56 protein-coding genes (1 of these 56 only partly in view) are annotated in these 55,974 nt (G+C 64.8%); 45 read left to right on the plus strand and 11 right to left on the minus strand.

Features of this window, described 5'->3' with window-relative positions; translation table 11 throughout:
* Positions 1-1,077 (plus strand): 2-oxo acid dehydrogenase subunit E2 (locus tag PCLY_RS05985; RefSeq protein ID WP_231740115.1); only part of this gene is annotated, 1,077 nt, incomplete at its 5' end.
* Positions 1,078-1,211: 134 nt separating this feature from the next.
* Here the strand turns inward: PCLY_RS05985 and PCLY_RS05990 are convergent.
* Entirely contained in the window at positions 1,212-1,718 is a 507-nt protein-coding gene (locus PCLY_RS05990) for a hypothetical protein (protein WP_061238374.1), read from the minus strand.
* Between the two features lie 166 nt (positions 1,719-1,884).
* Here PCLY_RS05990 and PCLY_RS05995 point away from each other — a divergent pair, with 166 nt between their 5' ends.
* The 4 genes from PCLY_RS05995 (at position 1,885) to PCLY_RS06010 (ending at position 6,848) form a co-directional block, all read left to right on the plus strand.
* Positions 1,885-4,605 (plus strand): putative bifunctional diguanylate cyclase/phosphodiesterase, encoded by a 2,721-nt coding sequence (locus tag PCLY_RS05995; protein WP_061238375.1) that lies wholly within the window; start codon positions 1,885-1,887, stop codon positions 4,603-4,605.
* A gap of 51 nt (positions 4,606-4,656) precedes the next feature.
* The gene (gene msrA / locus PCLY_RS06000; RefSeq protein ID WP_061238376.1) at positions 4,657-5,310 is read left to right on the plus strand and encodes a peptide-methionine (S)-S-oxide reductase MsrA; all 654 of its coding nucleotides are present in this window, start codon (positions 4,657-4,659) and stop codon (positions 5,308-5,310) included.
* 16 nt (positions 5,311-5,326) lie between these two features.
* Positions 5,327-5,524 carry a putative motility protein gene (locus PCLY_RS06005; protein ID WP_061238377.1) on the plus strand — a complete coding sequence of 66 codons (198 nt, stop codon included), beginning with the start codon at positions 5,327-5,329 and terminating at the stop codon, positions 5,522-5,524.
* A 70-nt stretch (positions 5,525-5,594) separates the two neighbouring features.
* Positions 5,595-6,848, plus strand: a complete 1,254-nt coding sequence (locus PCLY_RS06010) for an HD-GYP domain-containing protein (RefSeq protein ID WP_061238378.1) — start codon at positions 5,595-5,597, stop codon at positions 6,846-6,848.
* 15 nt (positions 6,849-6,863) lie between these two features.
* Here the strand turns inward: PCLY_RS06010 and PCLY_RS06015 are convergent, their stop codons facing one another.
* A complete protein-coding gene (locus PCLY_RS06015) occupies positions 6,864-7,712 on the minus strand; it encodes a 23S rRNA (adenine(2030)-N(6))-methyltransferase RlmJ (protein ID WP_061238379.1) in 849 nt (282 codons plus the stop codon).
* A 131-nt stretch (positions 7,713-7,843) separates the two neighbouring features.
* Positions 7,844-8,737, minus strand: a complete 894-nt coding sequence (locus tag PCLY_RS06020; protein ID WP_331711357.1) for a LysR substrate-binding domain-containing protein — start codon at positions 8,735-8,737, stop codon at positions 7,844-7,846.
* An 87-nt stretch (positions 8,738-8,824) separates the two neighbouring features.
* Here PCLY_RS06020 and PCLY_RS06025 point away from each other — a divergent pair, with 87 nt between their 5' ends.
* The 12 genes from PCLY_RS06025 to PCLY_RS06080 all read left to right on the plus strand — a co-directional run bounded on the left by PCLY_RS06025 (position 8,825) and on the right by PCLY_RS06080 (position 26,159).
* Positions 8,825-9,991: a YbfB/YjiJ family MFS transporter gene (locus tag PCLY_RS06025; protein ID WP_061238381.1), complete on the plus strand. Its 1,167-nt coding sequence runs from the start codon at positions 8,825-8,827 to the stop codon at positions 9,989-9,991.
* Between the two features lie 14 nt (positions 9,992-10,005).
* Positions 10,006-11,052, plus strand: a complete 1,047-nt coding sequence (locus PCLY_RS06030) for an NAD(P)H-dependent flavin oxidoreductase (RefSeq protein WP_061238382.1) — start codon at positions 10,006-10,008, stop codon at positions 11,050-11,052.
* Between the two features lie 134 nt (positions 11,053-11,186).
* Entirely contained in the window at positions 11,187-12,992 is a 1,806-nt protein-coding gene (locus tag PCLY_RS06035) for an acyl-CoA dehydrogenase (protein WP_061238383.1), read from the plus strand.
* Positions 12,993-13,152: 160 nt separating this feature from the next.
* Positions 13,153-14,898 (plus strand): potassium/proton antiporter, encoded by a 1,746-nt coding sequence (locus PCLY_RS06040; RefSeq protein WP_061238384.1) that lies wholly within the window; start codon positions 13,153-13,155, stop codon positions 14,896-14,898.
* A 124-nt stretch (positions 14,899-15,022) separates the two neighbouring features.
* A complete protein-coding gene (mscK, locus tag PCLY_RS06045; RefSeq protein WP_061238385.1) occupies positions 15,023-18,373 on the plus strand; it encodes a mechanosensitive channel MscK in 3,351 nt (1,116 codons plus the stop codon).
* 16 nt (positions 18,374-18,389) lie between these two features.
* Positions 18,390-19,853, plus strand: coding sequence for a protein adenylyltransferase SelO (selO, locus tag PCLY_RS06050; protein ID WP_061238386.1), 1,464 nt, complete (start codon positions 18,390-18,392; stop codon positions 19,851-19,853).
* A 204-nt stretch (positions 19,854-20,057) separates the two neighbouring features.
* Positions 20,058-21,848, plus strand: coding sequence for an SLC13 family permease (locus tag PCLY_RS06055; RefSeq protein WP_061238387.1), 1,791 nt, complete (start codon positions 20,058-20,060; stop codon positions 21,846-21,848).
* Positions 21,849-21,970: 122 nt separating this feature from the next.
* Positions 21,971-23,248: a bifunctional O-acetylhomoserine aminocarboxypropyltransferase/cysteine synthase gene (locus tag PCLY_RS06060; protein WP_061238388.1), complete on the plus strand. Its 1,278-nt coding sequence runs from the start codon at positions 21,971-21,973 to the stop codon at positions 23,246-23,248.
* A gap of 59 nt (positions 23,249-23,307) precedes the next feature.
* Complete coding sequence (trxC, locus tag PCLY_RS06065) at positions 23,308-23,742, plus strand: thioredoxin TrxC (RefSeq protein ID WP_061238389.1); 435 nt, start codon at positions 23,308-23,310, stop codon at positions 23,740-23,742.
* A 171-nt stretch (positions 23,743-23,913) separates the two neighbouring features.
* Positions 23,914-24,399, plus strand: a complete 486-nt coding sequence (locus PCLY_RS06070) for a PaaI family thioesterase (protein ID WP_061238390.1) — start codon at positions 23,914-23,916, stop codon at positions 24,397-24,399.
* Positions 24,400-24,479: 80 nt separating this feature from the next.
* Positions 24,480-25,277 carry a universal stress protein gene (locus PCLY_RS06075; RefSeq protein ID WP_061238391.1) on the plus strand — a complete coding sequence of 266 codons (798 nt, stop codon included), beginning with the start codon at positions 24,480-24,482 and terminating at the stop codon, positions 25,275-25,277.
* A gap of 240 nt (positions 25,278-25,517) precedes the next feature.
* Positions 25,518-26,159, plus strand: coding sequence for a hypothetical protein (locus PCLY_RS06080; RefSeq protein WP_061238392.1), 642 nt, complete (start codon positions 25,518-25,520; stop codon positions 26,157-26,159).
* A gap of 92 nt (positions 26,160-26,251) precedes the next feature.
* Here the strand turns inward: PCLY_RS06080 and PCLY_RS06085 are convergent, their stop codons facing one another.
* Positions 26,252-27,025: a ParA family protein gene (locus PCLY_RS06085; RefSeq protein WP_061238393.1), complete on the minus strand. Its 774-nt coding sequence runs from the start codon at positions 27,023-27,025 to the stop codon at positions 26,252-26,254.
* Positions 27,026-27,274: 249 nt separating this feature from the next.
* Here PCLY_RS06085 and PCLY_RS06090 point away from each other — a divergent pair, with 249 nt between their 5' ends.
* The 21 genes from PCLY_RS06090 to PCLY_RS06190 all read left to right on the plus strand — a co-directional run bounded on the left by PCLY_RS06090 (position 27,275) and on the right by PCLY_RS06190 (position 45,378).
* Positions 27,275-27,991, plus strand: a complete 717-nt coding sequence (locus PCLY_RS06090) for a beta-ketoacyl synthase chain length factor (RefSeq protein ID WP_061238394.1) — start codon at positions 27,275-27,277, stop codon at positions 27,989-27,991.
* Positions 27,964-28,773: a lysophospholipid acyltransferase family protein gene (locus PCLY_RS06095; RefSeq protein ID WP_197432150.1), complete on the plus strand. Its 810-nt coding sequence runs from the start codon at positions 27,964-27,966 to the stop codon at positions 28,771-28,773. Before PCLY_RS06090 ends, PCLY_RS06095 begins: the two co-directional genes overlap by 28 nt.
* Positions 28,754-29,014, plus strand: coding sequence for a phosphopantetheine-binding protein (locus PCLY_RS06100; protein WP_017678587.1), 261 nt, complete (start codon positions 28,754-28,756; stop codon positions 29,012-29,014). The genes PCLY_RS06095 and PCLY_RS06100 overlap by 20 nt, the downstream gene beginning before the upstream one ends.
* 12 nt (positions 29,015-29,026) lie before the next feature.
* Positions 29,027-29,293: an acyl carrier protein gene (locus tag PCLY_RS06105; protein ID WP_061238395.1), complete on the plus strand. Its 267-nt coding sequence runs from the start codon at positions 29,027-29,029 to the stop codon at positions 29,291-29,293.
* A 4-nt stretch (positions 29,294-29,297) separates the two neighbouring features.
* On the plus strand, positions 29,298-29,843 hold the full coding sequence (locus PCLY_RS06110; protein ID WP_061238396.1) for a COG4648 family protein: 546 nt from the start codon (positions 29,298-29,300) through the stop codon (positions 29,841-29,843).
* Positions 29,840-31,540, plus strand: coding sequence for an acyl-CoA synthetase family protein (locus PCLY_RS06115; protein WP_061238397.1), 1,701 nt, complete (start codon positions 29,840-29,842; stop codon positions 31,538-31,540). The genes PCLY_RS06110 and PCLY_RS06115 overlap by 4 nt, the downstream gene beginning before the upstream one ends.
* Positions 31,533-32,279 carry a glycosyltransferase family 2 protein gene (locus tag PCLY_RS06120; RefSeq protein ID WP_061238398.1) on the plus strand — a complete coding sequence of 249 codons (747 nt, stop codon included), beginning with the start codon at positions 31,533-31,535 and terminating at the stop codon, positions 32,277-32,279. The genes PCLY_RS06115 and PCLY_RS06120 overlap by 8 nt, the downstream gene beginning before the upstream one ends.
* The gene (locus PCLY_RS06125) at positions 32,276-33,223 is read left to right on the plus strand and encodes an LpxL/LpxP family acyltransferase (protein ID WP_061238399.1); all 948 of its coding nucleotides are present in this window, start codon (positions 32,276-32,278) and stop codon (positions 33,221-33,223) included. Before PCLY_RS06120 ends, PCLY_RS06125 begins: the two co-directional genes overlap by 4 nt.
* On the plus strand, positions 33,204-34,745 hold the full coding sequence (locus PCLY_RS06130) for an HAL/PAL/TAL family ammonia-lyase (RefSeq protein ID WP_061238400.1): 1,542 nt from the start codon (positions 33,204-33,206) through the stop codon (positions 34,743-34,745). Before PCLY_RS06125 ends, PCLY_RS06130 begins: the two co-directional genes overlap by 20 nt.
* Positions 34,738-35,163, plus strand: a complete 426-nt coding sequence (locus PCLY_RS06135; RefSeq protein ID WP_061238401.1) for an acyl-CoA thioesterase — start codon at positions 34,738-34,740, stop codon at positions 35,161-35,163. Before PCLY_RS06130 ends, PCLY_RS06135 begins: the two co-directional genes overlap by 8 nt.
* 77 nt (positions 35,164-35,240) lie before the next feature.
* Entirely contained in the window at positions 35,241-35,834 is a 594-nt protein-coding gene (locus PCLY_RS06140) for an outer membrane lipoprotein carrier protein LolA (RefSeq protein ID WP_061238402.1), read from the plus strand.
* Positions 35,818-38,145: an MMPL family transporter gene (locus PCLY_RS06145; RefSeq protein ID WP_061238403.1), complete on the plus strand. Its 2,328-nt coding sequence runs from the start codon at positions 35,818-35,820 to the stop codon at positions 38,143-38,145. The genes PCLY_RS06140 and PCLY_RS06145 overlap by 17 nt, the downstream gene beginning before the upstream one ends.
* A gap of 83 nt (positions 38,146-38,228) precedes the next feature.
* A complete protein-coding gene (locus tag PCLY_RS06150; protein WP_061238404.1) occupies positions 38,229-39,476 on the plus strand; it encodes an NAD(P)/FAD-dependent oxidoreductase in 1,248 nt (415 codons plus the stop codon).
* A gap of 156 nt (positions 39,477-39,632) precedes the next feature.
* Positions 39,633-40,352: a class I SAM-dependent methyltransferase gene (locus PCLY_RS06155; RefSeq protein ID WP_061238405.1), complete on the plus strand. Its 720-nt coding sequence runs from the start codon at positions 39,633-39,635 to the stop codon at positions 40,350-40,352.
* On the plus strand, positions 40,352-40,846 hold the full coding sequence (locus PCLY_RS06160) for a hypothetical protein (RefSeq protein ID WP_061238406.1): 495 nt from the start codon (positions 40,352-40,354) through the stop codon (positions 40,844-40,846). The genes PCLY_RS06155 and PCLY_RS06160 overlap by 1 nt, the downstream gene beginning before the upstream one ends.
* Positions 40,846-42,048 carry a beta-ketoacyl-[acyl-carrier-protein] synthase family protein gene (locus PCLY_RS06165; RefSeq protein ID WP_061238407.1) on the plus strand — a complete coding sequence of 401 codons (1,203 nt, stop codon included), beginning with the start codon at positions 40,846-40,848 and terminating at the stop codon, positions 42,046-42,048. The genes PCLY_RS06160 and PCLY_RS06165 overlap by 1 nt, the downstream gene beginning before the upstream one ends.
* On the plus strand, positions 42,045-42,500 hold the full coding sequence (locus tag PCLY_RS06170; RefSeq protein WP_061238408.1) for a hotdog family protein: 456 nt from the start codon (positions 42,045-42,047) through the stop codon (positions 42,498-42,500). The genes PCLY_RS06165 and PCLY_RS06170 overlap by 4 nt, the downstream gene beginning before the upstream one ends.
* Entirely contained in the window at positions 42,493-43,236 is a 744-nt protein-coding gene (fabG, locus tag PCLY_RS06175) for a 3-oxoacyl-ACP reductase FabG (protein ID WP_061238409.1), read from the plus strand. Before PCLY_RS06170 ends, fabG begins: the two co-directional genes overlap by 8 nt.
* Positions 43,236-44,462, plus strand: coding sequence for a beta-ketoacyl-ACP synthase (locus tag PCLY_RS06180; protein WP_061238410.1), 1,227 nt, complete (start codon positions 43,236-43,238; stop codon positions 44,460-44,462). Before fabG ends, PCLY_RS06180 begins: the two co-directional genes overlap by 1 nt.
* A 23-nt stretch (positions 44,463-44,485) precedes the next feature.
* Positions 44,486-44,905: a hypothetical protein gene (locus PCLY_RS06185; RefSeq protein WP_061238411.1), complete on the plus strand. Its 420-nt coding sequence runs from the start codon at positions 44,486-44,488 to the stop codon at positions 44,903-44,905.
* A gap of 26 nt (positions 44,906-44,931) precedes the next feature.
* Entirely contained in the window at positions 44,932-45,378 is a 447-nt protein-coding gene (locus tag PCLY_RS06190; RefSeq protein ID WP_061238412.1) for a hypothetical protein, read from the plus strand.
* Positions 45,379-45,428: 50 nt separating this feature from the next.
* On the opposite strand, the gene PCLY_RS06195 is transcribed toward PCLY_RS06190, so the two are convergent.
* Positions 45,429-45,977 carry a methyltransferase family protein gene (locus PCLY_RS06195; protein ID WP_231740117.1) on the minus strand — a complete coding sequence of 183 codons (549 nt, stop codon included), beginning with the start codon at positions 45,975-45,977 and terminating at the stop codon, positions 45,429-45,431.
* Between the two features lie 70 nt (positions 45,978-46,047).
* Here PCLY_RS06195 and PCLY_RS06200 point away from each other — a divergent pair, with 70 nt between their 5' ends.
* The 6 genes from PCLY_RS06200 to PCLY_RS06225 are packed head-to-tail and all read left to right on the plus strand — an operon-like array spanning position 46,048 to position 50,418.
* Entirely contained in the window at positions 46,048-46,452 is a 405-nt protein-coding gene (locus tag PCLY_RS06200) for a hypothetical protein (protein WP_061238414.1), read from the plus strand.
* On the plus strand, positions 46,445-47,329 hold the full coding sequence (locus PCLY_RS06205; RefSeq protein ID WP_061238415.1) for an ABC transporter ATP-binding protein: 885 nt from the start codon (positions 46,445-46,447) through the stop codon (positions 47,327-47,329). The genes PCLY_RS06200 and PCLY_RS06205 overlap by 8 nt, the downstream gene beginning before the upstream one ends.
* Positions 47,330-47,334: 5 nt before the next feature.
* On the plus strand, positions 47,335-48,516 hold the full coding sequence (locus PCLY_RS06210; RefSeq protein WP_231740120.1) for an ABC transporter permease: 1,182 nt from the start codon (positions 47,335-47,337) through the stop codon (positions 48,514-48,516).
* On the plus strand, positions 48,498-48,764 hold the full coding sequence (locus PCLY_RS06215; RefSeq protein WP_061238417.1) for an acyl carrier protein: 267 nt from the start codon (positions 48,498-48,500) through the stop codon (positions 48,762-48,764). Before PCLY_RS06210 ends, PCLY_RS06215 begins: the two co-directional genes overlap by 19 nt.
* Entirely contained in the window at positions 48,761-49,870 is a 1,110-nt protein-coding gene (locus tag PCLY_RS06220; protein ID WP_061238418.1) for a beta-ketoacyl synthase N-terminal-like domain-containing protein, read from the plus strand. Before PCLY_RS06215 ends, PCLY_RS06220 begins: the two co-directional genes overlap by 4 nt.
* Positions 49,867-50,418, plus strand: a complete 552-nt coding sequence (locus PCLY_RS06225; protein ID WP_061238419.1) for a hypothetical protein — start codon at positions 49,867-49,869, stop codon at positions 50,416-50,418. The genes PCLY_RS06220 and PCLY_RS06225 overlap by 4 nt, the downstream gene beginning before the upstream one ends.
* A gap of 174 nt (positions 50,419-50,592) precedes the next feature.
* On the opposite strand, the gene darH is transcribed toward PCLY_RS06225, so the two are convergent.
* The 4 genes from darH to PCLY_RS06245 are packed head-to-tail and all read right to left on the minus strand — an operon-like array spanning position 50,593 to position 54,032.
* Positions 50,593-51,594 carry a BtrH-related acyltransferase DarH gene (gene darH / locus PCLY_RS06230; protein WP_061238420.1) on the minus strand — a complete coding sequence of 334 codons (1,002 nt, stop codon included), beginning with the start codon at positions 51,592-51,594 and terminating at the stop codon, positions 50,593-50,595.
* Positions 51,591-51,998: a DarG family dialkylresorcinol biosynthesis protein gene (locus PCLY_RS06235; protein ID WP_061238421.1), complete on the minus strand. Its 408-nt coding sequence runs from the start codon at positions 51,996-51,998 to the stop codon at positions 51,591-51,593. The genes darH and PCLY_RS06235 overlap by 4 nt, the downstream gene beginning before the upstream one ends.
* Positions 51,988-53,145, minus strand: coding sequence for a beta-ketoacyl-ACP synthase III (locus PCLY_RS06240; RefSeq protein ID WP_061238422.1), 1,158 nt, complete (start codon positions 53,143-53,145; stop codon positions 51,988-51,990). The genes PCLY_RS06235 and PCLY_RS06240 overlap by 11 nt, the downstream gene beginning before the upstream one ends.
* Positions 53,146-53,165: 20 nt before the next feature.
* The gene (locus tag PCLY_RS06245; protein WP_231740118.1) at positions 53,166-54,032 is read right to left on the minus strand and encodes a dialkylrecorsinol condensing enzyme; all 867 of its coding nucleotides are present in this window, start codon (positions 54,030-54,032) and stop codon (positions 53,166-53,168) included.
* A gap of 134 nt (positions 54,033-54,166) precedes the next feature.
* On the opposite strand from PCLY_RS06245, the gene PCLY_RS06250 reads away from it, so the two are divergent.
* A complete protein-coding gene (locus tag PCLY_RS06250; protein ID WP_061238424.1) occupies positions 54,167-54,598 on the plus strand; it encodes a DUF2141 domain-containing protein in 432 nt (143 codons plus the stop codon).
* A gap of 36 nt (positions 54,599-54,634) precedes the next feature.
* On the opposite strand, the gene hemE is transcribed toward PCLY_RS06250, so the two are convergent.
* Positions 54,635-55,702: a uroporphyrinogen decarboxylase gene (hemE, locus tag PCLY_RS06255; RefSeq protein WP_061238425.1), complete on the minus strand. Its 1,068-nt coding sequence runs from the start codon at positions 55,700-55,702 to the stop codon at positions 54,635-54,637.
* 119 nt (positions 55,703-55,821) lie between these two features.
* A protein-coding gene (locus PCLY_RS06260; protein WP_061238426.1) for an FAD-dependent oxidoreductase crosses the window boundary here: on the minus strand, positions 55,822-55,974 show its end. The gene runs 1,266 nt beyond the window's last position; only the last 153 of its 1,419 coding nucleotides appear in the window; its start codon lies beyond the right edge, outside the window; the stop codon is at positions 55,822-55,824.

Raw genomic sequence — 55,974 nt, forward strand, 5'->3', positions numbered from 1 at the left:
GGCGCAGCCCCGGCCGCTGCGCCGGCGCAAGCCAGCCAGCAAGTGCATCGCGTGCCGGAAGGTGCGGCACCGGAAGTGGCCGCCGAAGTGCGCGCCATCGCCTCGCTGTCGGCTGCCGCCGCCGAAGTCGCCAACGCACCCAAGCGTGATGGCGCCAAGGTGCATGCCGGCCCGGCCGTGCGTCAGCTGGCTCGCGATTTCGGCGTGGAACTGGCGGACATCGCCGGCACCGGTCCGAAAGGTCGCATCCTCAAGGAAGACGTGCAGGTTCACGTCAAGGCGATGATGCAGAAGGCCAAGGCCGCACCGCAGGCGACTGCCGCAGCCGCCACCGGCGGTGCCGGCATCCCGCCGATCCCGACCGTGGACTTCAGCAAGTTCGGTGAAATCGAAGAAGTGGCGATGACCCGCCTGATGCAGGTCGGCGCTGCCAACCTGCACCGCAGCTGGCTCAACGTGCCGCACGTAACCCAGTTCGACTCGGCCGACATCACCGACCTGGAAGCCTTCCGCGTCGCGCAGAAGGCCGTGGCCGAGAAAGCCGGCGTCAAGCTGACCGTGCTGCCGCTGCTGCTCAAGGCCTGCGCCCACCTGCTCAAGGAGCTGCCGGACTTCAACAGTTCGCTGGCGCCGAGCGGCAAGGCGATCATCCGCAAGAAGTACGTGCACATCGGCTTCGCCGTCGATACGCCGGACGGCCTGCTGGTGCCGGTGATCAAGAACGTCGATCAGAAGAGCCTGCTGCAGCTTGCGGCTGAGGCCGCTGCCCTGGCGGAAAAAGCGCGCTCCAAGAAGCTCTCGGCTGACGACATGCAGGGTGCCTGCTTCACCATCTCCAGCCTCGGTCACATTGGCGGCACCGGCTTCACGCCGATCGTCAACGCGCCGGAAGTGGCGATCCTCGGTGTCAGCAAGGCCACCATTCAGCCGGTCTGGGATGGCAAGGCCTTCCAGCCCAAGCTGATGCTGCCGCTGTCGCTGTCCTACGACCACCGCGTGATCAACGGCGCTGCCGCCGCTCGCTTCACTCAGCGTCTGTCGCAGCTGCTGGCCGATATCCGCACCATCCTGCTGTAAATCGTTTCGAGCACGCCACGCTCGCATCCTCAACCCCGTCTGCTTAGGCGGGGTTTTTTTTGCCTGTTTCTTGCCAGTCGAAACGCGGACGACCGCAGCGGCGCGGAGAATGGCCGCTGGCTAGGTGCTCCACTTCAGCCCTTCTGCACGTTGCGAATCAGAAAGCTCAGCGCCTTGGCCAGCTCACCGGCGCCCTGATGATCACGCAGGATGCTCAGCAGCGGGCTGCCGTCGGCCGGGTTGAACAGCACGCAACGGATACCGCCGGTCGGACATTCGTAGCGGATGAACGGATCGATACCGAATACCGCGACCCGCTGATTACGTACCGCAATGGCTGTACCTTGCGCGCCCCTGGTCTCCTCGCGCAGGACGAGCTCGCCCGCACCACCGACACTGAAGTGGTACAGCAGGTCCTGCCGCTGCGCCTGGCCTACCTGGTAGCCGGCGCGCAGGGCGTAGGTTTCCAGCAATGCGTTGCTGTGCGCGAGCAACGCCTGACGCTCGTTGTCGGTCAGATAAAGGCGCTTTAGTCCATCCAGATACGCTGCCTGTTCGGCGCCCTGCAACGCGGCCTTGTCGTCGGCACTGGCCAACGCGGGTAATGCCGCGCACAGTGCGCCGCCCAACAGCATGGCCATCAGTTTTCTTGTCAGTCTCGCTTGCATGATGCACCCTTGCCGAACGCTATAGTGAAGTAGGCCTGAGCCCTAGCCTCCGTCCAAGCCGATGCGCCATCTGGCTGCAGCGGCCCTGTACCGAGAACGGATGCCTCGCCTGGTCAGCATACTGGAAGCCCAACGCCCAATGAAAAGCCATCCCGATGCCGGCACCCGCTCGGCAGCCGAGGTTGTGACGCAGTTGCCAGTGCCTTCGCGGCTCGGCATGTTGCGTTTCGAGCGCTTGAACGAACCAAGCTGGGCCCTGCTTTTTCTCGATCCTGCCTGCGAGCGCAAGCTCGGCATCAGCGCCGCGGACCTGTGCGCATTGGTGGACGCGCCTTACGCCAGCCTGATGGAGCCCGAAGTACGCTATCGCCTGCACGATGCCATCCAGCAACAGCTGCTACAGGGGCCGCACTACCTGGTGCGTTACACCCTGCATACGCCTCAGGGCCCGCTGAATCTGCTCGAGCTCGGCGAGCCGTTCAAACAGCGCAACCGGCAATTGCTGCGTGGCTATCTGCTGATCACCGACGAAAGCCTCGATGGCTACGCCCCGGATGAGCGAGAGCTGCAGACACAGAACCAGAACCTGCGCAGCTCGCTGCAGCACTATCAGCGCACTCAGGACGACCACCTGAAGCACCTGGCGCGCTCGCATACCCAGCAGCAACTGATCATGCGCCTGGCGCGCCAGCGTTATGTCTCCAGCGATCCGCGCCAGGAGGCTGCCGAACTCATCACCCAGGCCGCCTGCGAGGTCTATGGCATCGCTCGTGCCGGGATCTGGAGCCTGCGCAGCAACACCCTCGAGTCCGTGGCGCTGTACCGTCGCGACCTGGGCCGGCACGAACAGCAGGCCCCGACCGACGCCAGGAGTTTTCCGCACTACCTGCAGGCCCTGCAAAGCGACCGCGCGATCGACGCCCACGACGCCCAGCACGACCGGCGCACTCGCGAGCTGGCTCCCGGTTATCTGACGCCGCAGGGAATCACCTCGACGCTGGATGCCAGCATCCGCATCGAAGGCGAAGTGGTCGGCGTGCTCTGCCTCGAACACATCGGCCCCAAGCGCTTCTGGCAGGCCGACGAGATCGCGTTCGCCGGCGAACTGGCCGACCAGTTCGCCCAGGTGCTGATCAACCAGGAGAAGCGCACTGCCACTCACGCCCTGTACCTGTTCCAGCGCGCTGTCGAGCAGAGCGCCAGTGCCTTCCTGCTGGTCGACCGCGACGGCAGGGTGGAGTACGTCAACCCCAGCTTCACCGCCATCACCCTGTACAGCAGCGACGAGGTCTGCGGCCATCGCCTGTCCGAACTGCCTGCGCTGGACAATCTCAGTGACCTGCTCTTCGATACCGACTCAAGCCTGGCCGAGCACAGCAGCTGGCAGGGCGAGTTTCGCAGTCGGCGCAAGAATCAGGAGCCCTACTGGGGCCACCTGTCGATCTCCAAGGTATACGGCGACGACGGCGAGCTGACTCACTACATCGGCATCTACGAAGACATCACCGAGGCCAAGCTGGCGCAGCAACGCATCGAACGCCTGGCCTACACCGACAACCTGACCAACCTGGGCAATCGCCCGTCGTTCATCCGCAGCCTCGAAGAGCGCTTCGCCCGCAATGTGCAGGCGCTAGGCTTGCTGCTGGTGGACATCGACAACTTCAAGCGGATCAACGACAGCCTCGGCCACCAGACCGGCGACAAGCTGCTCTCGGCACTGGCAAGGCGCCTGCGCAACAGTCTGGGCGCCAAGGGCACCCTGGCACGCTTCGCCAGCAACGAATTCGCCATCCTGCTCGACGGCTGCGATCAGGACAGCGGCCTGCACGTCGCCCACCAGGTGCTGCAGACGCTGGACAAGCCGCTGTTCGTCGACAACCAGCTGATCAGCATCACCGGCTCGGTGGGCCTGGCCATCGCCCCGGAGCACGGTGACGACCCACAAACCCTGATGAAGCACGCCGGTCTCGCCCTGCACAAGGCCAAGGCCAACGGCAAGCATCAGGTGCAACTGTTCACCGAAGCCCTCAACGCCGAGGCCAACTACAAGCTGTTCGTCGAGAACAACCTGCGCCGCGCCCTGACCCAGAACGAGCTGGAAGTCTTCTACCAACCCAAGCTGTGTCTCAAGAGCGGGCAACTGCTGGGCATGGAAGCGCTGCTGCGCTGGCAGCATCCGGAAAAAGGCATGATCAGCCCGGACCAGTTCATCGGCGTTGCCGAGGAAACCGGCCTGATCATCCCCATCGGCAAATGGGTGGTGCGTCAGGCCTGCCGCATGAGCAAGCAGATCGCCGCCATCGGCCTGGGCAATCTGCAGGTGGCGATCAACCTGTCGCCCAAGCAGTTCTCCGACCCGGACCTGGTCGGCTCGATTGCCGCCATCCTGCATGAGGAACAGCTCGACCCCAGGCTGCTGGAGCTGGAACTGACCGAAAGCCTGCTGCTAGAGGCCACCGACGACACCCGCCACCAACTCGGTCGCCTGAAAAGCCTGGGCCTGACCCTGGCCATGGACGATTTCGGCACGGGCTATTCGTCGCTCAGCTACCTGAAGAAATTCCCCATCGACGTGATCAAGATCGATCGCAGCTTCATCAAGGACATCCCCGACAACCAGGACGACATGGAGATCACCTCTGCCGTGATCGCCATGGCCCACAATCTCAAGCTCAAGGTCGTAGCCGAAGGTATCGAGACCGGCGCTCAGCTCGGTTTCCTGCGCCGCCAGCTATGCGACGTCGGCCAGGGTTACCTGTTCGACAGACCGATTCCCGGTCGCGAGCTGATCGACAGTCTGCGCCGTTACCCCTGCCGCCCGCACACCGAGAGCAGTCGCCAGACCGACCAACGGACGTAATACGCCACACTGCGCGTAGTCCACCAGTTAGCCATTTTCGAGGAGACCGCCATGGTTCTGCGTTCCCAGATTCTCGTCAACAAGGATGCCCTGCCGACGGCCGAACAGGCACTGCCGGGCCGCGCCGAGCCGCTGCCGGTGACCGACACTCACTACATCAACGGCAACCCGATCAAACCGCCCTTCCCCGCTGGCCTGCAGCAGGCGGTGTTCGGCCTGGGCTGCTTCTGGGGCGCAGAGCGCCGCTTCTGGCAGCAACCCGGCGTGTTCAGCACCGCGGTCGGCTATGCCGGCGGCCTCACGCCCAACCCCACCTACGAGGAAGTCTGCTCCGGCCTGACCGGGCACAGCGAAGTGGTGCTGGTGGTGTTCGACCCGCAGCAGACCAGCTTCGAAGCACTGCTCAAGGTGTTCTGGGAAGTGCACAACCCGACCCAGGGCATGCGCCAGGGCAATGACAAGGGCACCCAGTACCGTTCGGCGATCTACTGCCAGGACGAAGCGCAGCTGAGCGCTGCCCTGGCCAGTCAGGCGCGCTTTCAGTCCGAGCTGGACAAAGCGGGAATCGGCAGCATCACCACCGAAATCGCCGAGGCGCCGACCTTCTACTACGCCGAGACCTACCATCAGCAGTACCTGGCGAAGAACCCCAACGGCTATTGCGGTCTGGGCGGAACAGGCGTATGTCTACCCCCTGAATCTTGAGCACGGGTGAAGGGTCGTGGAGCTGAGCAGCATTTCCAGTCAGGTGTCGAGCCAGGCATCTGCGCAGATCTCTGCGCAGATGTCGCTCCTGCTGCTGCGCAAGACGCTGGAGCTGCAAGCTGCCAACATCACCGGCCTGGTGCAGTCGGCCGCACCGGCCAGTGCGCCCAGCAATCCCCCCAATCTGGGCAACAGCATCGACGTGATGGCCTGAACAACTGATGCCTTTAAGCCATCAGGCGGACTAAACTGCAGGCCAATCGCCAGCCATCGACGAGTCCGGCATGCCCGCCCCTCTCCCCACCATCGTCCCTGATCAGCTTTGCGTCGGTCTCTACGTTCACCTTGATCTGAGCTGGTGGGAGCACGACTTCGCCTTCAGCAACTTCAAGATCAAGGATCAAGCACAGATTCGCGCCCTGCGCGCCCTCAACCTGAAACAGCTGCGCTACGACCCGGCGCGCAGTGACAGCACGCCCCTGCCTCTGGTCGACACGGCCACCGCGCCTGCGGTCGAAGAAGCGCCGCTCGATCCGGAAACCCAGGCTCGCCAGGAACGTGCGCAGAAACTGCGCCATCTGCGCAGCCGCCTGGCCGAGGTCGATCGCCGTTTCATCGAGGCCAGTCAGCGCATCAAGGCGCTCAACCAGACCCTGCGCAGCCGCCCGGAAGATGCCATGCGCCAGGCCGGCGCCATCGTCGGCGAGATGGTCGAGACGTTGCTGGGCGCCCCCGGCGTGGTGCTGCATGGCATCACCGGCAAGGCCGCCGAGGACAGCTACTTCCATGCGCTCAACGTCACCGTGTTGTCCCTGCTGCTCGGTCGCCAGCTCGGCCTCGACAGCGAGGCTTGCCACAGCCTCGGCCTCGGTGCCCTGCTGCACGACATTGGCAAACTGGAAGTGCCGAGCAAGGTGCTGCTCAAACCCGAACCGCTGACCCGCCCGGAGCAACAGCTGCTGCAGATGCACACCGACTTCGGCCTGCGCATGGGCCATAAGCTGATGCTCGACGACGAGGTGCTGCGCATCATTCACGAGCATCATGAACATTGTGACGGCAGCGGCTATCCCCGTGGACTGCGCGAAGCCGGCATCGCCCGCCTCAGCCGCCTGGTGGCCATCACCAACCACTTCGACGGCCTGTGCAACCCGCTCGATCCGCGCCAGGCCCTGAGCGCGCACGAGGCCCTGGCGTTGATGTTCAAGCAGCAGAGTGAGCGCTTCGACGAAGTGGCATTGAAAGCCTTCATCCGCGTCATGGGCATCTACCCGCCGGGCAGCCTGGTGCAGCTGGAGGATGAGCGCTATGCGCTGGTACTGGGGATCAATCCAACCCAGGCGCTGAAACCGACGCTGATTCTCTACGACGCCGACGTTCCCAAGCAGGAGGCACTGATCGTCGACCTCACGCAGGAGCCGAAACTGGCCATCGACCGCAGCCTGCGCCCCTCGCAGCTACCGCTGGAGGTGCTGGAATACCTCAGCCCGCGGCGCAACCTGAGCTACCACATCGAGCCCAGCGACAAACGCGGCTGAACCCAGGTCGGCGGCTCAGCCAGCCGGCTTTTCCTCGATCAGCCAGTCCAGACGCCAATCGCCCTGACTCTGACCGAGCGCATTGGCCAGCCAGGGCAGCAACTGCTTGAGTTCATCCTCCAGGCCCCACGGCGGATTGCTGATCACCAGGCCCGAACCGCTCAGCCGCGTGGCATCGTCCGGCGCATGCACGTAGAGCTCGGCGCGCAGCAGCTTGGGCGCAGCGCTCTTGCTCAGGTCACGATAGAAACGCGCCAACTGGCGCTCGTCCTTGATCGGGTACCAGATCGCCACGATGGCCTGACGCATGCGCCCATGGGCCTCGTTCAGTGCTTCGACGCAGCGCTGCAGCTCGTCGGCCTGCTCGAACGGCGGGTCGATCAACAGCAGCACGCGCTTCTCGCGAGTCGGCATCAGCGCTCGCGGCACGTGCCAGCCCTCGCCTAGGTGCACGGCCACACGGCGGTCGCCGCGCATGTTGTCCTTGAGCAGACGGCCATCTTCGGGGTGTTTCTCGTTGAGCTGCAGACGATCCTGCTCGCGGCTGAGCAGGCGCGCCAGCTCGGGCGAGCCCGGGTAATAGCGCAGCTCGCCATCCGGGTTCATCGCCCGCACCACTTCCAGGTAGGCCTCCACGGCGTCCGGCAGTTGCGTGGCCTGCCACAGGCGCGCGATGCCTTCCAGGTACTCACCGGTGCGGCTGGCCGCATCGCCGTGCAGATCGTACAGGCCGATGCCCGCGTGGCTGTCGAGGTAGGCGAAAGGCGCCTCCTTGCGTGACAGCAGGGCGAGCAGGCGGGTCAGCACCAGGTGCTTGAGTACGTCGGCGTGGTTACCGGCGTGGAAGGCGTGGCGGTAGTTCATGGGGGTCTCCGAAGCGGTCGCCAAGTTTACCAGACCGTCGAAAAACTACCTCGGCTTTGGCTTCCTGCGTCGCTCTACCTCCTGCATCCATGCAGTCGTGGTTGCCATCGCCTACGTTCTTCAACGGTGTGTTACCCGTTGAGCGGGCTTTGCGCGCGTATCAGCTCCAGCAACAAGGCCAGTGATGGATGCTCACCGGCGTCGCGACGACGCACCAGCAAGGTGGTGGTCGCGCCGAGCTCAGGGGCGATGGGCTGATACTGCACCAGGTGCAAGCGCGGGTGGCTTTCGAGCAGGCTGAGTGGCAACAGGCCTATGCCCATGCCGGCAGCGATACCGGCGAAGATCGCGTCGATGGAGCCGTAGCTCTGCCGCGCCGCCACCTGCAAACCACGACTGACCGCCCAGCGCTCGAGACGCTCACGGTAGTGACAGCCTTCGGGGAATCCCAGCAGCGTCTGCGCTCGCCCCTCCAGCCCCGCAGCATCCTGAGCAGGCGGCAGCACCAGCATCAGCTCCTCCTGCCAGAGCGGCGTGCATTCGAGCTGCGCATGCTCGAACGGCCCACCGACCAGGCCTGCGTCCAGCTCACCGGCCAGCACACCCTCAATCAAGCGCCGGCTCGGTCCGGTGCTCAATTGCAGGTTGACCCGCGGTGCCCGCTGATGAAATGCCGCGAGCAGCTCCGGCAGACGCACTGCCGCCGTGGTTTCCATCGCGCCCAGACGCAGATCGCCGCTCCAGATGTCTTCCTGCACGCTGCGCCAGGCCGTCCGACACAGCTGCTCCAGGTGTTCGGCATGAGGTAACAGGCGCTCCCCCGCCGGCGTCAGCCGCAAGCGCTGCCCCTGGCGCATGAACAACCGTGCATCCAGCTGCTGCTCCAGTTGGCGCAGCCGCGCCGAGACGTTCGACGGCACGCAACTCAAGTACAAGCCTGCGGCGCTCAATGAGCCTTCCCGTGCGATCGCCAGAAAGTAGCGAAGCAGCTGTGGATTCAGTCGTTGCCAGGCGCCCATAAACATCACCAAAAGTGAAAACCATCAGCACTATTTTTCACTAACACTCAATTCGCGACAACGACTAAGGTGCGCAGCACGACCGGAGGCCCGATGTTCAAACTCGACCGCGACAGCTTCAAGGCCATCCTCGCCGCAGCCCTTGCGCTGGTGGCGGTGCATGCCCTGGGACGTTTTGCCTACACCCCGCTGTTGCCGCTGCTGCTCGACGATGGCCTGTTCAATCTGGCACAAGGTGCCCAGCTGGCCACCTGGAACTACCTGGGCTACCTGCTCGGCGCCTTGCTCGCGCTGCCCATGGCCAACCCGCGTGGACTGCGCCTGGGCCTGCCGGCAGCACTGTTGATCAACGCTGGCCTGACCCTGGCTCAGGTCTTCACTCGCGACATCGATATGCTCGCCTTCCTGCGTCTGAGCAACGGCATCAGCAACGGCGTGGTCTTCGTGCTTGCTCCGGCGCTGGTGCTGGAATGGCTGGCTGTGCGTCAGGCCACGGCACTGAGTGGCCTGGTCTACCTGGGCCTGGGCGGCGGTATGCTGCTGTGTGGAGTGCTGGTGGTGCTCAGCCCCTGGCAGGGGCCGATGCGCTGGCTTCCGATGGCCTTGTTCGCCCTGCCGCTGGCACTGCTCAGCGCGATAATGCTGCGAGGCTTGGCGCTGCAACTACCTGCCATGACTCAGGCCAGCACGCACGGGCGGCTGATCGACCGCAGCAGCCTGCCATTACTACTGGCGTATCTGGGCGCCGGCCTGGGCTATATCCTGCCGCTGACCTTCCTGCCCGCGCTGGCCCGCGAACAGCTGCCGCCAGATCACCCCCTGCTGATCGGGAGCTGGTGGTGGACCGCACTGGCCTGCCTGATCTCCGCCACCCTGTGGAATCACGTCGGTGGCTGGCTCGGCGACCGCCGTGCCCTGCAAACCAACTACCTGCTGCAACTGCTGGGAACCGCCCTGCCAGTACTGCTGCCCGGACCAATCGGGGTGTTGGGCTGCGCCGTACTGGTCGGCGGCACCTTCATGGGCACCGTCCTGCTCACGCAGCGACTCGCCCGCGCACTCAAGCCGAGCCAGGGGCCGCGTCTGGCAGCACTATTGATCAGCCTCTACGGCAGCAGTCAGCTGGTCGGCCCCTGGTTCGTGGAACACTGGACTGCCGCCGGTTACAGCCTGACCAGCAGCTTTTCGATCGGCGCGCTGGCACTGCTATGGTCGTTGTTCTGGACCTGGCGCACGCCTGCCGCCCCCACCGCCCACTGAAAGGGACACATCCCATGCTCGTGAATGATCTGCTCGGCAGCGAACTGCCCCTGATCCAGGCGCCGATGGCCGGCTCGCAGGACCACCGCCTGGCTGCCGCCGTGAGCCGGGCCGGTGGCCTCGGCTCGATTGCCTGCGCCATGCTTACCCCTGCCGCGCTGCGCCAGGAGCTGGAGGCCATGCGCGGTTTGACCGAGCGGCCGTTCAACCTCAACTTCTTCAGCCACGTGCCTGTACTGCCGGACATGACGCGTGATGCCGGCTGGCGCGAAGCGCTTGCCCCCTACTACGACGAACTGGGCGTGGATCCGGCCAGCATCGCCAGCGGCCCAGGGCGCCTGCCGTTCAACGACGAGGCTGCCGCACTGGTGGAGGAATTCCGTCCGGCCGTGGTCAGCTTCCACTTCGGCCTGCCGGAAGAAGCCCTGTTGCAGCGGGTGCGAAACAGCGGCGCGGCGATTCTCTCGAGTGCCACCACCCTCGACGAAGCCCTGTGGCTGCAGGAGCGCGGCGTCGATGCGGTAATCGCTCAGGGACTGGAAGCGGGCGGCCATCGCGGGCACTTTCTCGACCTCGATCTGAGTCGTCAGCTCGGCACCTTGGCGTTGCTGCCGCAACTGGCGGATGCGCTGGCGGTGCCGGTCATCGCTGCCGGCGGCATCAACGACGCCCGGGGTGTGGCCGCGGCCATGGCCCTCGGCGCGGCCGGCGTGCAGGTCGGCAGCGCCTACCTGCTGTGCCCGGAAGCCACCACCAGCGTCCTGCACCGCGCCGCCCTGCAAAGCCCAGCGGCACGCCATACCGCGCTGACCAACCTGTTCAGCGGGCGCCCGGCTCGCGGCATCGTCAACCGCCTGATGCGCGAGCTGGGGCCGCTCAGCGAGCGAGCACCCGCATTCCCACTGGCGACGGCAGCCATTGCCCCCTTGCGCGCGGCTGCCGAAGCGCAGGGCAGCGGGGACTTTTCGCCGCTGTGGGCCGGGCAGAACATCGCGAGCTGCCGAGCAATGCCGGCCGCCGAGCTGACCCGTGAGCTGGCGCGGGGTTTCGTTCGAGGTTGAGGTTCGCGGCTGAAACCGCTCCTACGGTGCTGGAATTGGCTGGGTGATGTGGCGCTTTATCACCATGACTGATGATGCTGGGCAGCCGGGCTACCCGCTGCCTAGACTCGACTGATCATCTGGAGGCCCGTTCCATGTCCGAGACCCTGCTCAGCTCCCGCAACCTGGCGTTCGAACTCTATGAAGTGCTCGACGCCGAAGCCCTGACCCAGCGTCCGCGCTTTGCCGATCACAACCGCGAGACCTTCGACGCGGCGATCGACACCGCACGCGGCATTGCCGAGGAGCTGTTCGCCCCGCACAACCGCAAGAACGACGAGCACGAGCCGCAGTACGTCGACGGCGGCGCGGTGCTGATCCCGGAAGTCGAGCCGGCGCTGCGCGCCTTCCATGAGGCCGGCTTTCTCAATGCCACCCGCGACTTCGAACACGGCGGCATGCAACTGCCCAACCTGCTGTCGCAGGCCTGCTTCGCCCACTTCCAGTCGGCCAACATCGCCACCAGTTCCTACTCGATGCTGACCATGGGCGTAGCCAACCTGATCGAAGCCTTCGGCAGCCAGGAGCAGAAGGCCCGCTACCTGCAGCCAATCATCGACGGCCGCTTCTTCGGCACCATGGCGCTGACCGAACCGCACGCTGGCTCCTCGCTGTCGGACATTCGCACCAAGGCCGAGCCGCACGCCGACGGCAGCTACCGGATCAAGGGCAACAAGATCTTCATCTCCGGTGGCGACCAGCCGATCTCCGAGAACATCGTGCACATGGTGCTGGCCAAGCTGCCGGATGCACCGCCCGGGGTGAAGGGCATCAGCCTGTTTCTGGTGCCCAAGTTTCACGTCAACGACGATGGCAGCCTGGGCGAGCGCAACGACGTGACCCTGGCCGGGCTGTTCCACAAGATGGGCTGGCGCGGCACCACCTCCACCGCGCTGAACTTCGGCGACAACGGCGAATGCGTCGGCTATCTGGTGGGCAAACCGCACGCCGGCCTGTCGTACATGTTCCAGATGATGAACGAGGCGCGTATCGGCGTCGGCATGGGCGCGATCATGCTCGGCTACGCCGGCTATCTGTATTCGCTGGACTACGCCCGTAACCGCCCGCAAGGCCGCCAGCCGGACGGCAAGGACCCGAGCAGCCCGCAGATTTCCATCGTCGAACATGCCGATGTGCGGCGCATGCTGCTGACGCAGAAAGCCTACGTCGAAGGCGCCTTCGACCTGGGCCTGTACGCCGCGCGACTGTTCGACGACACCCACACCCTGGAAACCGCCGAAGAGCGCACCCGCGCCCTGGAACTGCTCGACCTGCTCACCCCCATCGTCAAGTCCTGGCCGTCGGAGTTCTGCCTCAAGGCCAACGAGCTGGCGATCCAGATCCTCGGCGGCCACGGCTACACCCGCGAATACCCGGTGGAGCAGTACTACCGCGACAACCGCCTCAATCCGATCCACGAGGGTACCCATGGCATCCAGTCGCTCGACCTGCTCGGCCGCAAGGTTTCGCAGAACGGCGGCGCCGCGCTCAAGCAGTTGCTCAAGCTGATCAACGACTGCTGCCTGCGCGCCAGCGCGTATGAGTCGCTCACGGCCCTGCGCCAGCCGCTGGAGCAACTGCTGGCGCGCCTGCAGGCGGTGACCCTGGCCCTGCTCGGCGACCTGATGAGCGGCAAGGTCAATCAGGGCCTGGCCAACTCGGCGCTGTACCTGAAGGTATTCGGCCATACGGTGATTGGCTGGCGCTGGCTGGAGCAGGCGCTTCGCGCCGAGCAGGGCCTGGCGCTGGTGGACAATGCCGAGGAACAGGCGTTCTATCGCGGCAAGCTGCAAGCCGCGCGCTACTTCCTGACCTGGGAAGTGCCCAGCTGCCACCACGACCTGGCCATTCTCGAAGCCCGCGACGACACCTGCCTGGGCATGCAGGACGCCTGGTTCTGAAACCGGGCCGAACGCCTCGGGCGACCGAGCACGGGCGCTCCGGGGCAATCTAGAAAAATGTAATAACCTTTTTGACAGCGGTACGAAGGCTACGGTTAGAATCCCTGGCACGCGCCATGCATAACGGCGCACCCGATGACCTAGCCAGGAGTACGCGCCGTTGGATGCCAGCGCCATCAACAATCTGTTCTTGATCGGCGCATTGCTGGTAGCGGCCAGTATTCTGGTCAGCGCATTCGGCACCCGTTTCGGCATCCCGATTCTGGTGATCTTCCTCGGCGTCGGCATGCTGGCCGGCACCGACGGTCCCGGCGGCATCGTCTTCAACAACTATCCCCTGGCCTACCTGGTCGGCAACCTGGCGTTGGCGGTCATCCTCCTCGATGGCGGCATGCGTACGCGGGTCTCCAGCTTCCGCGTGGCCTTGTGGCCGTCGTTATCGCTCGCCACCGTGGGCGTCGTGGTCACTGCCGGCCTGACGGGCCTGGCCGCTACCTGGCTATTCAACCTGACCCTGCTGGAAGGCTTGCTGATCGGCGCCATCGTCGGTTCCACCGATGCCGCGGCGGTGTTCTCTCTGCTGGGCGGGCGCGGCCTCAACGAACGGGTCAGCTCGACGCTGGAAATCGAGTCCGGTAGTAACGACCCGATGGCCGTGTTCCTCACCGTGACCCTGATCGCCATGCTCGCCAGCGGCCAGACCGGCTTCAGCTGGGACCTGCCGATTCAACTGGTGCAGCAGTTCGGCCTGGGTGCGCTGCTGGGGCTGGGCGGCGGCTGGCTGCTGCTCAACCTGGTCAACCGCATGGAACTGGCCGCCGGTCTCTACCCGCTGCTGGTCGTCAGTGGCGGCCTGATCATCTTCGCCATCACCACTGCGGTAGGGGGCAGCGGCATCCTCGCCATCTACCTGTGCGGTCTGTTGCTCGGCAACCGGCCGATTCGCTCGCGCCACGGCATTCTGCATATGCTCGATGGTCTGACCTGGCTGGCTCAGATCGGCATGTTCCTGGTTCTCGGCCTCCTGATTACCCCGCACGAGCTGCTGCCCATCGCTCTGCCGGCGCTGGCCCTGGCACTGTGGATGATTCTGTTCGCGCGGCCGCTGTCGATCTTCCTTGGCCTGCTGCCATTTCGCGCCTTCCACGACCGCGAACGGATCTTCATCGCCTGGGTCGGCCTGCGCGGCGCGGTGCCGATCATCCTCGCCGTGTTCCCGCTGATGGCCGGCCTGCCCAACGCGCAGCTGTTCTTCAACGTGGCGTTCTTCATCGTGATCGTTTCCCTGCTGCTGCAGGGCACCAGCCTGCCACTGGCCGCCAAGCTGATGCGGGTGACGGTTCCGCCAGAGCCTTTGCCCGTTTCACGCGCAGGCCTGGAAGTGCATCCGACCAGCCAGTGGGAGCTGTTCGTCTACCGCCTGGGGGCGGAAAAATGGTGCATCGGCGCGGCCCTGCGTGAGTTGAACATGCCTGAGGGCACCCGTATCGCCGCGCTGTTTCGCGGTCGCGAACTGCTTCACCCATCCGGCAGTACGCGTCTGGAAGCCGGCGATCTGCTGTGCGTGATCGGTCACGAGCACGACCTGCCAGCACTCGGCAAGCTGTTCAGCCAGGCACCCAAGCGAGGTCAGGATCTGCGTTTCTTCGGTGATTTCGTGCTGGAAGGTGATGCCGAACTGAACGCGGTTGCCGCACTCTATGGCCTCAAGACCGAGGACGTTGAAGGCAATCAGCCGCTGGGGCGCTTCATCGCTCATCTGATCGGCGGCGAACCGGTGGTCGGCGACCAGGTGGAATGGCAGGGTCTGACCTGGACCGTAGCCGCCATGGAAGGGAACAAGATACGCAAGGTCGGCGTCAGATTTCCCGAAGGCACACGCCCGGGGCCCGGGCTGCACTTCTAGCCTGCGGGTGGAAACTCCCCGCTAGGACTCTGCTAGCATCAGCACCAAGCGCGGGCCTCCAGGCCCGCGTCTTCGTTGTGCCACGTGCCACTCAATCGCCATCGCTCACTCAGTAGATCCGATCATGTCCCTGTCGCGCTTCCCTCTAGCTGCCATCCTGCTTGCCCTGTGCCTCGGCATCGCGCCGGCATTCGCCGATGAGCCCCCAAAGGCCGAGAACGTGCAGCAGAGTCTCGACAGCCTGGCGGATCGCAAACTGCCGGAAGCCGAGCAACTGGCGCTCAAGCAAACCCTGGAGCAGACGCTGCGCATGCTGCAGGACCGGCAGGCCGCCGAGCAGCGCCTCAGTGATCTGCGCAAGCAGCTGGACGAGGCGCCGCGCCTGATCAGCGAGGCCCAACGCGAACTCAGCCGGCTCAAGGCCAGCCCTGAAGTGCCGATCGCAGAGCGTCACGCGCGCACCAGCCTGGCTCAGCTGGAGCAATTGCTCGCCGAACGTTCCAGCCAGCTCAGTGAGTGGAACAAGGCCATCATCGAAGCCAACAGCCTGGTCATCACCGCGCAGACCCGCCCCGAGCGCTCGCAAGCCGAGATCAGCCAGAACCAGGCGCGCAGCCAGGTCATCAATGACGCGCTCAAAAGCGGTCGTTACGACGGAAAGACGCTGATCCCGGAACGCCGCGACCAACTCAATGCAGAGCTGGCGCTGCTTGCAGCGCAGACCCAGTTACGACGCCAGGAGCTGGCCGGTAACAGCCTGCTGCAGGACCTGGGTGGCGCCCAGCGCGCCCTGCTCGAGGAGCGTATCAACCGCGCCGAGCGGGACCGTCAGGCACTGCAGAGCCGGATCAACGAACGCCGCCGCGCCGAATCTGAGCAGACCGTTGCCGAGCAGTCACTGGAAGCCGAGCGCGCCAGCTCGGACAAGCTACTGGCCAAGGAGAGCACGCTCAATCTCAAGCTGTCCGACTACCTGCTGCGCTCGACCGATCGCCTGAACAGCGTGACAGAGCAGAACCTGCAGACCCGTCAGCAACTGGACAACCTGGCACAGGCCGATCAGGCCCTGGACGAACAGATAAGCGTGCTGCAGGGCAGCCTGCTGCTGTCGAAGATTCTCTATCAGCAAAAGCAGGCCCTGCCAAAGCTGAAACTCGAAGACGGCTCGCTCGCCGACGAAATTGCCGATATCCGCCTGTACCAGTTCGAGCTGAACAAACAGCGCGACGAAATCAGCGACCCCGGTCGTTATGTGGACAACCTGCTGACCAATCAGCCAGACGAACAAGTCACCAAGGAACTGCGCAAGGCCCTTCTCGAGCAGCTCGACACGCGCCGTGAATTGCTCGACCGCCTGAACCGCTCACTGAATGCGCTGCTCAACGAGTCGATCACCCTGCAGCTCAATCAGAAGGAGTTGCAGAGCACCGCCAGCAGCCTGCGCGCGACCATCGATGAGCAGATGTTCTGGATTCCCAGCAACAAGCCGCTCGATCTTGAATGGCTGAAGGCGGCGCCGCGTCATCTCCAGCAGCAACTCTCCGAAATGCCCTGGGGCATGGCCATCACCGAGCTGGGCGCCGGCCTGATCGAGCGCCCGCTGGTGTTTCTGCCGCTGATCCTGCTCTGCGCACTGATTCTCTGGCGCCGCCAGTACCTGTTCAGCAAGCTCGGCGCACTGCATGGTGACATCGGCCATTACAAGCACGACAGCCAGCTGCATACCCCCATGGCATTGGGGTTGAACCTGATCCTGGCCCTGCCGGTCACCCTGTTCCTGGCGCTGTGCGGCTACGCCCTGCTGCACGATGCCCGCGGACAGAACCTCTATCTGGGCGCCGCGCTGTACGAGATGGCCGAAGCCTGGCTGGTGTTCTACACCCTGCACCGGATTCTGTCCCCGGATGGCGTTGCCATCCTGCACTTCCACTGGCCACCGGCCAATGTCGCCTTCTTCCGCCAGCACATGCGCCGCCTGGGGCTGGTGGTGATGGCCCTGGTGGCGGTGGTGAGCATTGCCGAACATCAGCCGGACAGCCTGACCAACGACGTCATCGGCATCGCCGTGGTGCTGAGCTGCTACGCCCTGATGGCCTGGCAACTGTTCCACCTGCTGTTCAGCGCCCCGCTGCGCGAGAACACCTCGGCCTTGCGCACCAGTGTCGGCGTACTGTTCAACCTGCTGCCGCTGGCACTGATCGGAGCGGTCGCCTTCGGCTACTACTACACCGCCCTCAAGCTCACCGACCGCCTGATCGACACGCTCTATCTGCTGATCATCCTGCTCATCGTCGAGGCGACCCTGGTGCGCGGCCTGAGCGTGGCAGCCCGGCGCCTGGCCTATCAGCGCGCCCTGGCCAAACGCCAGGCGCAGAGCAAGGAAGGCCACGACGGCGAAGCGCCCGTCGAAGAACCCACCCTGGATATCGAGCAGGTCAACCAGCAGTCCCTGCGCCTGATCCGCCTGGCCCTGCTCGGCGGTTTCCTGGTTTGCCTGTACTGGGTCTGGGCCGACCTGATCGGGGTGTTCACCTACCTCGACACGGTCAATCTCTACGAGTACAGCAGTGGCACCGGCGAGACCGCCACCCTGGTGCCCATCAGCCTGATGGACGTGATCGGCGCACTGATCATCGTCGCCATCACCGTGGCCCTGGCGCGCAACCTGCCTGGCCTGCTGGAGGTGCTGGTGCTGTCACGCATGCGCCTGGCCCAGGGCAGCGCCTACGCCACCACCACGCTGCTGTCCTACGCGCTGGTGACCATCGGTATCGTCACCACGCTGTCGACGCTGGGGGTCAGCTGGGACAAGTTGCAGTGGCTGGTGGCCGCGCTGTCGGTCGGCCTCGGTTTCGGCCTGCAGGAAATCTTCGCCAACTTCATCTCCGGCCTGATCATCCTGTTCGAGCGCCCGGTGCGCATCGGCGATGTGGTGACCATCGGCAACCTGTCCGGCACGGTGAGCAAGATCCGCATTCGTGCCACCACCATCACCGACTTCGATCACAAGGAAATCATCGTTCCGAACAAGACCTTCATCACCGGCCAGCTGATCAACTGGTCGCTCAGTGATACGGTCACCCGCGTCACCCTCAAGGTCGGCGTTGGCTATGGCTCGGACCTCGACCTGGTGCGCAAGCTGCTGTTGCAGGCCGCGCTGGAAAACCCGCGGGTGCTCAAGGAGCCGGCGCCGCTGGTGTATTTCCTCAACTTCGGTGAGAGCACGCTGGATCACGAACTGCGTATCCACGTGCGTGACCTCGGCGACCGCAATCCGGCCACCGACGAGATCAACCGGTTCATCGACCGCGAGTTCCCGAAAAACAACATCAACATCGCCTTCCGCCAGGTCGAGGTCTACGTGAAGAACCTGGAGCACGGCGAGCACAAACTCGACCAGAAGGATCTGGCCAAAGCCGCTGCTGCCGGTGCCGCCAGCGTGCAGCAGCCACCTGCGCCGCCTGCTGCACCATAAACAGATAGGAATCCCCGTGAAAAGCCTCGACACGCTGACCTTCGACAACCGCTTCGCGCGCCTCGGTGACGCGTTTTCCACCGAAGTGCTGCCCGAGCCCATCGAGCAGCCGCGCCTGGTAGTGGTCAGCGAGTCGGCCATGGCCCTGCTCGATCTGCAGCCTGCCGAAGCACAACGCAGCGAGTTCGCCGAGCTGTTCGCCGGGCACAAGCTGTGGCCAGAAGCCGAACCGCGCGCCATGGTCTATTCCGGGCATCAGTTCGGCGGCTACACGCCACGCCTGGGCGACGGTCGCGGGCTGCTGCTGGGCGAGGTGGTCAACCAGGCCGGCGAGCACTGGGATCTGCACCTCAAGGGTGCCGGCATGACGCCCTACTCGCGCATGGGCGATGGCCGCGCCGTGCTGCGCAGCTCGATCCGTGAGTTTCTCGCCAGCGAACACCTGCACGCACTGGGTATCCCCAGCTCGCGCGCACTGTGCGTCACCGGCTCGAGCACGCCGGTGTGGCGTGAGAAGCGCGAAAGCGCAGCCATGGTGCTGCGCCTGGCACAGAGCCACGTGCGCTTCGGCCACTTCGAATACTTCTACTACACGCGCCAGCATGAGCAACTGAAGACCCTGGGCGAGCACGTCATGGCCTGCCACTTCCCGCAGTGCCTGGAACAGGACGAGCCCTGGGTGGCCCTGCTGCGCGAGGTGATCGAGCGTACTGCAGCGATGATCGCCCACTGGCAGGCCTACGGCTTCTGTCATGGGGTGATGAACACCGACAACATGTCGATCCTCGGCATCACCTTCGACTACGGCCCCTATGCCTTTCTCGACGACTTCGATGCCAAGCACATCTGCAACCACTCCGACGACACCGGCCGCTACAGCTTCAGCAACCAGGTACCGATCGCCCACTGGAACCTCGCCGCGCTGGCCCAGGCCATGACGCCCTTCGCGTCCGTGGACGCACTGCGTGAAGCGCTGGATCTGTTCCTGCCGCTGTACCAGGCGCATTACCTCGACCTGATGCGCAAGCGTCTGGGTTTCACCAGCGCCCAGGACGACGACGAAGCGCTGGTCCAGCGCCTGCTGCAACTGATGGACAAGGGCAAGGCCACCGACTACACGCTGTTCTTCCGCCGCCTCGGCGAGCAGGCGCCCACCGAGGCGCTGAGGAGCGTGCGCGACGACTTCGTCGACCTGACCGGCTTCGACGCCTGGGGCATCGATTACCTGGCACGTTGCGCGCTGGAAGGCGGCGCACAAGACGAACGTCAGGCGCGCATGCATGCGGTCAACCCCAGGTACATCCTGCGCAATTATCTGGCGCAGCAGGCCATCGAAGCCGCCGAGGCGGGCGACTATGCTCCGCTGCGCGAGCTGCACGCGGTCTTGTCGCGGCCGTTCGACGAGCAGCCGGGAATGGAGCGCTATGCCGAGCGTCCGCCGGAGTGGGGCAAGCACCTGGAGATCAGCTGTTCGTCGTGATCGAGAGCGCAATCTGGCGGGCTTCAACCCGGGCAGAGAAGCGCCTCGCCAGGCCTCGATATCGCTTATCCGTTAAATCGAAAAGGCATATCAATCTACCCAAACATTCTTAGACTATCTAAGAGAACCCCTCTATCTTGGCGCCCAGCCAGGCCGCCCAGTGCGTGCCGATACCTCACACGAGATTCGCTGCCAAGGATCTTCATGCCCTGGGACTCCCTCCCCCTGTTATTCGTCGGCGCCCTGCTGATCTGGGTGCTGTATGCCTTCGTCCGGGAGAAGTGGAGCCCGGACATCGTCGCGGCCATTGCCGTGGCCACGCTGCTGGTCACCCAGTTGCTGACGCCGAGCGAAGTGCTCAGTGTGCTGTCCAACTCCGCGCCGGTGACCATCGCCTGCATGTTCGTGCTCTCCGCCGCGCTGGAGCGCACCGGTTGCATCGACGCCCTCGGCAACTGGCTGGGCAATCTGGTGGGCACCAGCCCGATTCGCGTGCTCACCGGCCTGACCGTCACCGCGCTGGTGGTCTCCGCCTGCCTGAACAACACGCCGGTAGTCGCCATCCTCACTCCGGTGGCGATCGCGCTGGCCCGCCGCGCCGGTACCCTACCGTCCAAGCTGCTGATTCCGCTGTCCTACGCCACCATCCTCGGCGGCACCCTGACCATGATCGGCACCTCGACCAACATTCTGGTCGATGGCGTGGCGCGCAAGGCCGGCATGGCGCCGTTCGGCATTTTCGAGATCACCGGTGTCGGCCTGGTCATGGCCACGTGCGGCATGCTCTACCTGCTGACCATCGGCCGCCACCTGCTGCCAGAGCGCGAGACGCTGTCGCGCCAGCTGCGCCCCGACCTGTCACGCACCTTCATGACCGAACTGCTAGTGCCGCACGACTCACCGATGATCGGCAAGACCCTGCACGAGGCCCACCTCAACGGCGGCAGCGGCCTGCAGGTACTGAAGCTGTTTCGCGAAGAGCAGGAGCTGACCGAACCCGGCGCGGAAACGCTGCTGGCCAGTGGCGACCGCCTGGTGCTGCATGGCCAGGTCAAGGACGTGGTGGAGCTGCGCGAGAGCGGCCACCTGAGTTTCAACCGTGGCGATGCCTTCGAAACCATCAGCAGCCACGACGTGATCCTCGCCGAAGCCATAGTCGGGCGTAACTCACGCTACAGCCACCGGCCGATGCGCGACCTCGACCTCACCGCGCGCTACGGCATCGCCGTGCTCGCCGTGCATCGCCAGGACGAGAACGTGCAGGGCAATCTGGACGACTTCGAGCTGCAGTTTGGCGACGTGATGCTGGTCGAGGGCACCCCCGCGCAGATCAAGCGCTTCGCCGACAACGGCGAGCTGATCAGCCTCAACGCCGTACAGGAGCGCGCCTTTCGCCGCGACAAGGCACCCATCGCGATCATCTCGACCCTCGCCGTCATGCTGCTGGCCGCCTTCGGCGTGATGCCCATCGAGGGGCTGGCGATCATCGGCGCGGTGACCGTGCTGGCGACCCGCTGCCTGGATGTGGAAGACGCCTACAAGGCTGTGGACTGGAAAATTCTCAGCCTGATCTTCGGCATGCTGGCCATCAGCATCGCCATGGACAAGGTCGGCCTGGTCAAGCTGCTGGTGGAGAACGTCATGGGCTGGCTGCCGTGGGCCGGCCCGCTGTTGATGCTGAGCTTCATCTACCTGTTCACCTCGATCCTCACCGAGATGCTGTCGAACAACGCGGTAGCGGTACTGGTGACGCCCATCGCCATCGGCGTGGCGCAACACCTGGGCGTCGATCCGCGCGCTTTCGTGGTCGCGGTGATGTTCGCCGCCAGCGCCAGCTTCGCCACCCCCATCGGCTACCAGACCAACACCTTCGTCTACAACGCCGGTGGCTATCGCTTTACCGATTTCATGCGGGTGGGGATTCCGCTGAACCTGCTGTTGTGGTGCGTCGCGACCATGATCATCCCCTGGTTCTTCCCGCTGACACCGGTCTAAGGCATAAGCGCCCAATACAACGTTCTAACCCAGGGCCCGTTTCGTTGCTCCAGCGCATTGACCGGGCCCTGCTGCATTCTCCATGCTGCGATCCTTTCAATCTGCCCAGAAGGAACGCGCGCATGAAACTGGAAACACTGGCCATCCACGCCGGCTACGATCCGGATCCCACCACCAAGGCCGTGGCCGTACCGATCTACCAGACCAGTTCCTTCGCCTTCGACGACACCCAGCACGGTGCCGATCTGTTCGACCTGAAGGTGGCTGGCAACATCTATTCGCGCATCATGAACCCGACCAATGCCGTGCTCGAGGAACGCGTGGCGGCGCTGGAAGGCGGCGTCGGCGCACTGGCCGTGGCCTCCGGCATGGCCGCCATCACCTACGCGATCCAGACCGTGGCCGAAGCCGGCGACAACATCGTCTCGGTGGCCAAGCTCTACGGCGGCACCTACAACCTGCTGGCCCACACCCTGCCACGCTTCGGCATCCAGACCCGCTTCGCCGCGCACGATGACATCGCCGCGCTGGAAGCGCTGATCGACGAGCGCACCAAGACGGTGTTCTGCGAATCCATCGGCAACCCGGCCGGCAACATCGTCGACCTGGCGGCACTGGCCGAGGCCGCGCACCGCCATGGCGTGCCGCTGATCGTCGACAACACCGTGGCCACGCCGATCCTCTGCCGCCCCTTCGAGCATGGCGCGGACATCGTCGTGCATTCGCTGACCAAGTACATTGGCGGCCATGGCACCAGCATCGGCGGCATCGTGGTCGACTCCGGCAAATTCCCCTGGGCCGAGCACAAGACGCGCTTCGCGCTGCTCAACACCCCTGATCCGTCCTACCACGGCGTCACCTACACCGAAGCCTTCGGCCCCGCCGCCTTCATCGGCCGCTGCCGCGTGGTGCCACTGCGCAACACGGGGGCGGCGCTGTCGCCGTTCAATGCCTTCCTCATCCTGCAGGGTCTGGAAACCCTGGCCCTGCGCATGGAGCGGCACACCGAGAACGCCCTGAAGGTCGCGCAGTTCCTGCAAGATCACCCACAGGTGGCCTGGGTCAAATACGCCGGCCTGGTCGATCACCCCGAGCACGGGCTGGCCCAGCGCTACTTCGGCGGCAAGCCGGCGGCGATCCTGTCCTTCGGTATCCAGGGCGGCCAGGAAGCTGGCGCGCGCTTCATCGATGCGCTGCAACTGGTGGTACGCCTGGTCAACATTGGCGACGCCAAGTCACTGGCCTGCCACCCGGCATCCACCACGCACCGCCAACTCAGCGACGAGGAACTGCAGAAGGCCGGCGTACCGCGCGACATGGTGCGCCTGTCCATCGGCATCGAGCATATCGACGACATCCTCGCCGACCTGACCCAGGCACTCGAGGCCGCGCGCGGCTGATCGCTTGAAAAGCCGCCGCTTCGGCTCCAGATAGGTGTCATTGCCGCTGGAGCCGAATCATGAGCGATCCCCTGCTGATCCCCTGCCCACACTGCAACGGGCTCAACCGCATTCCCGCCGAACGCCTGGTGGACACGCCACGCTGTGGCCGCTGCAAGGCCGACGTGCTACCGGCCGCGCCCATCACCCTCAGCCAAGCCAACTTCGCCAGCCAGCTGAAGGGCGACCTGCCTCTGCTGGTGGATGTCTGGGCCAGTTGGTGCGGCCCGTGCCAGGCCTTCGCCCCGACCTTCCAGCAGGCCGCTGCCCAGCTTCAAGGGCGCTGCCGCCTGGGCAAGCTCGACAGCGAAGCCAACCCGAATCTGGCCGGGCAACTGGGCATTCGCTCGATCCCCAGCCTGATCCTGTTCAAGGGTGGCGTCGAAGTCGCGCGTCAGAGCGGCGCCATGCCACTGCCGCAACTGCAGGCCTGGTTGCGCCAGCAGGGCATCTAGCGTGCTTCTTTAACCCGGACGCAATCCGGGGAATCAGGGCGCCCGCCATTTCCGGGTTGTATCCTGGCTACGCCAATTGAGCGTTTGCGTCAGTGACGGCGGCCACTGCGGTCAATTGCACGGCGACGAGCAAGCCGTAAGCTGGCCTGACGCCCGCTCAAGGAGTCCGTCATGCCCCTGCCCGTGGAAATCGCCCGTCAACTCACCGAAGAGCAGATCGCCTTCGTCAAGCGCAGCGGCCTCAAGGCCGAAGTGCTGGAGCCTGGCTTCGTCCGCCTGCGCATGCCGTTGCAAGGCAACCAGAACCATATCGGCAGCATGTACGCCGGCGCCCTGTTCACCCTGGCGGAAATTCCCGGCGGCGCACTGTTTCTGAGCAGCTTCGACGCCCAGCGCTTCTATCCCATCATCAAGGAAATGAACCTGCGCTTTCGTCGCCCCGCCACGGGCGACATCCGGGTCGAAGCGCGCCTCGCGGCCGAGGAAATCGCCCGATTGGAAGAGCAAGCGAGCCAGCAGGGCAAGGCCGAGTATGTGCTGGAACTGCAACTGACCGACGGCAGCGACGAAGTGGTCGCAGAAAGTCGCGGCCACTACCAATTGCGTTTACGCTCAATGGCGCCGCTGCCAGCATTCGCAATCGGTAACAGTCCCTGACCTTGCCACAGGTCAAAAGAGCGGCTATCTGAACAGGCACAATAAAATTGCCGAGGGGTATCGGCAGGAGAGCCGTCACCATGTTCAAGCACATTCTTATCGCCCACGACCTGCGCGACACCGCTGACATGGCGCTGTGCCGCGCCACTCAGCTGGCCCAGCAGCACAACGCCCGCCTGACCCTCCTGCATGTGCTCGACCCGAGCCAGAGCAGCGAGCAGCACGAGAAGGCACGCCAGGCACTGGATCGCAGCCTGACCCAGTACGCCCCACCAGGCACCGAGCTGCGCATGCTCAGCGGCAAGCCCTCGGAAGTGGTGCTGCAACAGGTGCAGGACAGCGGCTGCGACCTGCTGGTACTGGGCGGGCACCAGAAACGCCACGATTTCTTCTCCGGCACCAGCCTCGACCGCATCGCCCGCCGCTGCACCGTGCCGCTGCTGTTGGTAGCACGCAACGACTTCCAGCCTTATCAGCGGGCGCTGGCCGCTATCGACTTCTCCCTGTGCGCCTGCAGCGCACTCGGCCAGGCGTATCAATTGCTGCCTGGCAATGCCGAGCTGCACGCCCTGCACGTGTTCGAGCCGGACAAGGGCACGCCGCAGCAGGTCGAACTGCAGCTGCAGACTCAGCAAGGCCTGATCGATCAGCTACTGCACGACGAAGCGCAGCTGCTGCCAGCGGGCGGCCCGAAACTCAGTCATGAAGTGCTGCAAGGCGGCATCCTGCGCAGCCTGCAGGAGCAGATCAAGACACGTCGAGCCGAGCTGCTGGTGCTCGGCAGCCACGGCCGCAGCGCCTTCTCCCAGGCCCTGCTGGGCAGCCTGGCGCAGCACTTCCTGCACAAGGCGCCATGCGACGTGTTCGTGGTGCGCTAGACCAGCCACGAGAGTACGCACGGTCAGAGACAACCCATTGCCCTTACTCGGGGCGGCCCGTCGGCCGCCCTTTGCACAGCAGTAACAAACCCGCCTACCGAGCAGGGCCCCAGAAGCCCTATGGTCAGTCCCCAAACGCCGACTCAATACCTAGGCACTGCGGCGCAGATGCCAATTCGCCATCATCCTTGTAGAATCGCCCCGCCCAATGCCCAACCGATGCACACAAGGAGTAGTTCTATGAGTATGGAAAAGACCCTCAGACTGGCCGGCGTTAGTCTTCTGCTGGCGCTTTGCGTTGGCTGCGCCACAAGCCGTTCCGAGATCGATGTGAAGGCCCCTTCACTGGAGCTGGCCGGCACCCCTGAAGCCAGCAACGGCAAGAAGGTGTACATCAGCGCAGTCGATGAGCGCGTTTTCGAAATCAAGCCGAGCCAGGCCGACATTCCGTCGCTGAAGAATGCAGAAACCACTGATCGCTCGATCACCGAGCGGGCCTTTGGCCGCAAGAGAAATGGCTATGGCAAAGCGCTCGGAGACGTTTTGCTGCCATCTGGCCGCACCGTGTCTGCCCTGGTCGAAGAGTCCGTGGCCTCTGCCTACCGGCAAGCTGGCTATGAGGTGGTGACAGCTCCTAATGCCGACGGCGCTACCGAGGTGAAGGTTCGCGTCAAGGAATTCTGGTCATGGTTTTCGCCCGGCTTCTTCTACGTGACGGTCAACAACAAGTCGCGCTTGAACATCGAAGCTGCTGGCCAACCGAACATGGAAATCGTCACGCTGAAAAGCGATGGCATGCAAGCCGTCACCGATAGCGACTGGAAAGCCATCACCGAAGCAGGCCTGCAAGAAATTGCTCAGGAAGCCGCCAACAAACTCTGACGGGTCAACTGAAACAAGAACGCCCCGATGATCTCGGGGCGTTCTTGTTTGGCGGGAACTGAAGGCTCGTAACAAAGCGGCCCTGATCAGCCTTAGTCTGCAGCGTTGAGCAGATCATGCAGTTCGACGAACTGCTGCGTCAGCTTGTGCCGTGCATCCAGATAGATCAGCGGCGTGCACACCTGGTGCGATTCGCGCATCTTCACCGAACTCATCAGGTTCACCGGCAGCACCGGCAGTCCTTCGGCGATCAACTCATCCAGCAACTGCTGCGGCAACGTGGCACGCGGCTGGAACTGGTTGACCACGATGCCTTCCACCTCCAGCGCCTCGTTGTGATCTTCCTTGAGCTCTTCGAGCTCGGCCAGCAGGCCGTACAGCGCATTGCGCGAGAAACTGTCGCAATCAAAGGGAATCAGCACGCGATCAGCAGCGATCAACGCAGAAACCGTATAGAAATTCAGCGCCGGCGGCGTATCCAGGTAGATGTGGTCGTAGTCTTCGGCCAACTCGTCGAGCAGTTTGCGCAGCTTGTTGATCTTGTGCTTCTGCTCCAGCTTCGGCTGCAACTCGGCCAGTTCGGCGGTGGCCGTGACCACGTGCAGGTTGTCGAATGGCGTTTCGTAGATATCGACCTTGCCCTTCTTGGCGAACGGCCCGGACGAGAGCGTCTGCTTGAAGAAGTCGGCGATGCCCATGGGGATTTCCTCGCCGGTCAGGCCGGTGAGGTAGTGGGTCGAGTTGGCCTGGGCATCGAGGTCGATCAGCAGCGTGCGATAGCCCTGAGCTGCGCTCACTGCGGCGAGATTACAAGCGATGCTGGACTTGCCTACGCCACCTTTCTGGTTGAATACCACACGTCGCATCGTTGCTCTCCCTGATCTGGAATGTTCCGAATTCTATGCAAAGGCCATGACAGGCACGAGACGTAGACCACATCGCCATCATCCGCCTATCAGAAGAAGCTGCGCAATGTTTGCACAGTCCTGCGCGCATCTAGATAATGCCCGACCGAACAAGTACCGGCACTATGCCATGGCACTGACTGATAGCGACGCCTTCAGGCGTATCGTCGTGCCCACCAGTATGCCCGGAGTGGCGAAAAGCCTCGTGCTATGAATTTCCACATCGAAGGATTGCGCGCCTGGGCCCCCGGCCTGGAGTCAGAGGATGATTGGCGTGCCTGGTGCAGCGCTCCTGTGGTCGTGCGCGACGAGCAACAACAACCGGACGTGAGTTTTCTTCCCGCCATGCAACGGCGCCGCCTCAGCCGGCTGGCGCGGATGCTGTTCCATGTCGCCTGGCCACTCGCCGATGGGCAAGGTCCTCTGCCGATGGTATTCGCCTCGCGTCATGGCGAAACCCCGCGCACCCTGAACATTCTCACCGAGCTGGCGCAAGACGAACCGCTGTCGCCCACCCAGTTCAGCCTGTCGGTACACAACGCCATCATCGGTCTGTGGTCGATCCTGCGCGCCGACGATAGCGAAATGACCGCCATGGCGGCGACCGGAGACGGCCTTGAGCAGGCCATGGTCGAAGCCAGTGGCCTGCTGGCCGAAGGAGCGCCGGCGGTGCTGCTGGTCATCGCCGAAGAATTGCCGCCCGACCTCTACACGCCCTACATAGATGACGTACCCTTCTCCTACGCGCTGGCTCTGCTGCTGAAACCGGGCAAAACCTGGACCTTGAGCCTCGCGCCCGCCGTCTCTGGCTTACCCGCCGCCTGGCCACACCCCCTGAACCTGCTGCGCGCCTTCCATGGCGGGCAGCCAACGCTGACTCACAACTGGAAACACCGTCAATGGACCTGGTCACGCAACGAGGCCTGAGCCAATACAGTCCGCCTTACGCATGGCGGCTCGTCGCCACCGCCCTGAGCTTCGCCCTGTTTGGCGTCGGCGGTGTGCTGCTGCGCGTCCTGGTTTTCCCCCTGCTCAGCCTGCTGCCCGGCGACACCTTGCGCCGCCGCAGTCGCGCCCGGGCGGTGGTCAGCTGGACCTTTCGCGTATTCGTTCAGTTCATGTACCGCACCGGCGTGCTCACCTATGAAGTCGAGGGCGCCGAGCGTCTTGGCCGCCCCGGACAGATGGTGATCGCCAATCACCCTTCGCTGATCGACGTGGTCGTGCTGATCGCCTTCATCCGCGACGCCAACTGCGTGGTCAAGCAGAGCCTGTGGGAAAACCCCTGCATGCGCGGGCCGATTCGCGCCGCCCAATACATCAGCAACAGCGGCAGCATGGACATGCTCGATGAAGCGGCCGGCGCCCTGCAAAACGGCGAAACCCTGATCGTCTTCCCCGAGGGCACCCGCACCGTACCTGGCAGCAACCCGGAATTTCACCGTGGCGCAGCCGCCATCGCCGTGCGCGGCGCCAGCGTGGTGACCCCGGTGGTCATCAGCGTGACCCCCACCACCCTGACCAAGGCTGAGCCCTGGTACAGCATTCCGTCGCGCCGTTTTCACTTTCGCCTGCGGGTCGGGGAGGATATCGATCCGCGGCAATACACCGAGCAGGCCCCGTTGCCGATTGCCTCGCGCAAGCTCAACGACCATCTGCATCAACACTTTATGAAGGAGCTCGCCTCAGATGAGCGATCTGCAACTTGAAATCAAGAACCTGATCATCGACGCCCTCGGCCTCGAAGACATGAGCGCCGACGACATCGGCGCAGAGCAGACCCTGTTCGGCGAAGGCCTGGGCCTGGACTCGGTGGACGCGCTCGAACTGGGTCTGGCCATCCAGAAACGTTTCGGCATCAAGATCGACGCCGAAGCCAAGGACACCCGCAAGCACTTCGCCAATGTCGCGAGCCTGGCTGCGTTCGTTTCTGCCCAGAAAGCCGCTTGAGGATTAGCCCAGATGCAAAGCCGCGAAGAAATCTTCGTCACCCTGCGTAGCGCCCTGGTGGAGCTGTTCGAACTGGACGCCGAGCGCGTGACCCTGGACGCCAGCCTGTATGAAGACCTGGAAATCGACAGCATCGACGCCGTCGACCTGATCGACCATATCAAGCGCCAGACCGGGCGCAAGCTGGCGGCCGAGGAGTTCAAGAGCGTACGTAGCGTCGGCGACGTGGTGGAAGCCGTGTACCGCCTGATCAACGACGCGCCCCAGGCCCAAGCCTGACCCCATGGCGCGCCTGTTTGGCCTGCTGCTGCTGATCGCCGGCATCCTCTATCCCTTCGCCGTCTACTACGGCATGGAACACTGGTCGCCACGCGTGTTCGCTGTGTTGCTCGGCGGGCTCTGGCTGGCCCGTGCGTTGACGGCACGTCGCCGCCCCGGTGGCCTGTGGCTGGCCGTGGCGGCGCTGGCGTTCTGCCTGCTGCTGGCAGTCGCGGACGAGCCGGCCCTGCTGCGCTGGTACCCGGTATTGCTCAACCTGATGCTGCTGGCGCTGTTCGGCCTCAGCCTGAAGTTCGGCCCGCCGCTGGTGGAGCGCCTGGCACGCCTGCGTGAGCCGCAGCTGCCGGACGTCGCCGTGCGCTACACCCGCACCGTCACCAAGGTCTGGGCGCTGTTCTTCCTAGGCAATACCGTGCTGCTGATGGCACTGGCGATGTGGGCGCCGCTTTCCTGGTGGACGCTCTACACCGGATTCATCTCTTACGGCCTGATCGGCCTGTTGTTTGCTGGCGAATGGTTGATCCGCCAGCAGGTAAGGAAACACGAATGACCTGGTTGCCCCTCACTGATCTGCTGCTGGAAGCCCGGCCTGACCGGCAGGTGGCCCTGGAGCCGACCCTGCAGCATGCGCAGCTGCAAGAACGCGCCTTGCGCCTGGCCGCCGCCCTGCAGGCGCGAAGCGTGGAACGCGTGGCGCTGTATCTGGAGGATGCCGGCGAACTGGCCATCGCCCTGCTCGGCGCCTGGCGCGCCGGAGTGCAGGTGTTGCTGCCCGCCGACGCCCAGGCGCAGACGCGCCAACGTATGGCAGATCAGGTCGACCTGTGGCTGGATGACCTGAGCGGGCTGGACGCGGAGCCGCTGCCGAGCGCCCGCCTGCTGCCCGAGCATTGCCACCTGACCCTGTGCACCTCGGGCTCCAGCGGCGAGCCCAAACTGATCGACAAGAGCCTGGTGCAACTGGCCAACGAGGTCGAGGCGCTGGAGCGCTTGTGGGGCGCGCACCTCGGCCAGGCCACCATCCTCGGCAGCGTCGCCTGCCAGCATATCTACGGCCTGCTGTTTCGCCTGCTCTGGCCGCTCTGCGCCGGCCGACCGCTATACCGCCGCGCCCTGCCCTTCCCTGAAGACCTGCAGCAGGCCAGCCTGGCTATCGCCAAGGGCCGTACGAGCGCAGAGGCTGGCGCCGCCCCTGACTTCGCCTGGATAGCCAGCCCCGCCTTGCTCAAGCGCATGGGCGACAACCTCGATTGGCCGGCGCTGAGCCGAGTCAAACAAGTGTTCTCCTCCGGCGGTGCCCTGCCCGCCGAGGCCGCGCAGGCCCTGCATGAGCGCCTGGGCCAATGGCCGACGGAAATTTACGGCAGCTCGGAAACCGGCGGCATCGGTTGGCGTCAGGGCGACAGCGCCTGGCAGCCTTTCCCGGGCGTCGAGCTGAGCCTCGATGCAGCCGGCGCCCTGCGCATCGCTTCGCCGTACTTGCCCGCCGGGCATGTCGAGCAGAGCGCGGACGCCGCCGAGATCGGCGACGACGGTCGTTTCGTCCTGCGCAGGCGGCTCGACCGCATCGTCAAGCTGGAGGAAAAACGCATCTCCCTGCCCATGCTGGAGCAGGCGCTGACCGGCCACGACTGGGTTGCCGACGCTCGCCTGGGGGTGATCCAGGAAGGCCGCGCCTTTCTCGGCGCCGTGCTGGCCCTGAGCCCGAGTGGCGTACACGCCCTGCGCAACCAGGGTCGCCGCACGCTGACCGAAACCCTGCGCCGGCACCTGGCCGAGCACTGCGAAACCATCGCCCTGCCACGCCGCTGGCGCCTGCTGCTGGAGCTGCCTTACAGCAGCCAGGGCAAACTGCCACAGAGCCAGGTCGACGCCCTGCTGAGCGCCCCACGACCGACTCGGGTAGAGCCCGTCAGCGCCGAAGCACGCGACGGCGAATGGCTGTTGCAGTTGCAGGTACCGCTGGATCTTGCCCACTTCACCGGCCACTTCCCGCAGACCCCGGTACTCCCAGGCGTGGTCCAGGTGGACTGGGCGCAGCAACTGGCGCGCCAGTTGATCAGCGACCTGCCGCCACGTTTCGCCGGCATGGAAGTGCTCAAGTTCCAGCAACTGGTGCGCCCCGGCGACACCCTGCAGCTCACCCTGCGTTTCGACACCGAGCGCGGCAAGCTCTACTTCGCCTACCACAATGGCGAAGCGGCCTGTTCCTCTGGACGCATCCTGCTGGAGCCGGCCCATGGCTGAATCTGGCTTCAAACCCTGCGCGGTCATTCCGGTGTACAACCACGAGCGGCCATTGCCTGGCGTGGTCAGCGAACTGCACCGCGCCGGGCTGCCCTGCCTGCTGGTCGACGATGGTTCCAGCGCCACCTGCGCCGCCGTGATGGACGAACTGGCGCAGCAGTCAGGCGTCCACCTGCTGCGCCTGCCCAGCAACCTGGGCAAGGGCGGCGCGGTGATGGCCGGCCTGCGTGAAGCCGCGCGCCTCGGTTACAGCCATGCCCTGCAGGTCGATGCCGACGGTCAGCATGACCTGAGCAGCATCGATGCTTTCCTCGACACCGCTCGAGCGCATCCAGAGGCGATGGTCTGCGGCTACCCGCAATACGATGCCAGCGTACCCAGGTCGCGCCTCTATGCCCGCTACCTGACCCACGTCTGGGTCTGGATCAACTGCCTGTCGCTGCAGATCCGCGACTCCATGTGCGGCTTTCGCATCTATCCGCTGCCGCCCACCCTGGCACTGCTGGACACGGTCAAGCTCGGCCGGCGCATGGACTTCGACACCGAGATTCTGGTGCGCATGGCCTGGCGCGAGCAGCCGATGCACTGGCTGCCAACCCGCGTGCACTACCCGGCCGACGGCCTTTCACACTTTCGCCTGTGGCACGACAACCTGCTGATCTCCGGCATGCATGCCCGCCTGTTCTTCGGCATGTTGCTGCGTGCACCGCGCATTCTCTGGCGCAGGCTGGCTGCATGAGCGCTGCCGAACACAAGGATCACTGGGCTCGCCAGAAGGAGCGCGGCAGCTTCCTGCTGATGCGTTTCACGGTCGCCGCCGTGCGCCGACTTGGCCGCCGTCCGCTGACGCCGCTGCTGTATCTGATCGTCCTGTATTTCTACATCTTCGGCCGCAGCGCGCGCACCAGCATCCATCAGTACCAGCACAACCTGGCAGCCTGGAGCGCACGCCCCGAACTGCGCCCGAGCCGAAGTTCGGTGCTACGTCAGTTCCTCGCCTTCGCCGACAGCCTGCTGGACAAGCTCGACGCCTGGAATGGCCACCTGCCGTTGCAGCACCTGCAACTGCACGACCCCGACAAGCTGCGGGAAAAGATGCACGACGGCAGCCGCGGGCGGCTTCTGGTCGGTGCCCATCTGGGCAATCTGGAAGTCTGCCGCGCGCTGGCCGAACTTGGCGAGCAGGTACGCATGAACGTCCTGGTGCACACCAAGCATGCCGAACGCTTCAACCGCCTGCTGGGTGAGTCCGGCGCCAGCCACCTGCGCCTGATTCAGGTGAGCGAACTCGACCCCGCGATCATGCTGCAACTGGCCGAGCGCCTGGAGCGCGGCGAATGGCTGGCGATTGCCGGCGACCGCGTGCCCCTGCACGGCGGGCGCAGTGTCGAGGTCGACTTCCTCGGTCTGCCGGCGGCCTTCCCCCAGGGCCCCTGGCTGCTGGCCGGCCTGCTGCAGTGCCCGGTGGAACTGATTCATTGCCTGAAAATCGACGGCCGCTACCAGGTGCGCCTCGAACACTTCGCCGATGCCGTGGCCTGGAAGCGCAGCGAGCGCGACCAGGTGATCCGCGACTGGGCACAACGCTATGCGCAACGCCTGGGCGAACACTGCCTGGACGCCCCCAACCAATGGTTCAACTTCTACCCTTTCTGGAAGCGAGATGACGACATACCAGCCTGAGCCGGTGATCTTCGGCGAGCGCCCGCTGAACATCGAGAACATCGTAGCCCTGTCGCAACGCCAGGCCCGAGCCCAGTTGCAGAACGACGCGGCCTACCGGGAAAAGATCGCCAAGGGCGCGCGTTTTCTCGACACCCTGCTGGACAAGGAAGGCGTGATCTATGGCGTCACCACCGGCTATGGCGACTCCTGCGTGGTAGCGGTGCCGCTGCACCAGGTCGAGGCACTGCCGCAGCACCTGTTCACCTTCCACGGCTGCGGCCTGGGCAAACTGCTCGACGCCCCCAGCACCCGCGCGGTGCTCGCGGCCCGTTTGCAGTCGCTGTGCCATGGGGTATCCGGGGTACGCGTGGAATTGCTCGAGCGCATCCAGGCGTTCATCGATCACGACGTGCTGCCGCTGATCCCGGAAGAAGGCTCGGTCGGCGCCAGCGGCGATCTCACCCCGCTGTCCTACGTCGCCGCCACCCTCAGTGGTGAGCGTGAGGTGCTGTACAAGGGCGAACGCCGCAGCGCCGCCGACGTGCATGAAGAACTCGGCTGGACGCCCCTGACCCTGCGCCCGAAAGAAGCCCTGGCGCTGATGAACGGCACCGCAGTGATGACCGCCCTGGCCTGCCTGGCCTATGCCCGCGCCGACTACCTGCTGAAACTGGCGACGCGCATCACTGCACTCAACGTGATCGCCCTCGAAGGCAACCCGGAGCACTTCGACGAGCGCCTGTTCGCCGCCAAGCCGCACCCCGGGCAGACCCAGGTCGCCGCCTGGATTCGCCAGGACCTGGCCGTCGAAGCGCCGCTGCCGCCCCTGCATCGCCTGCAGGATCGCTACTCGATCCGTTGCGCGCCGCACGTGCTTGGCGTACTGGCCGACAGCCTGGGCCTGCTGCGCCAGTTCATCGAGATCGAACTCAACAGCGCCAACGACAACCCGCTGTTCGATGCCGAGACCGAGCGCACCCTGCACGGCGGGCACTTCTACGGCGGGCATATCGCCTTTGCCATGGACAGCCTGAAGAACCTCATCGGCAACGTCGCCGACCTGCTCGACCGCCAGCTCGCCCTGCTGGTGGACAGCCGCTACAACCACGGCCTGCCGAGCAATCTGTCCGGCGCACCGCTGGAAACCGCGATGATCAACCACGGCTTCAAGGCCGTGCAGATCGGCGCCAGCGCCTGGACCGCCGAAGCGCTGAAGAACACCATGCCGGCCAGCGTGTTCTCGCGCTCCACCGAATGCCACAACCAGGACAAGGTGAGCATGGGCACCATCGCCGCGCGCGATGCGCTGCGCAGCCTGGAGCTGACCGAACAGGTCGCTGCCGCCACCCTGCTGGCCGCCAACCAGGGCGTGTGGCTGCGCGAGCGCGCTGGCAAGCGCGACATTCCCGCACCGCTGGCAGCCATGCGCGAGCAACTGGCCAGTGACTTCCCGCCGGTGATCGAAGACCGCGCCCTGGAAGGCGAGCTGCGCCTGTGCCTGGAGCGCATCCGCAGCCAGCACTGGGGGCTGTATGCGTAAATCAGGCGTGTTGCAGGCGCAGATCGAACTGCAGGTGCAGTTCTACGACGTCGACATGATGGAAATCGTCTGGCACGGCCACTACGTCAAGTACTTCGAGCAGGCGCGCTGCGCCCTGCTCGACAAGCTCGACCACAACTACCGGCAGATGCGTGACTCCGGCTATGCCTGGCCGGTGATCGACCTGCAGCTGCGCTACGTGCGCGGCGCCCAGTTCGGCCAGCGCATCGTCGTGCGCGCCGACCTGGTGGAGTGGGAAAACCGCCTGAAGATCAACTACCTGATCAGCGATGCCGAGACGGGCGAGCGCATGACCCGTGGCAGTACCGTGCAAGTGGCCGTGGAAATCGCCACCCGAGAAATGCAGTTCAACTCGCCGCAGGTCTTCATCGATGCCGTGCAGAGGGCCATCGCGTGAGACGCCTGCTCAGCGCCGTCCTGGCAGGCTGCGAATGCATAGCCCGGATGAAATCCGGGAAGCGTGTTGCGCTCAGGATGCCGCGGATTGCATTCGGGCTACTGCTGGCCGGCATTGCCCAGTCGGCGCTGGCGTTCGACCTCGACCAGCTCAGCGCGCAACTTGGCAAACCCGAGGTGGTGCGTGGTCACTTCATTCAGGAAAAGCACCTGCGTGCCCTGCCGCAACCACTGACCAGCCGCGGCCGCTTCGTCCTGTCCAGGGACCAAGGCCTGCTCTGGCTGCTCGAACGCCCGCTGCAGCAGGACTACCGCATCGATGCGCAGGGCATCGCCCGACGTAGCGAACAGGGCTGGCAGCTGGTCGTCCAACAGAGCGCCAGCGCCCAGCAGAACCGCCTGTTCCTCGCCGTGCTCAAGGGTGACAGCAGCGGCCTGCGTCAGGACTTCGAACTGAGCCTGAGCGGCTCGGCCGAGGCCTGGACGCTCGACCTGACGCCGCGTAGCGTCCTGCTCAAGCAGGTCTTCAACGCCATCCATATCAGCGGCGGCGCCCTGGTGCAGCGCATCGAGCTGCAGGAAACCCAGGGCGACAGCACCGTGCTGCGCCTCGAGGACAGCCAGCCCGGGCAAGCCCTGAGCGATGCGGAGCGACATGACTTCCAGAAGTGAATACTGGGGTTCACGGCTCTTCCCGCTCGCCCTGCTCCTGCTCGTCGTCGTTGCTGCCTGGCAGTGGCGAGGCGGCGCGCCCGTTTCGGCCAACCTGCTGGAGCTGGTGCCCAGCGGCAGACCCGACGCGCTCGAAGAGCAGGCCGTGCAACGCATGCAGGAGCCGCTCAACCGCGAACTGCTGGTGCTGATCAGCCACCCGCAACGCGAACAGGCCCTGGCGCTGGCTGCCGAACTGGGTCAGCGCTGGCAACAGCAGGCGCTGTTCGAGAAGGTGCAGTGGGATCCACAAGCCGACCTGGCCGGCATACGCCAGCAACTGCAGGAACAACGCCTGGCATTGCTGTCGGCAGCCGACCGCCAGCTGCTGATCGACGACCCCAGTGCCTTCGTTGCCAGACGCGTACAGGATCTGTTCGACCCCTTCCGCAGCCAGGGCGTGGTCGCCACCAATGACGACCTGCTCGGCCTGAGCACCCTGGTAGAGAAAAGCCTGCCCCATCAGCACAACGTTCAGGTCGATCTCAGCGGCGCCTTGATCGCCGAGAGCGAGGGGACCACCTGGGCACTGCTGCGCGCCCGCACCACTGCCGATGCCTTCGACGGCAACCTGGCGCTGGCGGTGGACGATCTGGTCAGCCAGGCCCGCGACCAGGTACAGGCGCGTGGCGGCCAGCTTCTGGCCATGGGCGGGTTGTTGTACTCCGCCCATGGCCAGCGCGAGGCCACAGGCGAAATCAGCCTGATGGGCAGCCTTGCCAGCGCCGGGGCGCTGCTGATGATGCTGCTGGTGTTTCGTCGGCTGCGCATACTGCTGGCCTTCGTCCCCGTCGGCGTCGGCGTGCTCGCCGGGCTGACGGCCTGTGTCGCGGTGTTCGGCCATATCCACGTGATGACCCTGGTACTCGGCGCCAGCCTGATCGGCGTGGCCATCGACTACCCTCTGCACCTGCTGTCGAAGAGCTGGACACTGCAACCCTGGGATAGCTGGCGTGCCCTGCGCGCTACGCTGCTGGGCCTGACCCTGGCGCTGCTGACCAATGTCATCGGCTATCTGGCACTGGCCTTCACGCCCTTTCCGGCCCTCAAGCAGGTGGCGATCTTCTCGGCAGCCGGACTGCTCGGCGCCTACCTGAGTACCCTGTTCCTGCTGCCAACGCTGCTCGGCAAAGCCGAGATTCGGCCCTGGCAGCGCCCCCATGTTCTCGCGCAGCGCCTGCTCGACTGGCGTGAAGCCCTATTGGGCAAGGTGCCAACACCCTGGCTGCTGTTGATCTTCGCCCTGTTCTGCACAGGCGGCGTGCTGCAGCTCTCGCACAAGGACGACCTGCGCCAGTGGGCCAGCGTGCCGCCACAATTGCTGGAGCAATCGAAAACCATCAGCCAGATCGTCGGCATGCAACCGACCAGTCAGTTCTTTCTGGTGCGTGGCGACGATGAGGAGCAACTGCTGCAGCGCCAGCATTTGCTCGGGCAGCGCCTGGACAAGCTGGTGGCGCAAGGTCAGTTGAAAAGCTATCTGGCGCTGAGCCAGCTGATCGCGTCAGCCACGCAGCAGGCAAGCCTGCGCCAGGCGCTCGCCGCACTGCCCAGCCACAGCGCCGCGCTCACCGAACTGGGCATCCCTGCCGAGGCCATCGAGCAGGAGACCCAGCAGCTACAAGCGCTGCCCACGCTGAGCATCGAGCAGGTGCTCGGCGCACCGCTGAGTGAACCCTGGCGCCCACTCTGGCTGGGCAATACGGCAGATGGACAGGTCGCCGGGCTGATCAGCCTGCAAGGTCTGAGCGACAGCAATCTGCTGGCCACCCAGGCCGCCGGGCTCGACGGGGTGAAACTGGTCGACCGCCTCGGCGAGCTCAATCGCCTGTTCGCGGCCACCCAGGTCAGCGCCGCCGAGTTCAAACTGGCCTCCTGCCTGCTGATCTTCGCCCTGCTGTGCAGCTGCTTTGGTGCACGCGGCGCCGCTCGCATACTGGCGGTGTCGCTGCTGGCGGCGTTGGCCAGCCTGGCCAGCCTGGGTTGGCTCGGCCAGCCGCTGACGCTGTTCAGCCTGTTCGGCCTGTTGCTGGTCACCGCCATTGGCGTGGACTACGCCATCTTGATCCGCGAGCAGGTCGGCGGTGCAGCCACCAGCCTGCTCGGCACACTGCTGTCGGCCCTGACCACCTGGCTGTCGTTCGGCCTGCTGGCGCTGTCGAGCACCCCGGCGGTAAGCAATTTCGGCCTGACCATCAGCATCGGCCTGGTCTTCAGCTTCCTCCTCGCGCCCTGGGCAAGCGACAGGCAAGCCGAGGCGCAGTCGACATGATCGGACCTGTATTAACCACTCCCCATAAAACCTGGCGCACGATGTGCCGGGTATGCCCACAACCTTGAGGCGAAGAAGTCGTCATGCAATCTCCTGAAATCGAACAGCGTCAGATCGTCGTTATCGGTGCAGGCCCGTCCGGAGCAATCGCGGCAGCCATTCTCAAACGCCAGGGGCATGACGTGCTGGTGCTGGAGCGACAGCGCTTCCCGCGCTTCTCCATCGGCGAAAGCCTGCTGTCGCACTGCCTGGATTTCGTCGAGGAAGCCGGCATGCTCGAGGCTGTGCAGGCCGCCGGCTTTCAGACCAAACACGGCGCGGCGTTCGCCTGGGGTGAGCGTTACACCAGCTTCGACTTCCGCGACAAGTTCACCGAAGGCAAGGGTTCGACCTATCAGGTGATCCGCGCCGACTTCGACAAGCTGCTGGCCGACGAAGCCGAGCGCCAGGGTGTGGAAATTCGCTACGAAGAGGAAATCTTCGCCGCCGACTTCAGCGGCGATTGCCCGCGCCTGTCGGTACGCCGCCTGGCCGATGATGCCGAGTACCAGGTCGAATGCGCCTTCGTCCTCGACGGCAGCGGCTATGGCCGCGTGCTGCCGCGCCTGCTCGACCTCGACACGCCATCGGCCTTCCCGGTGCGCCGCGCGGTGTTCACTCACATCGAGGACAACATCGACCCGGCCTCGGGCTTCAACCGCGAGATGATCCTCATCACCACCCACCCGACCCTGCGCGACGTGTGGTTCTGGACCATCCCGTTCAGCAACGGCCGCTGCTCGCTGGGCGTGGTCTGCGCCGCCGAGCACTACGCGAACTACCCGCAGGATCTCGACGCCTGCCTCAAGCAGTTCGTTGCCGAGACCCCGTCGCTGAGCAAGGTGCTGGGCAATGCCGTGTGGGATACCCCGGCACGCGAAATCAACGGCTACTCGGCCAACGTCAAGAGCCTGCACGGCCCGGGTTTCGCCCTGCTCGGCAATGCCGCGGAATTCCTCGACCCGGTGTTCAGCTCGGGCGTGACCATCGCCATGCGCTCGGCGAGCATGGCCGCAGGGCTGCTGCATCGCCAACTGGGCGGCGAGACGGTGGACTGGGAGAACGAGTTCGCCATCCCGCTCAAGCGCGGCGTGGATACCTTCCGCGTCTACGTCGAAGGCTGGTACGAGGGCTCCTTCCAGGATGTGATCTATTACGAGAAGGCATCCCCGGAAATTCGCCGCATGATCAGCTCGATCCTTGCCGGCTACGCCTGGGACGGTAAGAATCCCTATGTCTCCGAACCTCGCCGGCGCCTGCGCGTTCTAGCAGAGCTTTGCGCCCAAAACTGAGAACCTATTTACAATCAGCTGCGCATCGGCCCTACAGCGTTAGAAACAGGCTCGGAATGCTCATTTACAACTCGTAAACTCCGCTTCCTCGCCTGCTTCTGCCTTGTATGGCTCTAGCTCGCTAGCCCGTGAATAGATTCTAAACAAGGATCGTCGATGAACGCCCTGCGCCCCGTCTCGCCCACCTACGTAGAAGAAACCCGCTTCGGCTTCTGGTTCCTGCAAAGCCATGTCTGGCAGCACCATGTGCTGCGGGTTGCGATCAACGATCTGGTGCGTCTGATAGACGGCCCGCTGCCGCACGCCCCGGTCCTGCTGGACGCAGGCTGCGGCCAGGGGCGCTCCTTCGGCCTGCTCGACGCAGCGTTCTCGCCAGCGCGAATGATCGGCCTCGATGCAGACCCGCACAGCCTGGACTGCTCGCGCCGCGAGGCCGAGCGCCTGGGTCTCGAAGTCGAGCTGATCGCCAGCGACTGCGCCGCCATCGACCTGCCCGACGCCAGTGTCGACCTGCTGTTCTGCCACCAGACGCTGCACCATCTGGTGGAGCAGGAGAAAGCCCTCGCCGAGTTCTGGCGCGTGCTCAAACCGGGCGGCCGGTTGCTGCTGGCCGAATCGACCAAGTTCTACATCGATACCTGGGTGATCCGCTGGCTGTTCCGCCACCCGATGCACGTTCAGCGCAGTGCCGAGCAGTATCTGGAAATGCTCGGCGCGCAGGGTTTCCAGTTCGACCAGAGCAGTATTTCCTACCCCTACCTGTGGTGGAGCCGCTCCAAGGACTTCGGCCTGCTGGAGCGCTGGGGGCTGATGCGACCCAAGCCGGTCGGTCAACGCGACGAAACGCTGCTCAACGTAGTGGCGCGTAAACCGTGATGCCACGCATACTCCTGCTCGCCGCCAGCCTGCTGCTGGGCGCCTGCGCCGCACATACGCCCGTGCCGCAAACGCCACCGGCACTGGTCGCACCCTTGCCGCTCAGCCTGCAGATCCAGCGCGAACAGGCACAGGTGCGACAGGACTGGCTGCTGGTGGTACAGCGTGAGGGCTCGGCCCTGCGCTGGTCACTGATGGACCCACTGGGTATCCCGCAGGCGCGTCAGCTACTGGATGCCGGGCAATGGCGCAACGACGGCCTGCTGCCGCCCAATGCCGAGGCCCGCGAACTGTTCGCCGCGCTGTTGTTCGCCCTGAGCCGAAGCGATGCGCTGCAGGCTTACCCGGCCGGAAGCTGGCAACAGCTGAACGATGATCAGCGCCGCCTCGCGCCGGACTGGACCATCGATTACCACGGCCCGGTGGATTTCACCCTTGGCAAGACCGGCCTGAACTACCGGATACGTGCACTGAACCTGGAAGAAAGCGATTGATGTCCTGCGCCCCCACCCCCGGCTATCTCCACGCACTCGGCCTGCTCTGCGCCCTCGGCGAAGGCAAGCAGGCGGTCGCCGATGCGCTGTTCGCCGGCGACACCTCAGGCATGCGCGCCGAAGACGGCTGGGTCAGCGAACGCAGCCTGACGGTGGGCGCCGTGCATACCGATCTACCCGCCATGCCGCCCGGCTTCAAGACCGCGCACAGCCGCAACAACCAACTGCTGTTGGCGGCAGCGCTGCAGATCGAGCCTGAGCTGCGCGCGGCCATCGCCCGCCATGGCGCTCATCGCGTCGGCCTGGTGCTGGGCACCAGCACCTCAGGGATTCGCGAGGCAGGCGAGCACATCGGGCGCCATGTCAACGAAGGCGCACTGCCGGCCGAATACGATTACGCCCAACAGGAAATGGCCGCACCCGCGAACTTCCTGGCGGACTGGCTGAAGCTCGGCGGCCCGGTCTACTGCCAATCCACGGCCTGCACCTCCAGCGCCCGCGCCCTGCTCAGCGCTCATCGCCTGCTGCGCATGGGCCTGTGCGACGCGGTGATCTGCGGGGGCGTGGACAGCCTGTGCCGACTGACCCTCAATGGCTTCTCCTCGCTGGAAGCGGTGTCGGCCGAACCCTGCAATCCGTTCTCGGTGAATCGCCACGGCATCAACATCGGCGAAGCCGCCGCCCTTTTCCTGATGACCCGCGAGCCTGCCCCCATCGCCTTTCTGGGCGGCGGCGCCAGCTCCGACGCCCACCATATTTCCGCCCCGCACCCGGACGGCCTGGGTGCCCGCAGCGCGATGGAAAAGGCCCTGAGCAACGCTGGTCTGACGCCGGAGCGCATCGATTATCTGAACTTGCACGGCACCGCCACCCGACACAACGACGCAATGGAGAGCAAGGCCGTGCACGCCCTGTTTCCTGCTGGCCTGCCCTGCTCGTCGAGCAAGCCCATGACCGGCCACACCCTGGGCGCCGCGGGCGCACTGGAAGCAGCCTTCTGCTGGCTGACCCTGAGCGAGTACAACCGCGACGGCCTGCTGCCACCCCATCTCTGGGACGGCCAGCCCGACCCCGAGCTGGCGCCGCTGGAACTGGTCCGGATTGGTGCCCGCCTGAGCCGTGCCCAGGGTCGTCACCTGATGAGCAACTCCTTCGCCTTTGGTGGCAACAACGTCGCGCTGATTCTGGGGGATGCACCATGAAACTGTGGCCCGTAGCCGAACTGGTGCCCCATGCCGGCAACATGGTGTTGCTCGACGAAGTGCTGAGCTGCGACACGGAAGCGATCGAGGTGCGCCTCACGGTGCGCCCTGACGGCCTGCTCAGCGACAGCGACGGCAGCCTGCCAGCCTGGACCGGTATCGAGCTGATGGCGCAGGCCATCGCCTCATTCGCCGGCATCCAGGCCAAACGCGCCGGCTTGCCGGTGGAGCTGGGCTTTCTGCTCGGCACGCGCAAGTACAGCTGCAACGTCGAGCGCTTCCCGGCCGGCAGCGAGCTGCACATCCGCGCCCTGTGCTCGCTGCAGGACGACAACGGCATGGGCGTGTTCGAATGCCACCTCCAGGGCCCCGGCATCCAGGCCGAAGCCCGCCTCAATGTGTTCCGCCCGCCGCAACCGGCGGTCTATCTGCAAGAGCGACCCCATGACTGAAAGCACCTCTGCCGCCACCGTTCTGGTCACCGGCTCCAGCCGTGGCATCGGCCGCGCCATCGCCCTACGCCTGGCCCAATCGGGCCATGACCTGGTTCTGCACTGCCGCTCGCGCCGCGATGAAGCCGAAGCCGTGCAGGCGCAGATCGCCGAACTCGGCCGCCAGGCGCGCATCCTGCAGTTCGACGTGTCCGACCGCGCGGCGTGCCGCGAAGCGCTGGAAGCCGACATCGAAGCCCATGGCGCCTACTACGGCGTGGTGTGCAATGCCGGCCTGACCCGTGATGGCGCCTTCCCGGCCCTGTCCGAGGACGACTGGGATCAGGTGCTGCGCACCAACCTGGACGGTTTCTACAACGTGCTGCACCCGCTGACCATGCCGATGATCCGCCGCCGCGCAGCGGGCCGCATCGTCTGCATCACTTCGGTGTCGGGGCTGATCGGCAACCGCGGCCAGGTCAACTACAGTGCCTCCAAGGCCGGCGTGATCGGCGCCGCCAAGGCCCTGGCGATCGAGCTGGCCAAACGCAAGATCACCGTCAACTGCGTCGCGCCCGGCCTGATCGATACCGAGATTCTCGACGAGCTGGTCCCGGTGGACGAAATCCTCAAGATGATTCCCGCTGCCCGCATGGGCACCCCGGAGGAAGTGGCCGGCGCGGTGAACTTCCTCATGTCCAGCGAGGCGGCGTACATTACGCGTCAGGTTCTCGCGGTCAATGGTGGGCTGTGCTGATGAAACGTGTAGTAGTTACCGGCATGGCCGGCATCACCTCGCTGGGCAGCGACTGGCCGAGCATCGCCCAGGCCTTTCGCGAAGGCCGCAGCGGCATCCGCCGCATGGACGAGTGGGATCGTTTCAGCGAAATGAATACCCGCCTGGGTGGCCCGGTGGACGACTTCGTCCAGCCCAAGCACTGGAACCGCAAACAGACCCGCAGCATGGGCCGGGTGGCGAAACTGGCGGTATTCGCCGCCGAGCGCGCCCTGGAGCACGCCGGTCTGCTCGGCGATCCATGCATCGCCGACGGGCGCATGGGCGTCGCCTGCGGCTCGTCCACCGGCAGCACCGAAGAGGTCAAGGCATTCGGCAACATGTTGCTGAACTCGGTGGCCGACGGCCTCAACGCCAACTCCTACATCCGCATGATGCCGCACACCACGGCCGCCAACATCAGCATCTTCTTCGGCCTCAAGGGCCGCCTGATCCCCACGTCCAGCGCCTGCACCAGCGGCAGCCAGGGTATCGGCTACGCCTACGAGGCGATCAAGTTCGGGCGCCTGAAGATGATGCTCGCCGGCGGTGCCGAAGAACTCTGCCCCACCGAGGCGATGGTCTTCGATGCGCTGTACGCCACCAGCCTGAAGAACGACACGCCGCACGCCAGCCCACGCCCCTACGACAGCGGCCGCGACGGCCTGGTGATCGGTGAAGGCGCCGGTATTCTGGTTCTCGAAGAGCTGGAGCACGCCCTCGCCCGTGGCGCCACCATCTATGCCGAGATCGTCGGTTTCGGCTGCAACTCGGACGGCCAGCACGCCACCAAGCCGGCGCAGGAAACCATGCGTGGCGCCATGCAACTGGCGCTGGACGACGCCGGTCTGGAGGCCCAGGCCATCGGCTACGTCAACGGTCACGGGACCGCCACCGAGCAGGGCGATGTCGCCGAGACCCAGGCCACCAGCAGCCTGTTCGGCCCGCGTATGCCGATCAGCTCGCAGAAGAGCTTCCTGGGTCATACCCTGGGCGCCTGCGGGGCGCTGGAATCCTGGTTCAGCATCGAGATGATGAATTCGGACAGCTACGTGCATACCCACAATCTGGACGCCATCGACCCGGCCTGCGGCGAGCTGGATTACCTGCGCGGCGAGTTCCGCCAGATGAGCCACGAGTACGTGATGAACAACAACTTCGCCTTCGGCGGCGTGAACACCTCGCTGATCTTCAAGCGCTGGAAATGACCCTTAACGACATGGAGTCCCATATGCCCCGCAATATTTCTCGCATCTTGCTCATTCTGATGCTGCTAGGACTTGGCGCGTGCAGCCGCATGCAACCGGTGCTGACCGTACAGCAGCCGCTACCCACGGACAGCGCATCTTATCTGGACGAGCAAGCGATGCAGCAGGCACTCATCAGAGCCCTGACCCGCACCCGCTGGCAGATCGAGGGGGGACACCAGGGGCTGATGCAGGCTCACATGGACTTCCGCGGTCGTCACAAGATCTGGATCGACATTGATTACGCTCCAGACCACTACAACATCCGTTACCGCGACAGTCAGAATCTGGACTACGCCGATGGCAAGATTCACAAACGCTACAACGCTCTGGTGAAGAAACTAAACGGCGTCATCCAACAGGAGCTGCGAGTAGCACGCAGTATGAAAGCCCTACAACAGTAAGCATCACCCGCCAAAAAGGAGAGAGCATGATGAACAAGCAATACTGGATGGCTGCTGCACTTGGCCTGGTTCTGCTACCTGGCCTGAGCCAGGCGGCTGACGACGTGAACTTCCTGCCGTTCGATGCGGCTGTACAGGAAGCAATCAACTCCGGAGTTATCGACGGTAGCGTTAAGTTCTACCTAGGCGACAAGAAGCCAACAGGCAAGGTCAGCGTGCTCAAATCCGGCCTCACCACCAGCCAGAAGAGCAACGCCTTTGGCAAAAGCGTGGAGGCTTCCTGTAACCGTGCTCTGCACTCTTCGCTGATCCGCTTCCAGAAGTCGGCAAAGGCCGCTGGTGCCAATGCCGTGGTCAACCTAGTCAGCAACTACAACAACAACGTCTACAAGGACAATGAGAAGTACGAGTGCCACAAAGGCAGCATCATGTCTGGCGTGGCGCTCAAGGGCGATCTGGCTAAGGTTCAGTAACGAGTGAGCTGTCAGAACCGGCCTTTCCCTGGAAAGGCCGAGTGACGCCCTCAGAAGAGCAAGGGCACGAACATCCAGCTGCGTCTCATGTAGTCGCGATAAGCATCGCCGAAATAGGCCAGGCACTCGCGCTCCTCGCAGCGTGCCGAACACCACAGCAGCACGCTGGACAGTACCGCCAGCAGCATGATCAACCCATCGATGCGCTTGCAGGCGATGCCCCAGGCCAGCAGCAACAACGAGCAGTACATGGGGTGACGGATATAACGGAAGATGCCGCCCGTCACCAACTGCGAGGTGCGCTCGAAGGCGAACAGCTCATCATCCTGGCGTTGCTCGCCTGCCTGGCCGAAGCGGCGCATCTGGTAGATCCCGGCGAACAGCACCGCCAGTGACAGGCTCAGCAGGACCCAGGATATGCGCTGACTCAACTCGCTCCGGTCGCCGAACCACGAGGACGCGTTGAGCACCAGCATCACCAGCATCGCCTCCCAGGCGAGGAAACGATAGAACCCGTGGCTGCGCACATTACCCAGCGTGCGCCAGGAAATACCCACCAGGATCGCGCTGATCGTCACAAAAGCCAGCCACTGCCACATCGTCACCCCATCCTCCCTCTATCCCTGCCTCTGTTACACTGCGTCGCCCGAAACGCCCAGACCGCTCGCCATGGATCGCACCCAACTGCACACACTGCTGCCGCACCAGGGCGACGCTCTCTGGCTGGATGCCTTGCTCGATCACGATGCCAAGGCCATTCGCGGTCTCAGCGCCTGGCAGCACCTCGAAAAACTTGGACAAGATGCTTCGCCTTGCCTGCTGTTCGAGGCCGCTGCCCAGCTCTGCGCCGCACATGGTGCCCTATACGGCGAAGCGGATGCCATCGAAATGGCCCTGGTCGGCAAACTTTCCCAACTCCATCTGCACCCGGTCACACGTCGCGACGAACCACTGCTGGTCAGCGCCCGGCAGGAGGCCCTGAGCCCGGCCGGCGCGCTGTATGCTTTCGCCATCCAGGCCGGCGTCCAGCCGCTGCTGGACGGCAAACTGCTGCTGGTGCTCGTCCATGCTTGAGCTACATGACATCAGCTACCGCTACCCTGGCGCGGACAGCCCCGCCCTGCAGCACATCGACCTGCAATTGCAGGAAGGCCAATGCCTGGGCCTGCTCGGCAGCAACGGCGCCGGCAAGACCACCCTGCTCGCGCTGCTCAGCGATACCCTCGCCCTGCAGCAGGGCGAAATCCGCTGGGACGGCCCGCGCAGCCTGGGCCTGGTGCCCCAGCAACTGGCGTTCTACGCCGAGCTCACGGTCGCCGAGAACCTCGCGCTGTTCGCTGATCTGTACCGCCTGCGCGGTGCCCAGCGCCGCCAGCGTCTGGACCTGAGCATTGCCAGCACCGCCCTCGAAAACAAGCTGTCGCGTCGCGCCGCACGCCTGTCCGGCGGCGAACAGCGGCGCCTGAATTTCGCCATCGGCCTGCTGCAGCCGGCACGCCTGTATCTGTTCGACGAAGCCACGGTGGGCGTCGATGCAGCCAGCCGGCAACTGCTGCTCGACGCCGTCGAGCACCTGGCTGGCGAAGGCCATGGGGTGATCTACACCAGCCATTACCTGGACGAGGTTGAGCGCGTCGCCGGGCGCATTCTGCTGCTGCACGAAGGCAAGGTGCGTCTGGACCTGAACAAACAGCAACTGCTCGACAGCGGACACGGCCTGCTGCTGGAGTGGCCGCAGCGGGTGCCCGACGGCTTGCCGCAATTGCTTGCACGCTTGCAGCTGGACGCGGAGACGCTTCCCGACGGCCTGCGCATCGCCAACCTGGACGGCCAGCAACTGCTGGCCATCACCCAGTTCATCGCCGCCCAAGCGGTGCCTCCGAGCCTGCTGCGCTTCGGCCGCCCCTCCCTGGAACAGCTCTACCTGAGCCTCAACGGAGGTCGCCTGTGAGCCCGATGCTGGCGCTGATCCGCAAGGAATGCCTGCTGCTGCTGCGCGACCCGCATGCACTGGCCGTGCTGTTCATCATGCCGATCCTGTTTCTGGTGCTGATGGCGGCCGCCTTGTCCAACTACCTGCGTGATCAGCCACCGCCCCTGGACCTCGTGGTCGAGGTCCCGCAACCGAGCGAGGCCAGCGCGTTCTTCCAGCACGCGCTGCAGGCACAGTTGCCAGGCAGCCACCTGCTGGCCAGCAGTGACGCGCCCCTGCCCCGCATCAGCCTGGCCATGAATTTCTCCGACACCCTGCTGGAAACGCCTCACGTCGGCCCGACGCTGAGCTTTGCCCCGCGTACCGATGGCCAGTCTCGCCAACGCCTGCGCGCGGCGCTGAACATCGCCCTGGCGCAGACCCGCCTGCTGGCCTACCTGCAAGACAGCGACGCGCTGGACCCGAGCATGAGCACCGAGCAGCGCTGGCAACTGATCAGCCAGCGCACCCAGAGCCAGGTCAGCGAACGGCAACTGCTGGCCAGCGGCGAGCTCAGCGGCAAGGCCAACGCCAGCCAGTTGAGCGTACCGGCCTGGCTGATCTTCGGCATGTTCTTCGTCGCCTTGCCGATGGCTGGCGGTTTTCAGCGCGAGCAACAGAGCGGTGCCCTGCTGCGCTTCCGCGCGCTGGGGCTGAGCCCTACCACCCTGGTGCTGAGCAAGCTGCTGCCCTATCTGGTCATCAATCTGCTGCAGTTCGCCCTGTTGCTGGCCATCGGCGTGCACGTGCTGCCGCTGCTCGGCCTCAGCGGCCTGAGCCTGCCCGGCGCGCCACTGGGCTATGCCCTGCTGGCCCTGAGTCTGAGCCTGGCCGCCTGCAGCCTGGGGCTGCTGCTGGCAGCACTGGCGCGTAGCGGTGAACAGGCGTTGCTGCTCGGCGGCGGCCTCAATATCATCCTCGCCGCAATCGGCGGCATCATGGTGCCCAAGAGCGTGATGCCCGAGGCCATGAGCCAACTGGCAGAAGTCTCGCCGATGAGCTGGGCGCTGGACGCCTTCCTGACCCTGCTGGTGGGCCAGGGAAATCTGGCCGACATCGCCCCCGACTGCGCCCGCCTTCTGCTGTTTGCCCTGGTACTGGGCGCTGGCGGGCTTTTCCTGTTTCGCAAACGAGTGCAGCAAACGCAATGGACGACACACTACTAGAACAAGAACTCAAGCAATTGCTGATCCGTGAGTGCGACAAGGAAGACGACATCGACTGGCAGAGCATCGACAACGACGAACCACTGTTCGGCCAGCACAGCCGTATCGCCATGGACAGCCTTGATGCGCTACAAGTGTCCCTGGCCCTGCAGCAGCAATATGGCGTGCGCATCGAAGGGGCCAAGGATGGCCGGCGCATCCTCAATAGCATCGCCAGCATTGCCGCCTTTATCAGGCAGAAACCGTGACGCCGATCTACCTGCAACGCGGCGCCCTGCACAGTGCGCTGAGCGCCGACCTGCGCAGCGCCGGCAACGTTTTGCGCCAAGGGGCACATGCGACTCCCGCGTCGTTCCTGCTGCACGAACTGCAGCAACCGCGTGCCTACCTGGGCATCGGCCACAACGACGAAAGCCTCGACCAGCGTTTCGATCGTCTGATCGGCGAGACCCTGGCCGAGCAGACACAGGACCTGAGTGATTGCCTGCTGATCGTTGCCAGCACCAGTCTCGACATCAATGACCTGGAAGCGCAGGTGGCACGCGAAGGCGGCTTTCGTGCGGAGCATTCGACCACACTCGACCTGCTGGCCCGCACGCTGCAGCAACGCTGGGGCTTCGCTGACGCCTTCACCCTCAATACCGCTTGCACCAGCGCCGCCAACGGCCTGCTGTATGGCGCACGGATGCTCGCCGCCGGCCTGTATGAACGCGTGCTGGTCTTGGCCTTCGAAACGCCCAGTGCTATCGCCCAGCAAGGCTTCGGCGCACTCGCCCTGACCAGCCCGAGCGGCGTTTATCGTCCCTTTCACCCGGAGCGCGACGGCCTGATTCTTGGCGAAGCCTATGCCGCCACCCTGCTCGCACGCGAGCCCGGCACCGCCCCACTGGCAAGGCTGCTCGGCGGTTTCAGCGCCTGCGACACCAGCAACCTGACCACCACCCGCGAAGACGGCAGCCATATCGACTGGGTCATGCGCGAGGCCTTGCGCAGTGCCGGCGCCACTGCCGAGCAGATCGCCCTGGTGAAACTGCACGGCACCGCCACCGGCGCCAACGACCGCGCCGAGAGCAATGGCGTGCGCCTGCTGTTCGGCGCGGCATTGCCTCATCTGTGCGTGCTCAAGCCCTGGCTCGGTCATACCCTGGGCGCCTGCGGCCTGAGCGAAACCCTGCTGCTGCTGGAGAACCTCGACCATCTGCCTGGCCTGGACTATGCCGACGAGGCCCTGCTGCCCCTGAATGGCGCACCACTGGCCATCGAGCCAGGCAGCCTGCTACTGGCCAACTTCTTCGGCTTCGGCGGCAACAATGCCAGCCTGGTGCTGCAGGGCTGCGCGGGAGAAACTCCATGAAACCGGTCATCGCGGCCTGCAACGTACGCGGTCAGGCGAGCTGCTCCGACAAGGCGCTGAAAGCCGCGCTGGGCCAGTGGCTGGCCACACCGCCGCGGCGTATCGACCGGCTGATTCTGCAGGCCCTGCTGTGCACCGCGCCACTCAAGGCCAAGGTGCGCCGCGACTGCGGCCTGTACCTGGCCTCCCGCCATCCGGCGCGTGCCACCATGGGCTCGCTGCTCGACAGCGTGTGCGTGCACCAGCTGCAGCCCAAGCCCTTCGAATTCGTCAACAGCGTCAGCAACGCCGCCGGCTTCCACGTCGCCGCGCAACTGGGGCTGGAAGGGCCAAACCTTTTCATCGGCGCCGGGCCGAACGTCTGGAAGCAACTCCAGGCGCTGGCTGCCCTGGATCTCGGTGATGGCCTGGTCAATCAGGCGCTGCTGGTGGTGATCGACGAGAACGGCGACTTTCAGGCGCAGGCGGTGCTGATCGAAGCGCCCACCAAGGCAGAGGATTTCGCCGAGCTGACGGCAGCAACCGACGTCCTGCATCTGCAGCTCTGATCGGGTGTGTTGGTGATCCTGGTGGGCCAGCGCCCACCCGCCTTGAGTTGCAGGGTGGACAACGCTTACCCCGGTCATCGCCTCACAGCGCCATGGTCAAAGGCAAGGCGGGCCGAGCGACGCTCCGCTTCAACCCTGCACAGACAGCCTCTCATCAAGCAAAGAGCACCAACCTCATCCCTTGCGCTTGGCCCAGGCGCCCAATTCCTTCATCAGCGCCCGCTCCTGCCCGGCGATACCCCGCAGCATCTCGGCGATCGGTCTGAAGTCCGGCGCCTCGCCCTTGCTGCGACTGGCCCGCACGCAGGCCGAGGCGAACTGGCGCCAATCATCGCCCACGGCCGTGAGCCGTTCCGAAGCCGCCTGCAGGTTGGCATCACCGATCTTCTCGCCGGCCTCCTGCAGAAAGCTGGCGTACATGAAGCGGAAGCCCGCACCGCCGGTGCCGATCTCTTCCTGCATGCGCACGATATGAGTGAGGTACAGGCGGTTGTACTTGGCCTGCGCCGGGTCGAGCGCCTCGACGCATTTGGCCAAGTGCTGGATGCCACGAATGCCGATCCACGGCAGCGGCATGCCGTCGAGAATGCGCGAGGTGGAAAGCACGCTCTGACGGATCAGGCGCTCCCAGTCCTGCTCCGGCGACACATCGTCGAGGTAGTACATCAGGCCCTTGGCCGCCAGCGCCCCCTTGGCGAAGCGCGCCTTCTGCAGGTCGGCGCTGGCGCAGCGCACCGGCTCCTCGAACACCGGGTCGCTGAGCAGGTACTCGTCACCCTCGCGGCCATAGGCCAGCAAGTTGTGCGCGTTGAAGTGAAAGCGCATCTCCGGCGGGAAGTACGGCAACCAGAACACCGAGCTCTGCAGGCCAGCCAGGCGGCCGCTGTCCAGCGCTGCATCCAGCGCGATGCGGCCCTGCTCGGGATTGGCGAAGGTACGGCTGGTCAGGCGCACGCCCAGACGCTTGCTCAGCGTCTTGATCAGGTGACGCGGCGGCATGCGATAGGCGATCAAGGGCATGCCACCGATCTTGACGATGGGCAGGTAGGCGAAGGCCAGGCCCGATGCCAGGCCAAAGGCCATCGGCTCGCTCATCGGCAAACCGGCATGGGTGAGCAGGCTGGCCATGACGCCACTTTCGCAGTGGGCGCTCTGGCGGTGCTGGAACGCGGTCATGGCAACTCTCTCTGGTAGCGACGCAACTCGTCGACGGTCAGGCCGAAGGCGTCGGCGTAGCGCGCCAGCACCGAGGTGCTCAGGCGGCGATAGATGTGCGGGCGAAAGTGTCGGCGCAGGCGCCATTGCCACAGACCGGTGATCTGCGCCAGCGCCGGCTCGTCCATGCGGTAGCGGTACATCAGGCACTTGAGCGGCGACAGCTCGCCGCGTTGCCAGAGCGCCAGGGCCTCGGCCTCCTGCGCCTCCAGCTCGGCGACGGCCAGTTGCGTGGCGTAGGACTCGGGATCCCAGCCGACGCTCTGTGCGCCCTGGTAATGGCCGCTGTCGTCGACCGCATAAAGCAGCTTGCTGTGCCCGCCATAGGCGGAACCGGGGTCCTGGGGAACGTCGTCAAGCTTCATCGCCAACCACCGTCAGGTGCATGAACGCACTGGAGAAACGCCCGCTTTCAGGCACGTAGCAGAGCAACCGCTGGCCGCTGCGCAAGCGCCCGCCATTGAACAGCTCCTCGAGGATGATGAAGATCGACGCCGCACCGGTATTGCCCTTGCTGGTGAGGTTGGTGAACCAGCGCTCCATGGGGATCGGCAGGTCGACGTTGGCCAGGCCCACGGCGAGCGGCTCGCGAAAGAACTCCGAGGAGTAGTGCGGCAGGAACCAGTCGATGTCCGCCACGCGCAGCTCACGCCGCGCCATGATGCGCTTGAGCGCCTCCTCCACGGTGTACTTGACGATGTTCTCGTTGAGCAGCTTGACGTTCTGCTTGATCGCCATCACCGATTGCTTCGCGCGCTCGTCGGCGTCGTAACGGCTCCAACCGCGCAAGGTGTCGTCCTGCATGTCGGCACCGGCGTACATGCAGGGCGGCATCTGGTCGGCGAACGAGAGAATGTCCAGCCAGTCGATGCGCAGGCTCAGGCCGCTTGCGTTGGGGCGATCCTGCAGCAGCACGGCGCCGGCACCGTCGGACAGCATCCAGCGCAGGAAGTCCTTCTCGAAGGCGATCTCGGGGTGGCTCTCGAGCTCATCGACGCGGCTTTCGTACTCGGCGTTGAAATTGCGCGCCTGCATCAGCGTCGAGGCGACTTCGGAGCCACAGGCCACGGCATGGCGACTCTCACCACTGGCCACGCTCATCCAGGCGTACTTCAGCGCCGTCATCCCGCACAGGCAGATGCCGGCAGTGGTCGCCACTTCGCAGGAGGGGTTACCCAGTTCGCCGTGCACCATCACCGCGTGCCCCGGCATGACCTGATCCGGCGACGAGGTACTGGCCACCAGGCAGTCCAGCTGATTCAGCTCGAACCCATTGCCCTGCAAACCACGAATGGCCTCGGCACTGAGCTGGGCGTTGCTCATGCTCGGCTCGCCCGTGTGCGGATCGATCACGTAGTGGCGCTGCTGGATGCCATTACGGCGCAGCACCAGCCTGCGCGCACGCGACGGCTTGCTACCGACCATGCCCAGGCGCGCTTCCATCTGCTCGTTGTCCACAGGCTCATGCGGCAGGCAGGTGCTGATGCGGTTGATGAATACAGGGGTTACCACGGTCTTACCTCAGGGTCACTTCACTCGCCGGACGGGCCGGCAAAGTAGGCCTTCTCTTTCTGGATACGCGCCTTGAACAGCGGTGCCAGCAACTTCTTCAAAACAGCCGTGATCGGCACCACGGTCAGGATCAGGCAGATCAGAAACACGATGTACAGCACCAGACCGGCGCCGCGTCGGCGGCTCTGCTGCGGGCCAAGCGCCGACAACAGACGGCTCCACAGGGTGAAGCTGCGATTGCCAACCTTCTCGCTGGCGATCAGCTTCTCATCCACCTTGACCGCGCCAAGGCCTGCGAGCATCGGCTGCTCGATGGGCAATCGATCCGCGCGCAGGCGGCGTGCCATAGCGTCGCCGAAGCGACTGGCCGCCGCCAATTCCCGCTCGTCGATACCTGCACGCGGCACCCAGCTATAGGGCTTCTGCCGACCCGTGAACATCCACAGCGGCGTGGCCAGGAAGCTCGCGGCGGTACCGCAGGCGTCGGTCAGCACCACGTTGTCGACCAGCCGGGCACCCAGCGCCTGCAGGCGCGCCTTGACCTTCTCCTGCGCCATCAGCCACATGTTGCGGCAACCGATCAGCGTGACCACCGGCGTGTCCTTAAGCAGACGAGCGGCCTCGGGCGAAGCGAGAAAGCTGGTACAGGGCAATGAGGGCGAGAGAAACCAGACCTGATAGGCCAGGATAACCAGGTCATAGCGCTTGTCGGCATCGACGGCCAGCGGCAGCAAGGGCTGCGGCTTCATCAGCACGGTTTCCGGGAAGATGCGAAAGAAACCGAGAAACGGCCAGGGAAAGGGAAATGGCTCGGCCGGTTGCAGCGCCAGGAAATCCACCTGGATGTCGTCACACTCGCGCAGCGGCGCACAGACCGATTGCGCCAAGCGGTCTAATTGGCCAGTCTGAGAAAAATGGACGACTAAAACATGACGCATTCGTGGCGCATTCCCTGCAAAATGGCCGAATTATGCCACAGAGACTTCTTCAAACCGTAACTCGCCTATGCCAAGTTTGCCTATTGGTTCCGCTGCTCGCCTGCCAATCGCTCCAGGCAGGCGACCTGCTGATCGAGGTGCAAGGCACATCGGATCAGGCAAACCTGTATCTGGCACTGGTACCGGCCGACCAACAGGACTGGCAACCCAGCCTGTACGAACTGCAGGGAACGCAAACGCCGCTGCGCATCGCCGCCCTGCCGCCCGGTCGTTACGCCGTACAGGTCTTCCAAGACAGCAACGGCAATGGCCAGCTGGATCTCAGCCCACGCGGCATTCCGCTGGAGCCGGTGGGCTTCTCCGGCAACCCGTCGCTGTTCGGCGGTAAACCCAAACCCAGCGACAGCCTGTTCGAACATGGCACGACGGACGGTGTGATCAACGTGCGCCTGATCCCGCCACGCAAGAAGCAGGAGCGCCTGACGCCCGCACCGCCGCCTAACGGGGACCGCTAGCAGCCAGGCTTGGCCTGGTCGCCAGCAGGCTACGGCTTACTGGTGATACTGCGCAGACAACTCGTGCACCGCCTCGAAGAAGGCGCCAGCGTGCGCCGGGTCGACCTCCGGGGTGATGCCATGGCCAAGGTTGAACACATGGCCGCTGCCGGCACCGTAAGCCGCCAGGATGCGCGCCACTTCGGCACGAATCGCAGCCGGCTTGGCGTAGAGCACCGCCGGATCCATGTTGCCTTGCAGGGCGACCTTGTCACCGACACGAGCGCGAGCGCTGCCGATGTCGCACGTCCAGTCCAAACCAAGCGCTTCGGCGCCGGTTTCAGCCAGCGATTCGAGCCACAGACCGCCGCCCTTGGTGAACAGAATCACCGGCACACGGCGACCGTCGTGTTCGCGGATCAGGCCGTCGACGATCTTCTTCATGTAGGCCAGGGAGAACTCCTGATAGGCCGCTGCCGACAGCGCGCCGCCCCAGGAGTCGAAGATCTGCACCGCTTGTGCACCGGCGAGGATCTGCCCGTTCAGATAGGCCGTGACCGACTGCGCCAGCTTGTCGAGCAGCGCATGCAGGGCCTGCGGGTTGTCATAGAGCATGGCCTTGGTCTTGCGGAAATCCTTCGACGAACCGCCTTCGACCATGTAGGTAGCCAGCGTCCACGGGCTGCCGGAGAAGCCGATCAACGGCACGCGGCCATTGAGCTCACGACGAATGGTGCGCACCGCATCCATCACGTAACCCAGATCCTTCTCGGCATCCGTCACGGACAACGCCTCGACGTCGGCCAGGTTGCTGATCACCTTCTTGAAGCGCGGCCCCTCACCCGTCTCGAAATACAGGCCCTGGCCCATGGCGTCGGGAATAGTGAGGATGTCGGAGAACAGAATCGCTGCATCCAGTTGCGGGTAGCGATCCAGTGGCTGGATGGTGACCTCGCAGGCCAGCTCCGGGTTCTTCATCAGGCTCACGAAGTCGCCGGCCTTGGCCCGGGTCGCGCGGTACTCCGGCAGATAGCGACCGGCCTGGCGCATCATCCAGACGGGCGTGACATCCACGGGTTGCTTGAGCAGGGCACGAAGGAAACGGTCGTTCTTCAGGGCGGTCATGGCGGCATCCGGCGAAAAAAGTGCGGGCATTTTCGCAGAGCGCAAAACAAAAGGCACGGCGAGTGCCGTGCCTTTTGTCCATCGCGACGATTTGTCTCGTCTTTACTTGCGCTGCGTCATCAGACGCCCAGGTAGTCGAGGATGCCTTCGGCGGCGTTCCTACCCTCGAAGATCGCCGTCACCACCAGGTCGGAACCACGCACCATGTCGCCACCGGCGAAGATCTTCGGATTGCTGGTCTGGTGCTTGAACTGCGACTGCTCGGGCGCCAC

This window comes from Ectopseudomonas composti (assembly GCF_001567565.1).
Lineage (GTDB): Bacteria > Pseudomonadota > Gammaproteobacteria > Pseudomonadales > Pseudomonadaceae > Aquipseudomonas > Aquipseudomonas composti_A.

Excerpts from the sequence above, each read along its gene's own strand:
- PCLY_RS06160 (WP_061238406.1), top strand. The coding sequence starts at position 40,352 with ATGCCACGCATACTCCTGCTCGCCGCCAGCCTGCTGCTGGGCGCCTGC.
- PCLY_RS06035 (WP_061238383.1), top strand. The coding sequence starts at position 11,187 with ATGTCCGAGACCCTGCTCAGCTCCCGCAACCTGGCGTTCGAACTCTAT.
- PCLY_RS06080 (WP_061238392.1), top strand. The coding sequence starts at position 25,518 with ATGAGTATGGAAAAGACCCTCAGACTGGCCGGCGTTAGTCTTCTGCTG.
- PCLY_RS06090 (WP_061238394.1), top strand. The coding sequence starts at position 27,275 with ATGAATTTCCACATCGAAGGATTGCGCGCCTGGGCCCCCGGCCTGGAG.
- PCLY_RS06120 (WP_061238398.1), top strand. The coding sequence starts at position 31,533 with ATGGCTGAATCTGGCTTCAAACCCTGCGCGGTCATTCCGGTGTACAAC.
- PCLY_RS06205 (WP_061238415.1), top strand. The coding sequence starts at position 46,445 with ATGCTTGAGCTACATGACATCAGCTACCGCTACCCTGGCGCGGACAGC.
- PCLY_RS06030 (WP_061238382.1), top strand. The coding sequence starts at position 10,006 with ATGCTCGTGAATGATCTGCTCGGCAGCGAACTGCCCCTGATCCAGGCG.
- PCLY_RS06185 (WP_061238411.1), top strand. The coding sequence starts at position 44,486 with ATGCCCCGCAATATTTCTCGCATCTTGCTCATTCTGATGCTGCTAGGA.
- PCLY_RS06135 (WP_061238401.1), top strand. The coding sequence starts at position 34,738 with ATGCGTAAATCAGGCGTGTTGCAGGCGCAGATCGAACTGCAGGTGCAG.
- PCLY_RS06105 (WP_061238395.1), top strand. The coding sequence starts at position 29,027 with ATGCAAAGCCGCGAAGAAATCTTCGTCACCCTGCGTAGCGCCCTGGTG.
- PCLY_RS06130 (WP_061238400.1), top strand. The coding sequence starts at position 33,204 with ATGACGACATACCAGCCTGAGCCGGTGATCTTCGGCGAGCGCCCGCTG.
- PCLY_RS06145 (WP_061238403.1), top strand. The coding sequence starts at position 35,818 with ATGACTTCCAGAAGTGAATACTGGGGTTCACGGCTCTTCCCGCTCGCC.
- PCLY_RS06180 (WP_061238410.1), top strand. The coding sequence starts at position 43,236 with ATGAAACGTGTAGTAGTTACCGGCATGGCCGGCATCACCTCGCTGGGC.
- PCLY_RS06075 (WP_061238391.1), top strand. The coding sequence starts at position 24,480 with ATGTTCAAGCACATTCTTATCGCCCACGACCTGCGCGACACCGCTGAC.
- PCLY_RS06095 (WP_197432150.1), top strand. The coding sequence starts at position 27,964 with ATGGACCTGGTCACGCAACGAGGCCTGAGCCAATACAGTCCGCCTTAC.
- PCLY_RS06200 (WP_061238414.1), top strand. The coding sequence starts at position 46,048 with ATGGATCGCACCCAACTGCACACACTGCTGCCGCACCAGGGCGACGCT.
- hemE (WP_061238425.1), bottom strand. The coding sequence starts at position 55,702 with ATGACCGCCCTGAAGAACGACCGTTTCCTTCGTGCCCTGCTCAAGCAA.
- PCLY_RS06235 (WP_061238421.1), bottom strand. The coding sequence starts at position 51,998 with ATGAAGCTTGACGACGTTCCCCAGGACCCCGGTTCCGCCTATGGCGGG.
- PCLY_RS06025 (WP_061238381.1), top strand. The coding sequence starts at position 8,825 with ATGTTCAAACTCGACCGCGACAGCTTCAAGGCCATCCTCGCCGCAGCC.
- PCLY_RS06195 (WP_231740117.1), bottom strand. The coding sequence starts at position 45,977 with ATGTGGCAGTGGCTGGCTTTTGTGACGATCAGCGCGATCCTGGTGGGT.
- PCLY_RS06015 (WP_061238379.1), bottom strand. The coding sequence starts at position 7,712 with ATGAACTACCGCCACGCCTTCCACGCCGGTAACCACGCCGACGTACTC.
- PCLY_RS06150 (WP_061238404.1), top strand. The coding sequence starts at position 38,229 with ATGCAATCTCCTGAAATCGAACAGCGTCAGATCGTCGTTATCGGTGCA.
- PCLY_RS06085 (WP_061238393.1), bottom strand. The coding sequence starts at position 27,025 with ATGCGACGTGTGGTATTCAACCAGAAAGGTGGCGTAGGCAAGTCCAGC.
- PCLY_RS06125 (WP_061238399.1), top strand. The coding sequence starts at position 32,276 with ATGAGCGCTGCCGAACACAAGGATCACTGGGCTCGCCAGAAGGAGCGC.
- PCLY_RS06140 (WP_061238402.1), top strand. The coding sequence starts at position 35,241 with ATGCCGCGGATTGCATTCGGGCTACTGCTGGCCGGCATTGCCCAGTCG.
- fabG (WP_061238409.1), top strand. The coding sequence starts at position 42,493 with ATGACTGAAAGCACCTCTGCCGCCACCGTTCTGGTCACCGGCTCCAGC.
- msrA (WP_061238376.1), top strand. The coding sequence starts at position 4,657 with ATGGTTCTGCGTTCCCAGATTCTCGTCAACAAGGATGCCCTGCCGACG.
- PCLY_RS06210 (WP_231740120.1), top strand. The coding sequence starts at position 47,335 with ATGCTGGCGCTGATCCGCAAGGAATGCCTGCTGCTGCTGCGCGACCCG.
- PCLY_RS06020 (WP_331711357.1), bottom strand. The coding sequence starts at position 8,737 with ATGTTTATGGGCGCCTGGCAACGACTGAATCCACAGCTGCTTCGCTAC.
- PCLY_RS05990 (WP_061238374.1), bottom strand. The coding sequence starts at position 1,718 with ATGGCCATGCTGTTGGGCGGCGCACTGTGCGCGGCATTACCCGCGTTG.
- darH (WP_061238420.1), bottom strand. The coding sequence starts at position 51,594 with ATGACCGCGTTCCAGCACCGCCAGAGCGCCCACTGCGAAAGTGGCGTC.
- mscK (WP_061238385.1), top strand. The coding sequence starts at position 15,023 with ATGTCCCTGTCGCGCTTCCCTCTAGCTGCCATCCTGCTTGCCCTGTGC.
- PCLY_RS06115 (WP_061238397.1), top strand. The coding sequence starts at position 29,840 with ATGACCTGGTTGCCCCTCACTGATCTGCTGCTGGAAGCCCGGCCTGAC.
- PCLY_RS06060 (WP_061238388.1), top strand. The coding sequence starts at position 21,971 with ATGAAACTGGAAACACTGGCCATCCACGCCGGCTACGATCCGGATCCC.
- PCLY_RS06170 (WP_061238408.1), top strand. The coding sequence starts at position 42,045 with ATGAAACTGTGGCCCGTAGCCGAACTGGTGCCCCATGCCGGCAACATG.
- PCLY_RS06215 (WP_061238417.1), top strand. The coding sequence starts at position 48,498 with ATGGACGACACACTACTAGAACAAGAACTCAAGCAATTGCTGATCCGT.
- PCLY_RS06110 (WP_061238396.1), top strand. The coding sequence starts at position 29,298 with ATGGCGCGCCTGTTTGGCCTGCTGCTGCTGATCGCCGGCATCCTCTAT.
- PCLY_RS06165 (WP_061238407.1), top strand. The coding sequence starts at position 40,846 with ATGTCCTGCGCCCCCACCCCCGGCTATCTCCACGCACTCGGCCTGCTC.
- PCLY_RS06055 (WP_061238387.1), top strand. The coding sequence starts at position 20,058 with ATGCCCTGGGACTCCCTCCCCCTGTTATTCGTCGGCGCCCTGCTGATC.
- PCLY_RS06100 (WP_017678587.1), top strand. The coding sequence starts at position 28,754 with ATGAGCGATCTGCAACTTGAAATCAAGAACCTGATCATCGACGCCCTC.
- PCLY_RS06070 (WP_061238390.1), top strand. The coding sequence starts at position 23,914 with ATGCCCCTGCCCGTGGAAATCGCCCGTCAACTCACCGAAGAGCAGATC.
- trxC (WP_061238389.1), top strand. The coding sequence starts at position 23,308 with ATGAGCGATCCCCTGCTGATCCCCTGCCCACACTGCAACGGGCTCAAC.
- PCLY_RS05995 (WP_061238375.1), top strand. The coding sequence starts at position 1,885 with ATGAAAAGCCATCCCGATGCCGGCACCCGCTCGGCAGCCGAGGTTGTG.
- PCLY_RS06155 (WP_061238405.1), top strand. The coding sequence starts at position 39,633 with ATGAACGCCCTGCGCCCCGTCTCGCCCACCTACGTAGAAGAAACCCGC.
- PCLY_RS06190 (WP_061238412.1), top strand. The coding sequence starts at position 44,932 with ATGATGAACAAGCAATACTGGATGGCTGCTGCACTTGGCCTGGTTCTG.
- PCLY_RS06225 (WP_061238419.1), top strand. The coding sequence starts at position 49,867 with ATGAAACCGGTCATCGCGGCCTGCAACGTACGCGGTCAGGCGAGCTGC.
- PCLY_RS06010 (WP_061238378.1), top strand. The coding sequence starts at position 5,595 with ATGCCCGCCCCTCTCCCCACCATCGTCCCTGATCAGCTTTGCGTCGGT.